At 42.0% G+C, this 57671-nt stretch carries 51 protein-coding genes, 1 tRNA gene and 1 pseudogene (1 of these 53 only partly in view); 31 read left to right on the top strand and 22 right to left on the bottom strand.

The window, feature by feature from the left end; all coding sequences use genetic code 11:
• From miaB to groL, 7 genes are all read left to right on the top strand, one after another.
• On the top strand, positions 1-964 hold the 3' portion of the coding sequence (miaB, locus tag K1F36_RS08330) for a tRNA (N6-isopentenyl adenosine(37)-C2)-methylthiotransferase MiaB (RefSeq protein WP_220113438.1). The gene continues 482 nt to the left of window position 1, outside the view; the window shows 964 of its 1446 coding nt (coding positions 483-1446); the start codon falls outside the window, past its left edge; the stop codon is at positions 962-964.
• Between the two features lie 98 nt (positions 965-1062).
• A complete protein-coding gene (locus K1F36_RS08325; protein WP_220113408.1) occupies positions 1063-2343 on the top strand; it encodes a sigma-54 interaction domain-containing protein in 1281 nt (426 codons plus the stop codon).
• A gap of 29 nt (positions 2344-2372) precedes the next feature.
• Complete coding sequence (locus K1F36_RS08320; RefSeq protein WP_207035377.1) at positions 2373-2891, top strand: LptE family protein; 519 nt, start codon at positions 2373-2375, stop codon at positions 2889-2891.
• 6 nt (positions 2892-2897) lie between these two features.
• The gene (locus tag K1F36_RS08315; RefSeq protein WP_220113407.1) at positions 2898-3809 is read left to right on the top strand and encodes a hypothetical protein; all 912 of its coding nucleotides are present in this window, start codon (positions 2898-2900) and stop codon (positions 3807-3809) included.
• Between the two features lie 3 nt (positions 3810-3812).
• Complete coding sequence (gene secG, locus K1F36_RS08310) at positions 3813-4175, top strand: preprotein translocase subunit SecG (RefSeq protein ID WP_207035372.1); 363 nt, start codon at positions 3813-3815, stop codon at positions 4173-4175.
• Positions 4176-4320: 145 nt separating this feature from the next.
• A complete protein-coding gene (locus tag K1F36_RS08305) occupies positions 4321-4599 on the top strand; it encodes a co-chaperone GroES (protein WP_108246930.1) in 279 nt (92 codons plus the stop codon).
• Between the two features lie 22 nt (positions 4600-4621).
• Positions 4622-6253, top strand: coding sequence for a chaperonin GroEL (groL, locus tag K1F36_RS08300; protein WP_220113406.1), 1632 nt, complete (start codon positions 4622-4624; stop codon positions 6251-6253).
• Positions 6254-6532: 279 nt separating this feature from the next.
• Here the strand turns inward: groL and K1F36_RS08295 are convergent, their stop codons facing one another.
• From K1F36_RS08295 to K1F36_RS08260, 8 genes and pseudogenes are all read right to left on the bottom strand, one after another.
• The gene (locus tag K1F36_RS08295; protein WP_220113405.1) at positions 6533-8269 is read right to left on the bottom strand and encodes an efflux RND transporter periplasmic adaptor subunit; all 1737 of its coding nucleotides are present in this window, start codon (positions 8267-8269) and stop codon (positions 6533-6535) included.
• 4 nt (positions 8270-8273) lie between these two features.
• A complete protein-coding gene (locus K1F36_RS08290) occupies positions 8274-8981 on the bottom strand; it encodes a hypothetical protein (RefSeq protein WP_220113404.1) in 708 nt (235 codons plus the stop codon).
• Positions 8982-8988: 7 nt separating this feature from the next.
• Positions 8989-11487: a heavy metal translocating P-type ATPase gene (locus tag K1F36_RS08285; RefSeq protein ID WP_220113403.1), complete on the bottom strand. Its 2499-nt coding sequence runs from the start codon at positions 11485-11487 to the stop codon at positions 8989-8991.
• A gap of 67 nt (positions 11488-11554) precedes the next feature.
• Complete coding sequence (locus K1F36_RS08280; RefSeq protein WP_220113402.1) at positions 11555-12106, bottom strand: helix-turn-helix transcriptional regulator; 552 nt, start codon at positions 12104-12106, stop codon at positions 11555-11557.
• Positions 12107-12123: 17 nt separating this feature from the next.
• A complete protein-coding gene (locus tag K1F36_RS08275; protein WP_220113401.1) occupies positions 12124-12459 on the bottom strand; it encodes a heavy metal-binding domain-containing protein in 336 nt (111 codons plus the stop codon).
• A gap of 16 nt (positions 12460-12475) precedes the next feature.
• On the bottom strand, positions 12476-13696 hold the full coding sequence (locus K1F36_RS08270; RefSeq protein WP_220113400.1) for a TolC family protein: 1221 nt from the start codon (positions 13694-13696) through the stop codon (positions 12476-12478).
• Positions 13693-17430 (bottom strand): annotated as a pseudogene (locus K1F36_RS08265) (efflux RND transporter permease subunit). Before K1F36_RS08265 ends, K1F36_RS08270 begins: the two are co-directional and overlap by 4 nt.
• A gap of 94 nt (positions 17431-17524) precedes the next feature.
• Positions 17525-17911, bottom strand: a complete 387-nt coding sequence (locus K1F36_RS08260) for an HYC_CC_PP family protein (protein ID WP_258538989.1) — start codon at positions 17909-17911, stop codon at positions 17525-17527.
• A gap of 130 nt (positions 17912-18041) precedes the next feature.
• Here K1F36_RS08260 and K1F36_RS08255 point away from each other — a divergent pair, with 130 nt between their 5' ends.
• From K1F36_RS08255 to rodA, 7 genes are all read left to right on the top strand, one after another.
• A complete protein-coding gene (locus tag K1F36_RS08255; RefSeq protein WP_220113399.1) occupies positions 18042-18494 on the top strand; it encodes a GAF domain-containing protein in 453 nt (150 codons plus the stop codon).
• A gap of 93 nt (positions 18495-18587) precedes the next feature.
• On the top strand, positions 18588-20117 hold the full coding sequence (gene purH, locus K1F36_RS08250) for a bifunctional phosphoribosylaminoimidazolecarboxamide formyltransferase/IMP cyclohydrolase (RefSeq protein WP_220113398.1): 1530 nt from the start codon (positions 18588-18590) through the stop codon (positions 20115-20117).
• 55 nt (positions 20118-20172) lie between these two features.
• On the top strand, positions 20173-21201 hold the full coding sequence (locus K1F36_RS08245) for a rod shape-determining protein (protein ID WP_166249266.1): 1029 nt from the start codon (positions 20173-20175) through the stop codon (positions 21199-21201).
• A gap of 66 nt (positions 21202-21267) precedes the next feature.
• Positions 21268-22080, top strand: coding sequence for a rod shape-determining protein MreC (gene mreC / locus K1F36_RS08240; protein WP_220113397.1), 813 nt, complete (start codon positions 21268-21270; stop codon positions 22078-22080).
• Entirely contained in the window at positions 22077-22583 is a 507-nt protein-coding gene (locus K1F36_RS08235) for a rod shape-determining protein MreD (RefSeq protein ID WP_220113396.1), read from the top strand. The genes mreC and K1F36_RS08235 overlap by 4 nt, the downstream gene beginning before the upstream one ends.
• A 54-nt stretch (positions 22584-22637) precedes the next feature.
• The gene (locus K1F36_RS08230; RefSeq protein WP_220113395.1) at positions 22638-24506 is read left to right on the top strand and encodes a peptidoglycan D,D-transpeptidase FtsI family protein; all 1869 of its coding nucleotides are present in this window, start codon (positions 22638-22640) and stop codon (positions 24504-24506) included.
• Positions 24496-25779, top strand: a complete 1284-nt coding sequence (rodA, locus tag K1F36_RS08225; protein WP_220113394.1) for a rod shape-determining protein RodA — start codon at positions 24496-24498, stop codon at positions 25777-25779. Before K1F36_RS08230 ends, rodA begins: the two co-directional genes overlap by 11 nt.
• On the opposite strand, the gene K1F36_RS08220 is transcribed toward rodA, so the two are convergent.
• Entirely contained in the window at positions 25776-26573 is a 798-nt protein-coding gene (locus K1F36_RS08220; protein ID WP_220113393.1) for a DNA/RNA non-specific endonuclease, read from the bottom strand. The two genes, rodA and K1F36_RS08220, sit on opposite strands and share 4 nt — an antisense overlap.
• Before the next feature lie 158 nt (positions 26574-26731).
• Positions 26732-28900 (bottom strand): carboxy terminal-processing peptidase, encoded by a 2169-nt coding sequence (locus K1F36_RS08215; protein WP_220113392.1) that lies wholly within the window; start codon positions 28898-28900, stop codon positions 26732-26734.
• A 201-nt stretch (positions 28901-29101) separates the two neighbouring features.
• Here K1F36_RS08215 and surE point away from each other — a divergent pair, with 201 nt between their 5' ends.
• The 6 genes from surE (at position 29102) to K1F36_RS20100 (ending at position 33958) form a co-directional block, all read left to right on the top strand.
• Complete coding sequence (gene surE / locus K1F36_RS08210; protein ID WP_220113391.1) at positions 29102-29881, top strand: 5'/3'-nucleotidase SurE; 780 nt, start codon at positions 29102-29104, stop codon at positions 29879-29881.
• Positions 29871-30158, top strand: coding sequence for a hypothetical protein (locus tag K1F36_RS08205; RefSeq protein WP_220113390.1), 288 nt, complete (start codon positions 29871-29873; stop codon positions 30156-30158). The genes surE and K1F36_RS08205 overlap by 11 nt, the downstream gene beginning before the upstream one ends.
• 81 nt (positions 30159-30239) lie before the next feature.
• On the top strand, positions 30240-31352 hold the full coding sequence (lpxB, locus tag K1F36_RS08200) for a lipid-A-disaccharide synthase (protein ID WP_220113389.1): 1113 nt from the start codon (positions 30240-30242) through the stop codon (positions 31350-31352).
• Between the two features lie 33 nt (positions 31353-31385).
• On the top strand, positions 31386-31943 hold the full coding sequence (locus K1F36_RS08195; RefSeq protein WP_220113388.1) for a C40 family peptidase: 558 nt from the start codon (positions 31386-31388) through the stop codon (positions 31941-31943).
• A 19-nt stretch (positions 31944-31962) separates the two neighbouring features.
• Positions 31963-32973 carry a ComEC/Rec2 family competence protein gene (locus tag K1F36_RS20105; RefSeq protein ID WP_313790067.1) on the top strand — a complete coding sequence of 337 codons (1011 nt, stop codon included), beginning with the start codon at positions 31963-31965 and terminating at the stop codon, positions 32971-32973.
• A gap of 31 nt (positions 32974-33004) precedes the next feature.
• Complete coding sequence (locus K1F36_RS20100; RefSeq protein WP_258538988.1) at positions 33005-33958, top strand: ComEC/Rec2 family competence protein; 954 nt, start codon at positions 33005-33007, stop codon at positions 33956-33958.
• Between the two features lie 8 nt (positions 33959-33966).
• Here the strand turns inward: K1F36_RS20100 and K1F36_RS08185 are convergent, their stop codons facing one another.
• Complete coding sequence (locus K1F36_RS08185; protein ID WP_220113387.1) at positions 33967-35502, bottom strand: peptide MFS transporter; 1536 nt, start codon at positions 35500-35502, stop codon at positions 33967-33969.
• Between the two features lie 14 nt (positions 35503-35516).
• Positions 35517-37676: a S9 family peptidase gene (locus K1F36_RS08180; RefSeq protein ID WP_220113386.1), complete on the bottom strand. Its 2160-nt coding sequence runs from the start codon at positions 37674-37676 to the stop codon at positions 35517-35519.
• Between the two features lie 176 nt (positions 37677-37852).
• On the opposite strand from K1F36_RS08180, the gene K1F36_RS08175 reads away from it, so the two are divergent.
• The 3 genes from K1F36_RS08175 (at position 37853) to K1F36_RS08165 (ending at position 40795) form a co-directional block, all read left to right on the top strand.
• Positions 37853-39169: a hydroxymethylglutaryl-CoA reductase, degradative gene (locus tag K1F36_RS08175; protein ID WP_220113385.1), complete on the top strand. Its 1317-nt coding sequence runs from the start codon at positions 37853-37855 to the stop codon at positions 39167-39169.
• Positions 39169-40077: a GYDIA family GHMP kinase gene (locus K1F36_RS08170; protein ID WP_220113384.1), complete on the top strand. Its 909-nt coding sequence runs from the start codon at positions 39169-39171 to the stop codon at positions 40075-40077. Before K1F36_RS08175 ends, K1F36_RS08170 begins: the two co-directional genes overlap by 1 nt.
• A gap of 136 nt (positions 40078-40213) precedes the next feature.
• Positions 40214-40795: a hypothetical protein gene (locus K1F36_RS08165; RefSeq protein WP_220113383.1), complete on the top strand. Its 582-nt coding sequence runs from the start codon at positions 40214-40216 to the stop codon at positions 40793-40795.
• Between the two features lie 48 nt (positions 40796-40843).
• Here the strand turns inward: K1F36_RS08165 and K1F36_RS08160 are convergent, their stop codons facing one another.
• From K1F36_RS08160 to K1F36_RS08130, 7 genes are all read right to left on the bottom strand, one after another.
• Complete coding sequence (locus K1F36_RS08160) at positions 40844-42964, bottom strand: peptidylprolyl isomerase (protein ID WP_220113382.1); 2121 nt, start codon at positions 42962-42964, stop codon at positions 40844-40846.
• An 84-nt stretch (positions 42965-43048) separates the two neighbouring features.
• The gene (locus tag K1F36_RS08155; protein WP_220113381.1) at positions 43049-44338 is read right to left on the bottom strand and encodes a hemolysin family protein; all 1290 of its coding nucleotides are present in this window, start codon (positions 44336-44338) and stop codon (positions 43049-43051) included.
• Positions 44339-44340: 2 nt separating this feature from the next.
• On the bottom strand, positions 44341-44544 hold the full coding sequence (locus tag K1F36_RS08150; protein ID WP_108246960.1) for a hypothetical protein: 204 nt from the start codon (positions 44542-44544) through the stop codon (positions 44341-44343).
• Between the two features lies 1 nt (position 44545).
• A complete protein-coding gene (gene lptC, locus K1F36_RS08145; protein WP_220113380.1) occupies positions 44546-45148 on the bottom strand; it encodes an LPS export ABC transporter periplasmic protein LptC in 603 nt (200 codons plus the stop codon).
• A 1-nt stretch (position 45149) separates the two neighbouring features.
• A complete protein-coding gene (locus K1F36_RS08140) occupies positions 45150-46520 on the bottom strand; it encodes a hypothetical protein (RefSeq protein WP_220113379.1) in 1371 nt (456 codons plus the stop codon).
• Positions 46521-46622: 102 nt separating this feature from the next.
• Entirely contained in the window at positions 46623-47885 is a 1263-nt protein-coding gene (locus tag K1F36_RS08135) for a BamG family beta-barrel-assembly machinery protein (RefSeq protein WP_220113378.1), read from the bottom strand.
• The gene (locus K1F36_RS08130) at positions 47886-48614 is read right to left on the bottom strand and encodes a type III pantothenate kinase (RefSeq protein WP_220113377.1); all 729 of its coding nucleotides are present in this window, start codon (positions 48612-48614) and stop codon (positions 47886-47888) included.
• Between the two features lie 102 nt (positions 48615-48716).
• Between K1F36_RS08130 and K1F36_RS08125 the strand changes: the two genes are divergently transcribed.
• A tRNA-Phe gene (locus tag K1F36_RS08125) sits at positions 48717-48789 on the top strand.
• A 403-nt stretch (positions 48790-49192) separates the two neighbouring features.
• On the opposite strand, the gene K1F36_RS08120 is transcribed toward K1F36_RS08125, so the two are convergent.
• On the bottom strand, positions 49193-50230 hold the full coding sequence (locus tag K1F36_RS08120; protein WP_220113376.1) for a helix-turn-helix domain-containing protein: 1038 nt from the start codon (positions 50228-50230) through the stop codon (positions 49193-49195).
• Positions 50231-50409: 179 nt separating this feature from the next.
• Between K1F36_RS08120 and K1F36_RS08115 the strand changes: the two genes are divergently transcribed.
• From K1F36_RS08115 to K1F36_RS08090, 6 genes are all read left to right on the top strand, one after another.
• Complete coding sequence (locus tag K1F36_RS08115; RefSeq protein ID WP_220113375.1) at positions 50410-51093, top strand: SOS response-associated peptidase family protein; 684 nt, start codon at positions 50410-50412, stop codon at positions 51091-51093.
• Between the two features lie 157 nt (positions 51094-51250).
• Positions 51251-51412, top strand: coding sequence for a DUF1328 family protein (locus K1F36_RS08110; protein WP_108245962.1), 162 nt, complete (start codon positions 51251-51253; stop codon positions 51410-51412).
• A gap of 84 nt (positions 51413-51496) precedes the next feature.
• Positions 51497-51667 (top strand): hypothetical protein, encoded by a 171-nt coding sequence (locus K1F36_RS08105; protein ID WP_258538987.1) that lies wholly within the window; start codon positions 51497-51499, stop codon positions 51665-51667.
• Positions 51668-51805: 138 nt separating this feature from the next.
• Entirely contained in the window at positions 51806-53227 is a 1422-nt protein-coding gene (cls, locus tag K1F36_RS08100; RefSeq protein ID WP_220113373.1) for a cardiolipin synthase, read from the top strand.
• 88 nt (positions 53228-53315) lie between these two features.
• Complete coding sequence (locus K1F36_RS08095; RefSeq protein ID WP_220113372.1) at positions 53316-53780, top strand: hypothetical protein; 465 nt, start codon at positions 53316-53318, stop codon at positions 53778-53780.
• 63 nt (positions 53781-53843) lie between these two features.
• Positions 53844-54473: a hypothetical protein gene (locus K1F36_RS08090; RefSeq protein ID WP_220113371.1), complete on the top strand. Its 630-nt coding sequence runs from the start codon at positions 53844-53846 to the stop codon at positions 54471-54473.
• Here the strand turns inward: K1F36_RS08090 and K1F36_RS08085 are convergent.
• A complete protein-coding gene (locus K1F36_RS08085; RefSeq protein WP_220113370.1) occupies positions 54470-55993 on the bottom strand; it encodes a GH3 family acyl-acid amido synthetase in 1524 nt (507 codons plus the stop codon). The genes K1F36_RS08090 and K1F36_RS08085 overlap by 4 nt on opposite strands.
• Positions 55994-56077: 84 nt before the next feature.
• On the bottom strand, positions 56078-56374 hold the full coding sequence (locus tag K1F36_RS08080; RefSeq protein WP_220113369.1) for a hypothetical protein: 297 nt from the start codon (positions 56372-56374) through the stop codon (positions 56078-56080).
• Positions 56375-56670: 296 nt separating this feature from the next.
• On the opposite strand from K1F36_RS08080, the gene K1F36_RS08075 reads away from it, so the two are divergent.
• Entirely contained in the window at positions 56671-56898 is a 228-nt protein-coding gene (locus K1F36_RS08075) for a hypothetical protein (RefSeq protein WP_176619366.1), read from the top strand.
• Positions 56899-57671: the final 773 nt, after the last annotated feature.

Here is a 57671-nt window from a genome sequence, read left to right as displayed (position 1 = left end):
TCGATTAAACACCAACGGAGTCTCCGCTTTTGTTTCCATAACGCGCGGATGTGACAACATGTGTACGTTCTGCGTGGTTCCTTTTACCCGGGGAAGGGAACGTAGCCGCGACCCACAATCCATTTTGGAAGAAGTGAACGATCTATGGGACAGAGGATTCAAAGAAATCACCCTGTTAGGCCAGAATGTGGATAGCTACCTCTGGTATGGTGGCGGATTGAAGAAGGATTTCGACAAGGCAACGGACATGCAAAAGGCCACTTCCGTAAACTTTGCCGGACTTTTGGAACTGGTAGCACAGGCGCAGCCCAAAATGCGCATCCGTTTCTCGACATCCAACCCTCAGGATATGACCTTGGACGTAATCGAGGCCATGGCCAAGCATAGAAATATCTGTAAGTACATTCACTTGCCGGTACAAAGTGGAAGCAACCGTATTTTAAAGGCAATGAACCGTTTGCACACTCGTGAGGAATATTTTGAGTTAATCGACAGCATCAAAAAACTAATTCCAGATTGTGCCATCAGTCAGGATATGATAACCGGGTTCCCAACAGAAACCGAAGAGGACCATCAGGACACTCTAAGTTTGATGGAATACGTGAAATATGATTTTGGATTCATGTTTGCCTATTCCGAACGTCCCGGAACACTTGCAGAGCGTAAAATGGATGATGATGTTCCTGATGAAATCAAAAAAAGGAGATTAACCGAAATCATCGACCTTCAACAAAAACACAGTCATTATCGTACCCAAGAGCATTTGGGAAAAACCGAAGAGATCTTGATAGAAGGGACTTCCAAAAAATCGGACGCTCATTGGATGGGGCGAAATTCACAGAATACCGTAGCTGTCTTCCCTAAAGAACACTACAAAGTAGGTGATTTTGTAAATGTAAAAATCAACGAATGCACCTCGGCTACCCTTATCGGAGAAGCAGTAGGGTATTCAGAAAATAATTAATAACCATTTCTAATTTCACACCGATTTCTAAACGTAGTCGAAGAACGATGTGGAATACCTAAAAAATAAAGTTCCTGCTTTCACAGGAATGACAACATATGGAAAGTGTACAATCCATAAAACAACGATTTGAGCTTATCGGAAACGATGTCAAGCTCAACCGGGCAATAGAAAAAGCAATACAGGTTGCTCCTACGGATATCTCCGTTTTGGTAACAGGTGAAAGTGGTGTGGGGAAAGAATCAATCCCAAAGATCATCCACTCGCTATCGCACCGAAAACATGCCAAATACATTGCGGTAAACTGTGGAGCGATTCCCGAGGGAACCATCGACAGTGAATTGTTCGGACACGAAAAAGGGGCCTTTACCGGTGCCACACAAACACGAAGCGGTTATTTTGAAGTGGCCGATGGCGGAACCATCTTCTTGGACGAGGTAGGCGAGCTTCCACTGACCACTCAAGTACGTTTGCTCCGGGTTTTGGAAAATGGGGAGTTTTTGAAAGTGGGATCATCACAGGTTCAAAAAACCAATGTTCGGATTGTGGCCGCTACAAACGTGAACATGTTCGAGGCCATAAAAAAGGAAAAATTTAGGGAAGACCTTTATTATAGATTAAGCACGGTCGAAATAAGTTTACCGCCCCTTCGTGACAGAAGGGACGACATTCATCTGCTTTTTAGAAAATTTGCTTCCGACTTTGGTCAGAAATACAAAATGCCCACTATTCGTTTGGAGGACGATGCGGTGAACCTGCTCTTAAAATACCGTTGGCCTGGCAATATCCGTCAATTAAGAAACATTGCAGAGCAAGTTTCTGTATTGGAAGAAAACAGGAATATCTCCGCTTCAACCTTGAACAGTTATCTTCCGAATTCCACCGGCTCCAGTTTACCTGCAGTTGTGGGGCAGACCAAAAAGGAAAGTGATTTTAGCAACGAACGCGAAATACTGTACAAAGTGCTCTTTGATATGAAGGGCGACCTCAACGACCTCAAAAAATTGACTTTGGAATTGCTGAAGGATAACGATTCCAATAAGGTGCAACGGGAAAATGAAGGCTTGATTCGTAAAATCTATGGCAATCAAGAGCCTGAAGAAGAAATAGAGCACGAGGAAACACCTGCCGAATTGCTCCATTTGCCAGAGCCAGTTTTGGAACCAACGCCTCCCGCTCCGTCCCAATTGCCTCCAGAAGATAGATATCATTTTGCTGAGGAAATCGAAGAAGAAGAAACCCTATCTTTACAGGAAAAGGAGATTGAATTGATCAAAAAGTCATTGGAGCGCAATAAAGGAAAAAGGAAAGCCGCTGCCGCAGAGCTCGGTATTTCGGAAAGAACGCTCTACAGAAAAATAAAGCAGTACGATCTTTAATTTATACCCAAAACAGTTACAAGTCAGAGATGAAAAAAAATGGAATTAAAATCGGATTGCTAGGATTGGTTTTCTTCTTGCAAAGTTGTGGTGCCTACAACTTTTCCGGCGCCGATATTGGTACCGCGCAGAGTTTTCAGGTCAATTTTTTCCAAAACTATGCGGACCAAACGCCCGGCTCGGTAATCGTGCCCGGTTTGGGAAGGGATTTTACCTTGGCGCTGCAAGATATGATTAACAATCTTACGAGTCTTTCACTGACCGGGAGCAATGGAGATTTGGTTTATGAAGGCGAAATTGTGGAATACAAAGTGGTACCAATGACTGCCACCGCCGACCAAAGGACCGCTCAAAACCGATTGACCATGAGCGTAAACGTCAGGTTTTACAATACAACCAAAGAAGATGCTGATTTTGAAAGAAGATTTTCCTTCTTTTACGATTTTGATGCCGCAGCTCCCCTGCCATCCGTACAGGCTGCCGCGCACGAGGAAATTTTTGAACGACTCACCCAGGACATTTTTAATGCCTCCTTGGGAAATTGGTAAAATTTTATGAACATTTCAGATTTTATACATATTCTTCAAAATTCAAACACCATTCTATCTCCCAAACAAACTCGGGAACTAGAGGATATTATTGAAGAGTACCCCTATTTTCAGGCTGCACGGGCCTTGCACCTAAAGGGACTTAAAAATCTGGACAGTTACAAATACAACAATGCGTTAAAAGTAACGGCTGCACATACAGCTGATAGGGATGTGCTTTTTGACTACATTACCTCCAAAGAATTCTTTCAAAACAATATCGCCGATGCCATTGCCGGTAGAGGCTCCAAACTCGAGGACCAGGAAGCCATTTCTGAAGAAATAGAGCCGAACCCAAATACGGCTAGCATGCTTTCGGAATCCAGCGAGCCTGCCCTGCCCCAAAACCTAAATGATGCCGAACAGATTCTGAACCCAAAACTTTTTGAATCCAGAAAACCTGAAGTCAAGCTTAAAAAGATTGAGGAACCAAAAAAGGAGGATGACACCAATTTAAACTTGGGCAAACCCATTCCGTTCACCAAAAAAGAAAAACACTCGTTTACCGAATGGCTTCAACTGACATCCACCCATGACGAACCTGTTGAGAAGCAAAACACTAATGGTGACCAAGGGAGCGGAAATGTGCTGGAAGAATTGGAACGAAAGAAAAAGTTTGAACTCTTGGACAAATTCATTGAGAACAATCCTAAAATAGTTCCAAAAGAATCCAACCCAAAAGTGAACATAAAAGAGTCTACCAAAATTGACCAAAACGAGTTAATGACCGAGACTTTGGCCAAGGTCTATTTAGAACAAAAAAAGTATAAAAAGGCCATCCAAGCTTTTAAAATATTGAGTTTGAAATATCCAGAAAAAAGTGGTTTCTTTGCAGACCAAATTCAGGCAGTGAAGAAGCTGCAGAAAGAAAAAGAATAAGAAATGAGCACGTTTTCAATTTTTTTGGTACTGATAATTATCGTGTGCCTTTTGTTAATCTTGGTCATTATGGTCCAGAATCCCAAAGGCGGTGGATTATCATCCTCCTTTGGAGGAAGTGGCAACCAAGTTGTTGGCGGTGTTAAGAAAACTGGGGACTTTTTGGACAAGAGTACTTGGACGCTTGCTACCTTGTTGATTGTTTTGATCTTGCTTTCCAATGTTTCCTTAAAAGGGAACTATAGCCAAGCAGATTCCAAATTGCTTCAAGGCGACGATACCGAAATACCAGAAACAGTTCCAGAGGAAGTACCTGAACAACTTCCACCGGCCAACACTACAAGTCCAGTAGATACTATTGGATAACACAAAGTGACAAAGCATAGAAAAATGCCAGCTTAAATGACAAGCTGGCATTTTTGTTTTCCAGATTGTCAGTTTTTGTGCATTGGCACAATTTCTGTCTCTTATCTTCAAGAATTTTTAAAACAAACACCTAAAAATTAAAAATATGGCTAAAATTAACATCAAACCATTGGCAGACAGGGTTTTAATCGAGCCACTACAGGCCGAGACAAAAACTGCCTCCGGTATCATCATCCCGGACAACGCGAAAGAGAAACCACAAAAAGGAACTGTTGTGGCCGTTGGACCTGGAACCAAGGACGAAAAAGTAACCGTAAAAGTAGGTGACACCGTTCTTTATGGAAAATATGCCGGTACAGAACTTAAGTTCGATGGCACCGACTATTTGATGATGCGCGAAAGCGATATTTTGGCAATTGTATAACTTAAAAATCAACTAAAAAGAAATGGCAAAAGATATTAAGTTTGACATAGATGCACGTGACGGACTGAAAAGAGGCGTTGACAAATTGGCCGAGGCAGTAAAAGTGACCTTGGGACCAAAAGGTAGAAACGTTATCATCAGCAAATCATTTGGAGCACCTCAGGTAACCAAAGATGGTGTATCTGTAGCAAAAGAAATCGAATTGGAAGACGCACTGGAGAATATGGGTGCGCAAATGGTGAAGGAAGTTGCTTCCAAAACCAATGACCAGGCCGGTGATGGTACCACTACTGCTACCGTTTTGGCACAGGCTATCGTAAAAGAAGGTCTTAAAAACGTTGCCGCCGGTGCAAATCCAATGGATTTGAAACGCGGAATTGACAAAGCCGTTGAAGCTTTGGTGGCCGATTTACAAAAACAAACCAAAGAAGTTGGCAACGACTCTGATAAGATCAAGCAAGTTGCTTCTATCTCTGCAAACAACGATGAAGCTATCGGCGACCTTATCGCCACTGCTTTCACCAAAGTAGGAAAAGAAGGTGTTATCACTGTTGAAGAAGCAAAAGGTACCGACACTTACGTTGACGTTGTTGAAGGTATGCAGTTTGACAGAGGATACCTTTCCCCTTACTTTGTTACCGATACCGATAAAATGATCGCTGATCTGGAGAACCCTTATATTCTTCTTTTCGACAAGAAAATCTCCAATCTTCAGGAAATCCTTCCTATTCTTGAGCCAGTGGCACAATCCGGAAGACCTCTTTTGATCATCGCTGAAGATGTAGAAGGCCAAGCCTTGGCAACATTGGTGGTGAACAAATTGAGAGGTGGACTTAAGATTGCAGCTGTTAAAGCTCCAGGTTTTGGCGACAGAAGAAAAGCTATGTTGGAAGACATCGCTATCCTAACAGGCGGTACTGTAATCTCTGAAGAAAGAGGATTCTCTTTGGAAAATGCTTCTTTGGATATGTTGGGTACTGCTGAGACCGTGACCATCGATAAGGACAACACAACTATCGTGAACGGTAGCGGAAACGCTTCTGACATTAAAGCAAGAGTAAGCCAGATAAAGGCTCAAATCGAGACAACCACATCTGATTACGATAAAGAAAAACTTCAGGAACGTTTGGCCAAATTAGCCGGTGGTGTTGCCGTACTTTATGTTGGTGCAGCTTCTGAAGTAGAAATGAAAGAGAAGAAAGACCGTGTGGACGATGCCTTGCACGCTACCCGTGCCGCTGTAGAAGAAGGTATTGTTGCCGGTGGTGGTGTTGCCTTGGTAAGGGCCAAAAAGGTTCTTGAAAAATTGGCAACCGACTCATTGGACGAGACTACAGGTGTACAAATCGTGGCCAAGGCCATCGAAGCTCCTTTGCGTACCATTGTAGAAAATGCAGGAGGAGAAGGCTCCGTAGTGATTGCCAAAGTATTGGAAGGCAAAAAAGACTTCGGTTACGATGCCAAGTCCGACCAATATGTGGATATGCTTAAAGCAGGGATCATCGATCCTAAAAAAGTGACCCGTATTGCTCTGGAAAATGCCGCATCCGTTGCCGGAATGATCTTGACCACAGAGTGTGCCTTGACGGACATCAAAGAAGATGCACCAGCTATGCCTCCAATGGGAGGTGGCGGAATGCCGGGCATGATGTAATTCATGAATACAAGTATTATAAAATAGGAACGCCCCGATTTGCATCGGGGCGTTTTCTTTTTATCTGTTTAGTGCGGTCCTTCATAAGAACCAATAACCAAGTTACTTCTTTTTACCAGTAGCTTGGGCAGTCTTCTTGGCAGCAGGCTTTACAGCTTTTGCAGGAGATGACTTTCCAGTTGACTTCGCTTGTTTCATGAGTCAATAAATTAAAAACTGAAGTAAATGTATTCCAGATTTAAATATGTAGATTTTATTTGGCTAAATATTAACTAAAATCTATTCGATGGTTCCTACCACACTGCCACAGGTAAGCATGGCATCACCATAGTAAGGATTTCGTATTTCTTGCTCCAAACTCAGCCAGTTCGCACCTTTGTCATTATTTGCCATAGGACAATGTTGGACATAAATCTTCGTTTCCAAACCTTGCATTTGTTGTCCGATCTGGATCATGTTTTGGGAAAGCTGGATAAAAATCCCACGTTGATCCTCCAATGTACTTTTTGAAGCCATTTCTGCCAGTTGTTCTGCCAATTGGGACATGTGGCTCCTGCCCATATCATCCATTTGCATACCACTGATGTCCAAAGCTATCCTTGCTCCTTTTTGTGCCATTGCCTGCGTTTGTTCACTGTTCGATGCTACCAAGGCATCTTTTAGGTCCAGATATACCCCCAGTAAACCCCCAAACTTGTCCTGTACCTCTTCTGAAAATTGCATTTTCATGGTTCCGCCCATTTTTGAGTGGCCTTCGTGGTCCATGGTCATGGTTTCACCATCTTGGTTCATCATGGACTTTTTACCCTGTAATTGTGCTGCGGCATCCACCGTAAAAGTTCCCTTGGCAACGACCAGTTCCCTAGGTTTCAATCCCGAATTGACCGCATAGCTTCCATTGCTCAAATTTCCCAGTTCCACCTCCCTCATTTCAAAAATCGAAGTTGAAGGGTCCGGCTGCACATACACCAAAGAGCGTTGACCTGTCCATAAAACCGCACTCTCGGGAATGGTCAAAACCTCAACTTTTTCATTTTTGGACATCTCAATCTTGGCCTGCACGAACATTCCGGGTTTTAGCAATCCTTTTTCATTATCAAGTTCCGCGCGAACCTCCAAGGTTCTTGTACTGTTGTTCAATAGCGGGGAAACAAAAGAAACTGTCGCGGGAAATGTTTCATTCGGGTAAGATCTTGTAGTGATTTCCAAGGTTTGACCCTTTTCAAAAAGTCCCAATTGACTTTCATAGGCATCAAAAATGGCCCAAACAGAGCCCAAATTGGCCACTTTCACCAAAGGTGAACCTGTTTTGATATAATCCCCTTCCTCTACCATTATTTTTGAAACCACTCCCCTGACGTTGGAATATATCGGGAAATTTTCAACAACGTTACCCGAATTCTCTATTTGATCAATTTGTGATTCGGACAACTTCCAGAGCTTTAATTTATTGCGGACCGCTTTGTACAATTGGGGTTGGGTTTCCTTCAATTTGGCCGCCGTCAGCAATTCTTGCTGTGCCGAAACCAAGGCCGGCGCATAAATAGTGGCCAGCTTTTGGCCCTTGCGCACCTCTTCCCCTTCAAAATTCACGAAGATGTTTTCTATCCTACCATCAAAGTAGGCTGATTGGACCGCGTCGGATTCTTGGTTAACGGTAATCTTGCCCGAAACCTTGACACTACCTTCCCCTTCAGTTTGGGAACCTACCTGAATAGTTTCCACCCCCGCGAGCACCATGGCATTCTGGGTCATTTTAATCTGATTGGCCATGAGTCCTTCTTCGCTACTTTCCGCAGGAATAAGGTCCATACCACAAATGGGACAAGATCCTGGCTCCGGCTGCATGATCTGTGGATGCATGGAACAGGTCCACATTTCGCTGGTAGTAGATTCGGTGCCGTGATCATGTTCGTCCATTGTAGTGCTGCCTTCACTGCCCCCAAATATGAGATAGCCGACCAATAATCCCACTACCACAGCAATTCCGATATAAATGATATTTTCCTTTTTCATTTTTCTATTTTTTACGTTTAACGATTTTCCGCATCGTTGGCGACGAGGTAAACCAGAGCAAAAATCCGCTCAGTACAGTGATCAATCCCAAAAGGGAAAAGGCCCGAAGGACAGTTGTATTAAAATCGTCCCTGCCCTCATAATCCATAGTGTGGGTCATCCACAAAAAATCGAACCATCTCCAGTTTCGATGTCGTACGGTTTGAAAAGAACCGTCGGCAAGGGAAACATAGGCCTTGATATTCTCGGGGGAATCATAAGAAATCACATAAGCGGGTAGTGTTCTACCTCGATACTCATGATGCTTATCGGTTTCCTTGATGACCTCCACATTTTTCACTTTTAAACTCGGTGCCATCTCACGCGCTGCAACTTCCAAGGCCTCTTGTTCCGAAATGTTGCTTTTCAGGCTTCCATCCCTCGCATCCACCAAAAACTCATGGTTTATCCAGTAGTAGGGTTTTCCTGCTATTTCCTTAAGGCTCAACGAACTTATTTTACCCGGTATGTTGATTTTTGAACTTCCGATGAGACCATCAAAGGCAACAGGTTTATGATCCATATTCCTGAAATGGTCTCCGTGGATTTCATCAATATCGGTCCAACTGAAATAAAGGCCACTGGCCGTCCACATAATGAATTGTATTCCCAAAAACAGTCCCAAATACCTGTGGGCCTTTCTAATTTTAATCGCTGTTTTTCGTTTTACCATTTTTGTATTAGTCGATTGATTTAGTTCGTAGTCGTAATGCATTGGTAATCACCGATACGGAGCTAAAGCTCATGGCTAGAGCCGCGATCATAGGTGAGAGCAATATCCCAAATAACGGATAGAGTACCCCTGCCGCTACGGGCACTCCGATGGTATTGTATATCAATGCAAAAAATAGGTTTTGTTTTATGTTTTTCATGACGACTTCACTAAGGTTCCTTGCTTTAACGATACCGTGCAGATCACCTTTCACTAAAGTGACCATAGCGCTTTCTATGGCCACATCGGTACCCGTGCCCATCGCAATGCCCAAGTCACTTTTGGCGAGGGCCGGGGCGTCGTTGATGCCATCACCGGCCATCGCGACCACTTTTCCCTCACCTTGTAGGCGTTCCACTTCCTTCATTTTATCCTCCGGTAAAGCTTCTGCCTTAAAATCATCCAAATGAAGTTCTCCCGCCACCGCCTTGGCTGTGTTGGCATTGTCGCCTGTAAGCATGATTACGGAAATTCCCCTGTCCTGAATAGCTTTGATGGCTTTGGCACTGGTTGCCTTTATTTTATCACCAATGGCCACAAATCCATGACATTTTCCATCGATGGCCAAATAGGAAACCGTCTTTCCTTTTTCTTGGGATTTTATCACCTTTTCCTTTATCGAATCAGAGATTTCGACATTGGCCTTTTCCATCAATTTGAGGTTACCCAAATGGACTTCGGAACCATTGATTTTTCCTTCAACTCCCATTCCCGTTACGGCATTGAAAGAATCAGTTTGTAGAACCTGTACATCTTGTTCCTTGCCATAATTCACCGTGGCCTGGGCCAATGGATGTTCACTGTTGGCATTTACCGAAACAACGTATTGCAACAAATCTCTATCTGAATAGTCATCCGAAAAGGCCTCCAAATGGTCAAAGGTGGGTTTACCTTCGGTAATGGTTCCCGTTTTATCGATGATCAAGGTGTCCACATCGGCCAGTTTCTCCAAAGCTTCCGCATTTTTGATGAGCACGCCGTTTTGGGCGCCCTTACCCACCCCGACCATTATGGACATTGGTGTGGCAAGACCCAGTGCACAAGGACAAGCGATAATCAAAACTGCAATGGCATTGATCAATGCATAGACATAAGCGGGCTGTGGACCCCAAACGGCCCAAACCGCGAAGGTAATTATGGAAATTATCACCACAATGGGCACAAAATAGGCAGATACCTTATCCGCCAAATTCTGAATGGGTGCCCGGCTTCGGCTGGCTTGGTTCACCATATCAATGATTTGTGAGAGTAACGTATCACTGCCCACCTTTTCGGCCTTCATCAAAAAAGATTGGTTCCCGTTGATAGTACCGCTGCTCACTTTATCATCAACCGTCTTCTCAACAGGGATGGGTTCCCCTGTGATCATGGATTCGTCCACAGAGGTTTCTCCATCGGTAATAATACCGTCCACAGGAATTTTTTCTCCGGGTTTTACTCGGAGAATATCCCCTTTCTCAATGTCATCGATGCTGACCTCAACTTCTTCCCCGTCCACCACTTTTATGGCTTTGTTGGGAGCCAGTTTCAACAATTCTTTTACGGCGTTATTGGTCTTGCTATGTGCCCTGGCTTCCAATAATTGTCCCAATAGCACCAGCGTAAGAATTACTGTCGCGGCCTCAAAATACACATGTACAGCGCCGGTTCCTCCCTTGAACTGGTCAGGAAAAAATTCCGGAAATAGCAATCCAAGTACACTGAACACAAAAGCCACCCCAGCTCCAATTCCAATGAGGGTAAACATGTTCAAATTCCATGTTCTGATGCTTCGGTAGGCACGTTGAAAGAACATCCAAGTGGCATAAAACACCACGGGAATCGACAGCGCAAATTGCACCCAATTCCAGTATTGTGGCGCTAATAATTTATGGAGCGGATTATTGGGAATCATGTCGCTCATGGCAATAAGGAAAATGGGCAACGTAAAGGCTACCGCTATCCAAAACTTTTTGAGCAGTTTTTTGTACGTCTTCTCCTCTGCACTGGTTTCGGGCACTTTGGGCACTAGGTCCATTCCACATTTTGGACAGGAACCTGGTCCATTTTCAACCACTTCGGGGTGCATGGGACAGGTCCATTTTTGATTAGAATTGGAAGAAGTATTCTGCTCCTCCACTAAATCCATCCCACAAACTGGGCAATCACCAGGTTTGTCGTAGGTTTTATCTCCTTCGCAATGCATAGGACAATAAAAGGTACCGTTGCCATTTGTTGTAGCCTGTTTTTTTTCTTGTTTGGGTTCATGATGATGTCCATGCATATGAATGCTATAACTACCACCATCTTCTTCCATTGCTTTTTGGAACGTTTCGATTGGAATGTGTTCCTCCATCTCAATCACAGCTTCGGCCTTTTTCAAATTCACCTCAACTGAATTAACCCCAGCAACTTTAGATAGGGTTTGTTCCACATGGTTTCTACAACCATTGCAACTCATTCCGTGTATGTGATATGTATGTTTCATCTTGTTTGCTTTTTATTCAAAACTAGCTGAATACCAGTCGGAAGCTTTTTACAATTCTGGGTTTCTTTTATACAATTTGGTCCAAAGGTCTCCTGTTCCACTCCTCCAATTTCTTATAATCGCTCATCGACATCCCCGTTACCGATTTAAATTGTTTGGCCAAGTGACTGCTGCTCTTATAGTCTAAATCGTAGGCAATTTCGGAGAAGGTTTTGTTTCCCATCTGTATTTCTTCTTTTACCTTCTCCATTTTGAGCAGGATAAAATATTTTTCAATGGTCAAGCCCTCCTTCGCACTGAACATTTTACTGAGCGCCGAATACTTCTTGCCCAGTTTTTTGGCCAAGTATTCCGAGAGATTCTGATTGGAACGGTCATCCAAAGCATTGATCAAGTGTTTCTTGATGTCAACGATGTACGTTTGATCAACATCCTCTATCAATTCAAATCCGTTCTTGGTCAAAATCTCCCGAATACGTGCTATTTGGCCAATGGCCGAATCCTTCAACTCAACCTCTCCCAAGTCAATTTGTACCACCTCAATGCCAACATCCCGAAATTCATTTTTCAGAACGCCTTTGCATCTTTCACATACCATATTTTTTACCTTGATACGCATAGCGGTGCAATTAAAAATTAGTTATGGGTGTGCCCGTCGGCCATATGTTCCTGGTTCAACACATAGGTCATCCCGCAAACTGGGCATTTTCCTTCCTCATCACTTCCACTGCCTTCACAATGCATAGAACAAACATATTTGGAGGTATACTCCTTGCCTTCCATTTTGGCAGTTTCCATGCCTTGCATATCATGATTTTCATGATCCATTTTCTCCATATCGTGACCTTCATTGTCCATGGTCGCCTCAGTGGATGTTTCCTTGGCTTCCTCCGTTTTTCCCTTGCACGATACTGTAAGCACCAATACCGATGCAAATGTGATTCCGATCACTGTTCTGATGTTTGTTCTCATTTTTGATAAATTAAATTTACTTGTTAATTAAATAATTGATGATGGCAGATTGTATATAATATAACTGCACGGATTGTATTTGATTGGTCTGAAATTTTAATTGCAGCTCCTGAACATCGAGCACATCATTGAAATTGATAGTTCCGGTTTCATAACTCTTGATCAAGATTTCTTCGGCATCCTTCGCTTGCTCCAGATTCTTTGCTTGGGTGCGGTATGCGATACGTGCTTGGTTCCGTTGCGAAATGGCACTGGCATAGGCATTTTCCAACACATTCAATCGCTCCTCTTTTTGAAATTCAATCTCTTTTTGACGCAACTCGTTCTGCTTGGTGGTCGATTTAAACTTGTTGTTGAAAATTGGCACGGAAAAAGTGACCATCGGCATTACAATATCCTTTCCATTATCGCTAAAAACCATATCATCGCGTTCCGAAACGGGGATATAATCCAAACCTATACCGAAACTTGGTGCATTTTCCTTTTGGTTGAGCACTTCGGATTGCGTTACGGATTCATACAATTGGTCATACTTGAGCAACTCCGGGTTGAGGCTCAAATCATCCTTGTTCAAAATAGTATCATCTTCAGGAATTTCCATTTCTTCCACAACCTCCGCGGCAATGCTTTCATCACGATTCAGCAAATTGTTGAATACGGCCTGCTCTGACAAGTAGGATTGTTCCAAAACCTCTTTTTGCTGTTGTAATTCATTCTGACGGATTTGAAGTTTTAAGATATCCACGGCCGAAGCCTTCCCTACTTCAACCGAAGTGAGCGCCAAGGTTTCGTAAGTTTTCAAAAGTTCAATATTTTCCTGAAGCACCTTTTGCTTGGCCTGAATCCCATATAAATTATAGTAGGATTGTGCCAAGGACAACGCCAGTTTTCGTTTGGCGATGACAATTTCAGCATACGCTGTCTCCGCCATGGAACTTGCGTAGTTCTCCCGCGCCGTGATGGTACCGAACCAAGGCAACATCTGCGAGACCGAAAACCGAGCTCTTTGTGCCCCCGTTCTGGTTTCTGGTTCGCTCACAAAATATCCTGCGGCAACCGTTGTGTTTGGCAAGGTGTTCACTTCGTTCACCTTTTCTTTGGCAATGTTGTAGCGCAGTTCCAAGGCCTGAATCATGGGGCTGTTCTGTTCCGCTTCTTGCAGATAGCTTTCCAACGATTGGGCCTTCGTCCCAAATGTGGCCAGCACAAACATTATATAAATGAATCTTTTTTTCATTGGTTTTGCATTTTAAGTTGCAATTCACTTTTCCAACTGAACAGCACTGGTACTACAAAGAGTGTAATCAAAGCGATGAGCATTCCACCAAAACTTGGAATGGCCATCGGAATCATGATATCGCTCCCCCTACCTGTACTGGTAAGCACGGGCAAGAGTGCCAAAATGGTAGTCGCAGTGGTCATCAAACAAGGTCTTATTCGTTTTTCTCCCGCTTCCAATACCGAAGCACGAATCTGTTTCAAGTTGTCCGGTTTGTTCTTGTCAAAAGTTTGGGTAAGGTAGGTGGCCATGACCACCCCATCATCCGTAGCAATTCCAAACAATGCGATAAATCCGACCCACACCGCAACACTCAGGTTAATGGTGTGGATTTGGAAAAGGTCCCGGAGGTTCTCGCCCATAAAACTAAAGTTGAGGAACCAGTCCTGACCATAGAACCAAATCATTAAAAACCCACCTGCAAAGGCCACCAAAATCCCTGAAAATACCATCATGGAGGTAGCAACTGACTTGAATTGGAAGTACAGAATCAAGAATATGATCAACAACGCCAGCGGAACCACGACGGACAAGGTCTTTTTTGCCCTTAACTGGTTTTCGTAGGTACCCGTGAATCGGTAACTGATACCTTTGGGCACCACCAACTCGCCACTGTTTATCTTTTCTTGGATTTTGGCCTGTGCATTTTCCACCACATCCACTTCAGCGTAGCCATCGAGCTTATCAAAAAGTACATAACCTACCAAAAAGGTATCTTCACTTTTAATGGCCTGCGGACCTTGTTCATAACGGATGGTGACCAATTCGCTCAAAGGAACCGGGCTTCCTTTTTGCACAGGAACATAAATATTTTTCAAATCGGTTGGATTTTCGCGGAGTTCCCTTGGATATCGCACACGAACGCCATATCGCTCCCTTCCTTCCACGGTTTGGGTCAATTGCATTCCACCAAGGGCCACCTCTAAAATCTGCTGTACGTCCTCGATAACCAAACCATATCGGACCAATTTTTCACGGTCAATATCGATAAGGAGGTAGGGCTTACCAACGATTCGGTCTGCAAAAACCGCCTCGTCCTTCACCCCGGACGCTTCTTTTAATATGGGCTCCAGTTGAAGGCCAAAGTTTTCAATTTCCTTTAAATCCTGTCCCTTCACTTTAATGCCCATTGGGGCCCGCATCCCTGTTTGCAACATCACCAAACGCGTTTCGATGGGTTGCAGCTTGGGAGCAGATGTAATTCCGGGAAGTCTGGTCACCTTTACAATTTCGTTCCAAATATCATCTGGACTTTCTATTTCCGGTCGCCAGTTCCTAAAGTATTCCCCGTCACTGTCTGGAATCAATAAGTTCCTGTCGATTCGCAAGGGTTCACTTACATGGTTCTCCTTATAATTTTGCTCATTGCTCACTTGTACATTGGGGTTGGCAAGCACTTTTCCGTTGCTCAACTCAAAATAACCATCGTCATTTACTCTAAAACGTTGGGGGCTTCCTGCTTCATTCTTTTGATATTCCGAGCGGTACTGAATAATGTTCTCGTACATGGAAAGTGGCGCCGGGTCCAAAGCGGATTCCGTTCTTCCCGCTTTTCCAACCACTGTTTGAATCTCTGGAATGGTAGCGACGGCCATATCCAACTGCTGTACCACCCGTTTATTTTCTTCCACTCCGGCATGCGGCAGGGAAGTCGGCATCAACAAAAAGGAACCTTCATTGAGGGAGGGCATAAACTCTTGGCCCGTGTTCCGCATAATCATAAATCCGAATACCACAATCACCGTGGGAATGGAAAGAAATAGCAATTTATGTTCCAAGGCCCATGTTAAAATACGGCTGTAGTATTGTCGGAACAGGTAAAACCCACCAAGCAAAACACTGCAAATCAATCCCACAAAAATCAGGTTGATAGCAATGCTACGATCAAAACCGAGAGGCCTCCAATAGGTGGCCAGCAAAAAGGCGATGGTGGCAACGCAGATGCCCACATTGAGCATACTGTTTTGTTTCCCATCCAAAGTTTGACGGAGTTTTAAGATTCCCGAAACACCAAAGGCAATCAAGGCCAGGCCCAACCAATAGCCAAAACCAATGGCAACCAGTCCCGAGGCAATCAAAATGCCGTTCCAGACATAAGTAATGATGGGCTTTCGGTTTTTCCTTTTGAATATAATGGCCGCAAATGGTGGAATGAGGAACAGCGCCACAATAATAGAGGCCGTCAACGCCATGGTCTTTGTAAAGGCCAACGGCCGAAATAGTTTTCCTTCTGCCCCCACCATGGTGAACACGGGTATAAAACTGATAATGGTGGTCAGTACTGCCGTAAGAATGGCCCCAGAAACCTCAGCAGTCGCATTGTACACCACTTCGTTTATCGATAGGTTCTGTTCATTTTCATCCATATGCCGAATTATGTTCTCCGAGAGGATTACCCCTACATCGACCATCGTACCAATGGCAATGGCAATACCCGAAAGTGCAACGATATTGGCATCCACGTTGAACATTTTCATGGCGATGAACACCATGAGAACGGCAATGGGCAAGAGTCCAGATATCAAAACGGAGGCCCTAAGATTGAACACCATGACCACGATGACCAAAATGGTTATCAATATTTCCAGAGTCAGGGCTTCGTTGAGCGTTCCCAATGTTTCTTGGATGAGTTCTGTTCTATCGTAAAAAGGGACAATGGTGAGTTGTGAAGTGGTTCCGTCTTTCAATTCCTTGGAGGGAAGCCCTGCACTCAACTCGGTTATTTTTTCCTTCACATTGTTGATGACTTCCAATGGATTGGCGCCGTATCTTGCTACAACCACCCCACCGACCACTTCGGCACCTTCCTTGTCCAAAATACCACGGCGGACAGCAGGACCCAAGGATACGTGTGCCACATCTTTAATTCTGATGGAGGTGTAATCCGTTGCCGTAACTACGGCATTTTTTATGTCGTCCAAGGATTTGATGTATCCCAATCCACGAACCAAGTATTCAGCTTTGTTGATTTCCAAGGTCTGTGCGCCAATATCCCGATTGCTCTGTTTAACGGCTTTTACGACCTGATCTAAACCGACATTGTATTGCTTCATCAATTCGGGATCCACATCTACTTGGTATTCCTGCACAAACCCGCCAATGGAAGCAACTTCCGAAACGCCCGATGCAGATGACAATGCATATTTCACATAGTAATCCTGAACGCTTCGCAGTTCCTGCAAATCCCATCCTCCTGTTACATTTCCATCCTTATCCCGACCTTCCAAGGTATACCAGAAAATCTGTCCCAAGGCTGTAGCATCGGGTCCTAAAGCAGGATTTACTCCATCGGGCTATAAATTGTTGGGCAATGAATTGAGTTTTTCAAGAATTCGGCTACGGCTCCAGTAGAACTCGACTTCCTCTTCAAAAATGATGTAGATGCTGGAAAACCCGAACATGGAAGAACTCCGAATGGTCTTAACTCCAGGAATACCAAGCAAAGAAGTCGTTAATGGATACGTAATTTGATCTTCGATATCCTGTGGGGAACGGCCCGGCCATTTGGTGAAAACAATCTGTTGGTTTTCCCCAATATCCGGAATGGCATCCACGGCAACGGGATTGCTGGGCAAGATACCGGTATTCCGATTAAAGGGTGTGCTCACTATGCCCCAAGCCATAAAAAATAGCAGGAGCAATATGGCTACCAGTTTATTCTCTATCAAAAATTTAATGCTTTTGTTCAGCATAAGGGTTTGATTTAAACATTAGATCGATACAAAAAATGCGTATAAACGCAGCTGCCCAACCAAATTGGCCGGGTACATTCAATCAATGCTTAAATCAAATAAGGAAAGTCTGATCCAGAACCTGCACGTCCCGTATCAATGGCGGAGGGTTGTACTCCCTAAACGAACTTGGCTCTTCGGAATCAATTTCGAAAAGCTGAAAATAGGATTGGACAAAACTTATCAAAAAGACTTGTTGGTCCAAATCAAACTTCTCGAAGGAGATTTTTAGGTCATCTTGACCTTGAACGGTGAAAGATTCATCATTACAACAGGATTTTTCCATATCCATGTCCATACCACAATCATCGGCATGGGCAAAAAAGGAAATATCCATCACACGGCCCATACAAATATGCTTGTCCACCGTCCACGAAACCGTGGAGGCCAAGACCAAAAGGCCCATTAATGAGGATACTATTTGATGAAAAATCTGTTTCATTCGACTACAAAACTACAAAATATTAACATTTATTGTTTTGCTTAACAGAACTTTATCTGTTTTTGGCCTGTAAGTTCACTTTCTTTTGTCGTACTAATCCACTATTCAATACATTTGCAAAAAAAATGTCATGCTAAAATCATTGGAACCCAAAGTGCTCGAAATAGTAAAGGAGGGGAACAAATCCGTGGATGACCGTTTGGGCGAAATCTGTGAACTGTTGCGCAGCAATGTCGACCATTATGACTGGGTAGGGTTCTATTTTAAAAATGGTGCCAAGGAGGAATTGAAGCTGGGTCCCTACGCTGGTGCTGCCACAGACCATACCATTATTCCTTTTGGCAAGGGCATTTGTGGGCAGGTTGCCGTGAGCAATCAGAACTTTGTGGTACCCGATGTGGCCGCTCAGGACAACTACATCGCCTGTAGCATTACCGTTAAAGCTGAAATTGTTGTTCCGCTATTTGTGAACGGTGAAAATGTGGGCCAAATCGATATCGATTCCAACACTCCCGACCCATTTACCGAAGAGGATGAACGCTTTTTGGAATTCATCAACCAAAAAGTGGCAGAGATCCTGTAAAACTTCTCCCATTTTGTTGATAACCCGTACTGTTTTTTAGTCTCAAATAAAGTACTTTTGTGCCCTTAATAAATTGATTTTAAGACACAGAAGATGACTGCTAAAAAAGCCTCTGCCGCGTTAATTTCCGTATTTCATAAAGATGGTTTGGAACCCATCGTTAAAAAATTGGATGAACTTGGGGTAACTCTTTATTCTACAGGAGGAACCGAAAAATTTATCCGCGATTTGGGTATCGATGTGGTACCCGTTGAGGACGTGACCAGCTACCCATCCATATTGGGCGGTCGTGTAAAAACATTGCACCCGAAGGTTTTTGGAGGAATTTTGAACAGACAGGACAATGAAAGTGATGTTGCACAAATGGCGGAATTTGAAATCCCTCAGTTGGACATCGTGATCGTGGATCTCTATCCATTTGAAAAAACCGTTGCCAGTGGCGCATCGGAACAAGATATTATCGAGAAAATCGACATCGGGGGCATTTCCCTGATCAGGGCGGCCGCCAAAAACTTCAAGGATGTGCTTTGCGTATCGTCCATGGAGGATTACGAGGACTTTTTGAACGTAATTACCGAAGGAAACGGCACCACGACTTTGGAAGACCGTAAGCGTTTTGCCACCAAGGCCTTCAATATTTCATCCCATTACGATACGGCCATCTTCAATTACTTCAACAAGGAGAAGGAAGAAACCGTATTGAAAATCAGCGAGACCAAAGGTCAGGTATTGCGATACGGTGAAAACCCGCACCAAAAAGGATATTTCTTCGGCGATTTTGATGCCATGTTCACCAAATTGCACGGCAAAGAGCTATCCTACAACAATTTACTGGATGTTGACGCCGCCGTAAACTTGATGGGCGAATTCAAAAATGATGATCCAACGTTTGCCATCCTAAAACACAATAATGCCTGTGGATTGGCTACACGTAGCACTATTAAACAAGCATACGTGGACGCCCTGGCCGGTGACCCAGTTTCAGCCTTTGGTGGAATCTTGATTTCCAATGTTGAAATTGACAAACCAACTGCCGAAGAAATCCACAATTTGTTCTGTGAAGTAGTGATCGCTCCCAGTTATTCCGATGAAGCTTTGGAAATTTTGAAGGGCAAGAAAAACAGGATCATCTTGATTCAAAACGAGATTGAATTGCCAGAAACTTTGGTCAGGACTTGCCTGAACGGTGTTCTGGTTCAGGATAAAGATTCAAAAACCGATACCAAAGAAGACTTGAACCCCGTTACCGACAAAAAACCCACTTCTGAAGAAATCGAGGACTTAATTTTTGCATCCAAATTGTGCAAACACACCAAAAGCAACACTATTGTTTTGGCCAAGAACAAGCAATTGTGCGCCAGTGGTACTGGACAGACTTCACGTGTGGATGCCTTGAATCAAGCCATCCATAAAGCAAAGTCTTTCGAATTTGATTTGGAAGGTGCCGTAATGGCCAGTGATGCCTTCTTCCCATTCCCCGATTGTGTGGAGATTGCGGACAAAGCGGGCATTAAAAGTGTCATTCAGCCAGGAGGCTCCATCAAGGATCAATTGAGCATAGATTATTGTAACGAAAATGGATTGGCGATGGTGATGACAGGTACTCGACATTTTAAACATTAATTTTAGTACTTTAGCCGTTAAATTTTACCGTTAATCCGAAAAACACACGATTTGTATGGGATTTTTTGATTTCATGACCGAGGAGATAGCCATCGACCTTGGTACTGCAAATACCCTGATCATCCATTTGGACAAAGTGGTGGTCGACAGTCCTTCCATTGTGGCAAGGGACCGTATATCAGGGAAAATAATCGCGGTGGGCCGCGAAGCCAATATGATGCAGGGGAAGACCCATGAAAACATCAAAACCATACGACCGTTGAAAGACGGTGTAATCGCTGATTTTGATGCATCGGAAAAGATGATCAGCATGTTCATCAAAAACATTCCGGCACTCAAGAAAAAATGGTTTCCGCCCGCGCTTCGAATGGTCATCTGTATTCCTTCGGGCATTACCGAAGTGGAAATGCGTGCGGTCCGTGAATCTGCGGAACGTGTCAACGGCAAAGAAGTTTACTTGATTCATGAGCCTATGGCTGCAGCCATTGGTATCGGCCTTGATATCATGCAGCCGAAAGGAAACATGATCGTGGATATAGGTGGTGGTACCACAGAGATTGCGGTCATTGCATTAGGCGGTATCGTTTGTGACAAATCTGTAAAAATTGCAGGTGATGTGTTCACGAACGATATCATTTATTACATGAGGACCCAGCACAACCTTTACGTGGGTGAAAGTACGGCCGAAGCCATCAAAATAGAAATTGGTTCTGCAACCGAGGATTTAAAATCCCCACCGGATGACAAATCCATCCAAGGTCGTGATCTTTTGACAGGTAAACCAAAACAAGTTCAGGTTTCTTACCGAGAAATCGCCAAAGCCTTGGACAAAAGTATTTTAAGGGTGGAAGACGCTGTTATGGAAACCCTATCGCAAACTCCTCCAGAGTTGGCCGCCGATATCTACAACACAGGTATTTATTTAGCAGGTGGTGGGTCCATGCTACGAGGATTGGACAGAAGGCTTTCCCAAAAAACCGATTTGCCCGTTTACATTGCCGAAGATCCTTTGAGAGCGGTTGTTCGAGGTACAGGTATTGCCCTTAAAAACTTGGAACGCTATAAAAGTATTTTAATAAAATAGCGCTGTAATCTTTACAGTTCTATTACCTTCAAGGAGTTGAAAAAACCTTCTTAACGATACGATTGCATGCAACGCATCATCAATTTTGTTTTACGCTATCGAAATGCATTTTTGTATGTGTTTTTTGCGTTTATTTCTTTGGTGATGACGATTCGGTCCCATTCATACCATCAATCCAGATTCTTTAATTCATCCCGTTGGGTCTCCGGTAGTATTTATGGTGCCGGTTCCGATGTGTCATCTTATTTCGACCTGCAAGAGGAGAACAAAAGATTGGTCGAGGAGAATCAGCGATTGCGCAGAATTCTTTTCAACACAGAATATGATAGCATTGAACCTTTGGATTCCACTTTGGCCGTTTATCAAGTATTGAATGCCCGGCTTATAAAAAATAGTTTTACCTCGCCTCGAAATTATGTTTTAATTGACAAGGGAGAGAAAGATGGGGTGCATCAAGATATGGGTGTAATCACTACCGACGGTATTTTGGGAATCGTGGAAAATGTGTCGAATAATTTTGCTACGGTGCAAAGTGTGCTCAACACCAAATCCAACATCAACGCAAAAATAAAGGGCACCGAATATTTTGGTTCGTTGGTATGGGATACAAAAGATTATTCTGTGGTGCAACTGGTCGATATTCCAAGACTGGTCCCCTTGGTGGTAGGAGATACCATTGTTACCGGGGGTATGTCCAGCATTTTTCCGGAAAACGTTCCGATAGGTGTTATCAAGAAATATGATCTTAACGATTCCAAAAGTTTCTACAATATTGACGTGGAGCTATTCTCCGATATGGCCAGCATTAAAAATGTATACTTAATCGAGAATCAGAATAAAGAAGAAATAGAGGAACTTGAATCCAGAACCATAGAATGAACAATTCACCCATCATAAATATTCTCCGGTTTGTGTTGTTGGTCATCACACAGGTGCTCATATTCAATAATCTCAATTTTCTGGGTTTCATCAACCCTATGGTTTATGTAATCTTCTTTTACTGGTATCCCATTAAAAGGAATCGTGCCATTTTTATGCTTACGGCTTTTCTGTTGGGATTGGTCATCGATATTTTCTCGGACAGCCTTGCATTGAACGCCTTGGCATCGGTCACCATTGCTTATGCAAGACCTGCCATAATGCGTTTTTGCTTTGGCGTGAACTATGATTTTCAAAATTTTAGTTTTAAAAACACGACCAAGTTGCAGCGAATTACTTTTATGGCGCTTCTTATTTTTGTTCATCATCTCATATTCTTTTCGTTTGAAATTTTAAGTATCGCCCATATCCTGTTAATTTTGAAAAAAGTTTTTGCCACGGGAACGGTAACTTTAATACTTTGTGTATTATTCAGTTCACTTTTTAGTCCAAAGAGCGAATAAAAACGTAGTTTTTATCGTTGGGTTATATGTGCAACTCAAGAATTTAGGTCTATCATGAAAAAATTATTGCTTTCATCCGTCATTGTACTTATAGGCTTCACCTTTATAGGAAGGCTTTCCTATTTGCAATTGTTCCGGTTTTCGCCAGACCAAATATTGGATGATCCTGCAATAAAAAAAGTGTACGACTACCCAGAAAGAGGCTATATCTATGACAGGGACGGAAAACTTCTTGTAGGCAACCAGCCCGCATACGATGTCATGGTAATCCCCCGGGAAGTAAAGCCATTGGACACGTTGGAGTTTTGTGGTCTATTGGGGATTGAAAAGGGGGAGTTCCTTTCCAAAATGGAAAAAGCAAGAGTATATTCCCCAAGGTTACCCTCTGTTTTGGTGCCCCAGCTTTCCAAGGAAGATTATGCCAAACTTCAAGAAAAAATGCGCCACTACAATGGCTTTTATATTCAAAAACGTTCCCTGCGTTACTACAACACCAAAAGTGCCGCAAATGTGCTCGGATACATCAGCGAGGTGAACGAGTGGGACCTTAAGAACAACCCCTATTATGTTGCAGGCGAGCTAAAAGGTAGAACGGGTATTGAGCAACAGTATGAGGAAATTTTAAGGGGTCAAAAAGGGGTAAAGCATATTCAAAAAGATCGTTTCAACAGGGATATAGGCCCTTATAAGGAAGGAAAACTGGACACCTTGCCACAACAAGGCAAAGAAATCCATATTACACTGGATAAAACCCTGCAAGAGTATGGCGAGAAGTTGATGCACGGTAAACGTGGCGGCATCGTTGCCATTGAACCAAAGTCTGGCGAAATCTTGGCCATGATATCTGGTCCAACTTATGATCCGGCCCTATTGGTTGGCCGGGAACGCTCCAAAAATTATAGCAAACTCCATTACGACACCATATCCAAACCCACATGGGACCGTTCCATTTTGGCCCAACCCTCGCCTGGATCACCCTTTAAAACGCTAAATGCGCTGATCGGCCTTCAAGAAGGAGTAATAAATGAGGATACCAAAATCAGATGTTACCATGGTTTTTATGTTGGCAATACACTCAGAGGATGTCACTGTGGAGGTGGTGTCAGAGATTTAAACTCTGGAATCTATCAATCCTGTAATGCCTATTTTGCGGGAGTGTTCCGTAAGATTTTTGATAAGTACAATACCACGGATAAAGGCATGGATGTTTGGGAAAAACATATGAAAAGTTTTGGTCTGGGTGGTTATTTGGGGACAGACCTTCCAACGGGAGCCCCTGGAAGAATTCCAGATGTTGCTTATTACGACAAATGGTACGGGGATGGCAGATGGGCTGCTTCCACCATCATATCCAACTCTATCGGTCAAGGGGAAATCGCCGCTACCCCATTACAATTGGCCAATATGACCGCAGCGATTGCCAATAGAGGTTATTTTTATACGCCCCATATCATAAAGAGCATCGGTAACAATGGAAAGATAGACCCTAAGTACACCGAACCCAATTACACCACCATAGACAGAAAACACTTTGATCCTGTAATCGAGGGAATGGCAAATGTATATAATTACGGAACTGCTCGATGGGTAAAAATTCCAGGTATCGATATTGCCGGTAAAACCGGAACTGTTGAAAATTATATCCGAATTGATGGCGAACGGATGCAATTGACGGACCACTCCGTTTTTGTAGCCTTTGCTCCTGTTGAAAACCCTCAGATAGCCTTGGCAGTTTATATTGAAAATGGGTATTATGGTTCTCGATATGCTGGACATATTGCCTCTCTATTGATTGAAAAATATATTAAAGGGGAAATTACAAGGACAGACCTGGAAAAACGCATGTTGGAAAAAACTTTGGAACACGAGTATGCCAAACCCTACAGCGGCGAACCATTCAAGATAAACGAGTATGTCTGGTAGAGGGCCGTTTGGCAGGTTGGATTGGATCAGTGTAATCCTTTATGCGCTTTTGGTTTTTATAGGATGGCTCAACATTTACTCAACTTCGGTAGGAGATGCGGACACATCAATTTTTGATTTCTCAACCCTTTATGGAAAGCAACTCTTTTTTATGGGTGTGGCTTTTTTGGGAATCATATTCGTGCTTTTTGTTGAATCTAACTTTTTTGAACGATTTTCTTCAATTTTCTATGTAGTCTCCATAATTCTCTTGTTAGGATTGTTTGTTTTCGGAAAAACCATAGCTGGAGCCACATCATGGTATGATCTTGGTTTTTTTAACCTGCAGCCTTCGGAACTGGCCAAGGTTACCACTTCGTTGGCATTAGCTAAGTTTTTAAGCGATATACAAACGGATATACGAACGGGAAAGCATCAAATTTATGCCTTGATAATTATTCTGTTGCCCGCTATTTTGATTTTACCACAGCCCGACCCTGGAAGTTCGTTGATATATTTTTCGCTGTTCTTTGTACTTTTTAGGGAAGGTTTTCCTATTTATTATTTGGGAATTTTGATCTTCGCCGTAGTCTTGTTTGCCACTACCTTGATGTTCGGAACTGTCTGGGTCTCCATTGGATTGATTATTCTCACCCTATTGGTCTATACCTTCAAAAAGGCTTCGGTTAAGATTCCTTTGCTTCCCGTACTGGGTGTAATTGTGGTTTCCATTCTGTTTTCCCTGTCCGTAAATTTTGTTTTCGAGAACGTTTTTGAACAGCGTCACCGAGACCGATTTGCACTGTGGTTGAGCTTGGAAAAGGATGAGGATAAATTGGACGAAATCCGAAAGACCATTGGTTACAACACCTATCAATCTGAAAAAGCAATTGAATCCGGTGGATTTACAGGTAAAGGATTCCTTGAAGGCACCCGGACCAAGGGTGATTTTGTACCTGAACAGCATACCGATTACATATTTAGTTCCGTTGGCGAAGAGTGGGGCTTTTTGGGTACTGCCACTGTAATTTTATTGTTCTCCCTGTTCTTTTTACGGTTGATATATATAGCGGAGCGTCAGAAGAGCGATTTTAGCCGAATGTACGGCTATGGTGTAATCTCGATTTTGGTATTCCATTACTTTATCAATATAGGAATGGTAATCGGACTGTTGCCTACTATTGGGGTTCCATTGCCCTTTTTTAGTTATGGTGGTTCCGGTTTGATTTTCTTCACAATGCTATTATTTATTTTCCTGAAACTGGACTCCAACCGTTTGAAGGACGGCATTTAGAATTTCCAGCCTTCGGCATTTACTTTTGACTCGATCCGCGACTGCCACGCATCAGGCTGTATTTCAAAAAAATCGATTCCTGTCCTTTTCTCGACCTCGTCCACGGAAACCAAAAAATCCTGTAATGGCTTTTGACTTTCTTCCGCTGGAATCAAAAAAGCAAGAACCTTTGTATTGTCCCCGGAACCTTTTACCACAATTTTATAATATGCTCGGGGCACATCCACATCTTCATCCCCTATTTGTGGCAAACCTTCTTCCAAAACACCTCCGGTAACCACAAAGAGTTCTCCATACTTTTTGCACCAATAACGCACTTGCTGTTCCAAACGGTTCCAGATTCCAGCATTGAAATCTTTGTTCTGGGGGCTAATGTTACTGGTATAAAAGGTTTCGTTATAGGCTTGTTCCGAGAACCGGCGATCACCTGCCGGAAGCAAATGGCCCCTATCATATCCCGAACCTCTATAATTTCGCCAATCGGCCGACTTAGTGGATACCTTTGGGTCCTCGATAAAATATGGCCGTTCCCTATCATCGTAGGTCAAGTGCTCTTGCTTGAGCACATATGCCACCCATTCCGCTTGCTCAAACGGTTCGCTGTAAGACAAAGTATAGTAGCTATGTTCCACAATCTCTCCTGTAGTGGAGCGCGGCAACAGATTGGCTTCGACCATATTGGTTTCCGACCCGTTGGGTTTGGAATAGGTTGCTGGCGTATAAAAGTTTTCGAACAGCCAAAAACCAACGATACAAATAAACATCAACACCGCGTAAAGGGTTCTATTCTTCATCAAATAAATTTGATCGGGTTTAAGGGCCAAATTTTGCAAATAAATACATCCTAAAAAAATAAAACTTCTTTGATCATATTCTTCTATTTATGTCAACTGGCCACAACAAAAAAAGCCAACTCCTCGGAGTTGGCTTTTTTATATTTCATCGGACAATCTTAGCCTTTGTTAACGCTGGCCAATTCGCCGTCTTTTTTCTTGATATTGTTCTTATGAAGATCCTTGAGCACGTTTACGGCCTCTTCCACGTAAATATCACGGGCTAGATCCTTGTGCCATCTATCTCTTTTTTCCCTTAATACAGAATCTTGGGTGAACAATTCTTTCTCATAGTTTAGTGAACTAAAGGACAATTTGGAATCGTAATCCCTTAAGCTTTTGAATTTTTCCGAACGTTTCTTTGCTTCTTCTTCTTTGCTCACGTATTTATCATAGTTCAGGGAAATCACATTTTCATCCTGTTGCTCCTTCAGCCATTTGGCATTTTCCTCGATAAGCTTGATCTGCTCATTCTTGGCCATGCGTTCCTTGCTCTTTTTAACGGCATCTTCAAAATCAATGTAACCATCCCATACTTTGTAGTCGGCAGCGGTAATTTTATCCCAACCTAATGGGTTCTGTTGATCTCGCTCGCCCAAATCGATATAACTATATCTGTCTGGAACTACAATATCGCTTTTTACACCTTCCAATTGAGTAGAGCCTCCGTTGATACGGTAAAATTTTTGGGTAGTCAGCTTTATGGCTCCTAAATCCCCATGTTCGTTCCCTCTCACTATATCATCCAAAGGAAATATATTTTGAACGGTTCCCTTTCCGAAAGTTTGTTTGCTTCCGATAATAACAGCCCTTTTGTAGTCCTGCATTGCAGCGGCCAATATCTCGGAGGCCGATGCGGATAATTCGTTCACCAAAATCACCAATGGACCATCCCACTGGATCCTTTCGTCTTTATCTTCATGGACTTCTTTGCGCTGACCGGAGGAACGCACCTGTACTATAGGTCCGTCCTTGATGAAGAGTCCTGCCATATCAACCACCGTTTTCAAAGATCCTCCGCCATTGTCCCTCAAATCCAGGATAATTCCTTCTGCACCTGCTTCTTTGAGTCGTTCTAATTCTTTGGCAACATCGGTAGCGGCATTCCTTTCGGCATAATCTTCGAAATCAATATAAAACTTAGGAAGGTTGATCAATCCATATTTATTCTCCCCAGCATCGATTGTCGCGGATTTTGCATAGGATTCTTCAAGCTCAACTACATCCCTGGTGATGGATACTGTTTCAATAGTTCCATCTACTTTTCTTACAGTAAGGTCCACTACGGTACCTTCTGGACCTTTGATCAATTTAATGGCGTCTTCCAATCGCATTCCCACAATATTGATGGGCTCCTCTCCTTCTTGACCAACTTTAAGGATTTGATCGCCAACTTCAAGGCTCTGGTCCCTCCAAACGGGTCCCCCGGAAATAATTTCCACGATCTTTGCTCCTTCGGGCTTCTTCTGCAATCTGGCGCCGATTCCTTCAAACTTACCGGACATGCCAATATCGAACTTCTCTTTTTCTTCTGGGGCAAAATAGAAAGTATGAGGGTCAAATTCTTCTACAATGGTATTCAAGTACTGAACAAACCAATCCTTACGTTCCAAATCGTCCACGAAATCAAAAAATTCATCCAAGGTGTTTTTTGTAACCTCCCTGGCTTCTTCTTCTGTTGTGACCTTATCTATGGAACCTGGAATTTCGTTGAAAGCATAGGCAGCATCAACCTCCAAATCTGCTTCTGAATCAGCTATCTGATTTTCAATCTTATTATCGAAAACGTTAAGGGTATTGTATTTCAATTGTTTTCTCCAACGCTCCTTAAGCTCTTTTTTACTGGTAGCAAACTCTTGTTTGTCGTAGTCTATCTCGATGGTTTCATCTATAGTATAATCAAAAGGCTGGGCAAGGACGTCTCCGTAAATTTCCTTTGCCTCTTGCATACGAACCATCAAGCGTTGGTACACAACATTGAAGAAGGTGATATCGGTGTTCCTGATCTCATCATCGATCATGAACCTATATTTTTCAAATTCGTCGATATCACTTTGCAAAAAATATCTTTTGGTAGGGTCGATAACCTGTATAAAGTCATCAAAAACATTGGAACTGAAGCTATCGTTTACTTCTTTGGGCTCATAGTGCCCTTTTTCAAGTACGTAGGAAATCAATTCCAACAAAAATTTATCCTTGTCGTCGTTATCAAAAGACTTATTGGTAAAACTGCAGGAAGCTACTGCAACAAGAATAACCAATAGTGCCAAAATAAAGTTCTTTTTCATAATCTCATTTTTCTGGAGCGAAACTATCTGACCTCAAACCGTCAAATCTTCATTGCGCCATCCATCTTTTCTAATTGTATGAATTCTCTAAGATACAGAAAAAACCGTGCCAGCCCCGATGGCTGGATTTAATTTTTTGTTAAACGGACAAAGCTCCATATCCTTATGAAAAACGTATTTTTATGCTTTAAATTATCTGACATGGAAAAACCCTTGATTCTTGTCACCAATGACGATGGCATTACGGCACCTGGCCTAAGGGCATTGATACGCACCATGAAAGAACTGGGCGATGTTGTTGTCGTGGCTCCGGACAGTCCGCAAAGTGGTATGGGGCATGCCATTACCGTAGATAGCACGTTGTTTTCCAAGCAGGTGGTAGTGGACCATAAGGAAGGGGCACCAAGCGAGTATAGCTGCAGCGGCACACCTGCCGATTGTGTAAAGTTGGCACTTCGTGTTATTCTGGATGGAACCCCGGACATCTGCGTAAGCGGAATCAATCATGGGTCCAACTCTTCCATCAACGTAATTTATTCCGGCACCATGAGTGCGGCCATAGAGGCGGGCATCGAAGGAATACCGGCCATCGGATTTTCGTTATGTGATTATTCATGGGATGCCAATTTTGAACCCGCACTGGATTCGGTCAAAAAAATAGTTGAAGAGGCACTGGACAACGGAATCCCGAAAGGAACGGTCCTAAATGTAAATATTCCCAAGACAGAGAAGGGCCCCAAGGGCATTAAAATCTGTAGGCAGGCTCGTGGCAATTGGAAAGAGAAATTTGATAAACGTACAAGTCCATCTGGTAAAGATTATTATTGGCTTACGGGAGAATTTGAGCTCTTGGACAAAGGAGAGGATACAGACGAATGGGCATTGGCCCAAGGCTATGTTTCGGTAGTTCCAACGCAGTTCGACCTTACCGCACACCATGCCATACAACAAATAAACAACTGGAACTTAAATGAAAGGTAGCAAAGAGATCATCATAGGATTTATAGTCGGAATAATTGCAAATACTTTTGGAACACTGCTCTACATTCTACTTTTTTCTGATTTGGGGATAGTGGAAACATTTAATGCAGCCATAGAACAAGGACATATTGGCAGTTTATTGGCACTTGGGGCTATATTGAACTTAGTGGCCTTTTTCGGTTTTTTGCGAATAAAGAGAGACCAAAGGGCCAAAGGCGTGATGCTGGCAACATTGGTCACAGCGCTGGTTATTATGATATATAAAGTGATGTCCTAAAACTTAAAACACAAGAACAAATTTAAGATGGAATGTTTTTCTTGAAATTAAATTGAACCTGTTGTTTGAACTTGACTTAGAATGAAATACTATATAATTGCTGGTGAAGCATCGGGAGACCTGCACGGGTCCAACTTGATCAAGGCCCTTAAAAAGGAGGATACCTCGGCAGAAATTCGTTGCTGGGGCGGTGATTTGATGCAGCAGGCTGGCGGTGAGCTCGCAAAACATTACAAGGATATGGCCTTTATGGGCTTTTTGGAGGTTTTGATGAACATTCCCACCATATTCAAGAACATTTCCTATTGCAAAAAGGACATTCAAGATTTTAATCCTGATGTGGTAATTTTTATTGATTTCTCTGGCTTTAATCTAAGAATCGCAAAGTGGGCCAAACAAAATGGGTTCAAAACCAATTATTACATTTCTCCACAAATTTGGGCCTCAAGGGAAGGGCGTATCTCAAAAATCAAACGAGATATAGACAACATGTACGTAATACTCCCTTTTGAAAAGGATTTTTACGAAAAAAAACATGGCTATCCGGTCCAATTTGTGGGCCACCCTCTCATTGATGCCATTGAGAACACACCACTTCAAGATAACGAAACCTTCAGAAAGGAGAACGACCTTGAACCCGTAAAACCTATAATTGCCTTGTTACCGGGAAGTCGAAAGCAGGAAGTACAAAAAATGTTGGAAATCATGCTTTCGGTAAAAAAGGATTTTCCCGATTACCAATTCGTAATCGCCGGGGCCCCCAGTCTTCCTGATGAATTTTATGCACCATTTCTAAAAGGTGATAAAGTGGAATATGTCTCCAACAAAACCTATACTCTCTTAAAACATTCGCACGCCGCGCTGGTAACCAGTGGTACGGCAACGCTGGAAACCGCTCTTTTTGAGGTGCCACAGGTAGTTTGTTACAAAGGAAATTGGATTTCCTATCAGATAGCAAAGCGAATCATCACTTTGGATTACATCTCCTTGGTCAATCTTATCATGAAAAGGGAAGTTGTAAAAGAGTTGATACAGAATGACCTGACCACTGCCAACCTGAAGAACGAGCTTTCCAAAATTGCAGAAGGAAGCGAACGGAAACGCATGTTGTCGGATTATGTATTGCTCAAAGAAAAATTGGGTGGAAAAGGAGCCAGTCAAATGGCAGCCCGATTAATTGTGAAAAATGTGTAGTTTTATCTTCCAAGAATGTAAATCTATTCTTGGATGTTACGAAAAACCATAATCTTACTGTTGTTTTTGGCCATTACCGCTTGCGGCCCCGGCAAAAAACGACGCACCTACAGCAAGACCCGAACCGTTTCGGTAGAGGGGTCCACCGAAGACACTTCCCCTAAAATTGTACCTAAAAAGGAAAACAAGAAAGAGGGGCGTAAAAATGTTAAGGCAAACGAAATTATCTCCACCGCATTAAGTTATTCAGGAACCCGGTACAAGTATGGGGGCACCACAAAAAAGGGAATGGACTGCTCTGGCCTGGTCTATGTTTCCTTAAAAGAGAATGATATTTTGTTTCCCAGGACATCCTACCAAATGGCTTTGGAAGGCAACAAAATCAGGGTCAATGATGTTGAAAAAGGGGATTTACTCTTTTTCCAGACCAGTAAAACGGGACGACGCATCAATCATGTGGGTTTGGTGGTGGACGTAGACGGTGACGACATTAAATTTATTCACGCCACAACCTCAAGGGGCGTACTGGTATCCTCATTACGGGAAGGGTACTGGAACAGCGCTTTTGTAAAGGCCATGCGCATACTGTAACGTGCGTCAGCTAAATTTTGTGTCCATAAAACTCACTTTGTGGGTGATTTTGGGCATCGTTATCGGTTATCAGTTTGAGGGAACACCACTTTTATCCTTACTTGTTATGTTGGTCCTTTTGCCACTGGCCTATGTAATTGGCAAAAGGCAACATGGTGAAGGATTCCCGTTTTTCGAAGTGTTGATTGCTCTCACAACCATTAGTTTGGGCATTTTGGTGGTCGGGATTTCCTTGGGTCGTGGGATGTTATCCCATTACAGCACCAAAAACCTTGAAACAGAAGAAATTTGGCGGTTGAAAGTCGAAGAAGTTCTAAAACCCAACGACTATTCCCAAAGTTATATAACCCGAGTGGTTGCTGTGGGCGACACACGAGCCTCCGGAAAATTACTTCTAAACCTGACTTTGGATTCTGTTGCGAAACCCTTAAAGGTAGATGATGAGCTTCTTTCCCTTACCAATCCTGAAGCAATTAGGCCACCACTGAATCCACATCAATTTGATTACCAAGACTATCTACAAAAACAAGGTATCCAACATCAAATCAGGACAAACTATCGGTCAATTATTGTAACGCAAGGTTCCAAAACCTTGTTCGGCATGGCATCCAATTTTAGGGAACACATTATTTCAAAATTGAAAAGTAGAAATTTTGGGCACCAAGAGCTCGGAGTAATACAGGCCCTCATTTTAGGAAAGCGCGACGATATTTCCGAAGCTACCTACAATGACTACAAAAATGCTGGAGCGGTTCACATTTTAGCGGTTTCCGGGCTGCATGTAGGCATCATTTTATTTTTGTTGGAGTTTCTTTTATCTCCATTGGAACGCTTACCTAAAGGTAAAACCATAAAACTCATCTTTGTGGTTTTGCTACTTTGGAGCTACGCCTTTGTGGCAGGTCTCTCGCCTTCCATTGTTAGGGCTGTTACCATGTTCTCGTTTGTTGCCTACTCGCTCTACCTTAACCGACCTACTAACTCATTTAACATTATAGCACTTTCCATGCTGTTCATTTATATTGGTTAAGCCACTGTTCCTGTTTCAAGTAGGGTTTCAGATGAGCTACGCGGCAGTTTTTGCCATTGTCTGGGTCTATCCCCAACTCCAGAAATTTTGGTTTCCAGATAACATCGTAGTTCGAAAAGCATGGCAGCTGCTCTCGGTAAGCGTTGCCGCACAATTGGGCGTTTTGCCCATCAGTTTGTTCTATTTTCATCAGTTTCCGGCATTATTTTTTGTTTCCAACTTGTTGGTTATTCCATTTTTAGGTTTGATTTTGGGTCTCGGAATCGTGGTCATCCTATTGGCTTTGACCAATCTTTTACCGCAATTTTTGGTCGATGGTTTTAATTGGACAATTCAACTGATGAATTCGATTGTTGGTTGGGTCGCTCGGCAGGAAGGTTTCATCATCAGAAATATTCCTTTTGATTCAGTTCAAATGATAATCGGATATGCTGTCATTATTGCTTTGGTTGTATTCCTATCCCGTCCCCGATTGAAATCGGCCTTGTTTTTCTTTGGCGGCCTGATTGTTTTTCAAAGCTGGACGATTTGGAATCAAACCCAAGTGCACCAAAAGGAAACTATCGTATTAGCACACCGAACCAGAAATACCATTTTACTGCATCAATTAGGGGATTCACTTTCCGTAATCACTTCGGACAGCGATAATATTGGCACTATTTCTACTGATTATGCGGTAGCAGAACGGATTCAAAAAGTAGATACATCAGTATTACGAAACAGTTACCAAATCGGTGACAAAAAACTATTTGTTATGGATAGTTTGGGCGTTCTTCCTCTGGAAGAGCAATTAGACTACCTGTTACTGACCCAATCTTCAAAAATTAATCTGGAACGGCTTATTGATTCCATTCGACCGAAAAAAATATTTGCCGATGGCAGTAGCTATCCGAGTGTAATATCCAAATGGCAAGCGACGTGCATCAAAAAAGAAATTCCTTTCCACTATACGGGTGAAAAGGGATTTTATGATTTTAAATTCTGAGTTGGTTTCTAGTGTACGTTGCCCATCAACTTTTTTATTAAAGGCGAGGCTAAAATTACCAAAATTCCGGCACCCAGTGCATATTGAGCAATGAGCATAAACCCATCCGTGTATACCGTAAGGGTACTAAAACCACTAACATCGGCATCTGTGCTTTCAATGGCCAATTGTTTACCTATAAAGCCCACTACTTGAAATGCAAATGCTGAAGAAAGGAACCAAACTCCCATCATGAAAGCGACTATTCGTTTTGGTGAGAGGTCGGTAATTTTGGATAGTCCTACCGGTGACATGAACAATTCACCCACAGACAACAAGAAGTACATTAACAATAGATAAGTAAACGGTACAAATCCATTTTCGTTGGCACTTGCACCACTAATGGCCAGTGCATAAAAACTGATACCTGCGAACAAGAGACCCATTCCAAATTTATAGGGCGTTCTTGGATTCAAATTCTTTTTGGACAGCCATTGCCACATTAGAGAAATAGGTATTGCCAAAATAATGATCCACATGGAGTTCAAAGAATTGGTCTGCGATGCGGACATAATTCCTACCAAATCCACATTACGAGCAGCAAACAGGGTAATCACGCTCCCTGATAATTCGTGAAAACCCCAGAAAATGGTCATGAAAAACGTAATAAGTACAGCTACAAAAAGTTTTTTTCGCTCCTCCACCGAGGCCTGGTACATAATATATCCGAGATACACTAAAATTGAAATACCGATCAACTTGAAGATAACGTTCACAATATTTTGATCTCCAAAAAAAGTGCCTTCCGCGCCCAATGCTTTGTATGCTGATAATAAATATGCTATCACAGGAACCGAGGCGAATGCGAGTACCGGTACCAAAATGCCTTGTTTAAGCCCAAAGACCTTTTTTTCTATATTTCCATTTTCGGGAGGTAAGCCTTTATCACCAAACACTCCTTTTTTGATACCGCTCCAAAAAACAATCAAGCCAGTAAGCATTCCTATCCCAGCCAATCCAAACCCGTAGTGCCATCCATATTTGGCAGCCAAAAATCCGCATAACAAAGGAGCCACCCATCCACCGATATTGATTCCCATATAAAAAATGGTAAATCCTGAATCTTTTTTAGGGTCTCCATCTTTGTACAACGACCCAACAAAGGTTGAGATATTAGGTTTAAAGAAACCATTACCGGCTATAATCAAGGACAATGCGAGAAAAAAAGTGATGTTGTTTTCTATGGCAAGAACAAAATGCCCCAATGACATTAAAATACCACCCAAGAAAATAGAGCGGCGCATACCCAAAATACTGTCCGATATTCTACCTCCAATAACTGTTGAAGCATATACCAAAGAACCATAAGAAGAATAAACCGCAGCAGTGGCGTAATCTCTTTCCATTAAAGCGGCAAAGATGACATCTACCATATAAAGGGTAAGTAAGGCCCGCATTCCATAAAAGCTGAAACGCTCCCATAGCTCGGCAAAAAAGAGATAGAACAATCCTCTTGGATGACCGAATAACTGCTTTTCTTCTACTGGTTTGGTTACTGCTGACATATTTTATAGTTTGATTATAAGTTTTCTTTAACGAAGTTGGTCAATTTGGTATACAGGTGCAGGCTAGTGTTGCCGCCATAAATACCGTGGTTTTTATCGGGATAAATGGCCCAGTCGAATTGTTTATTGGCCTGCACGAGTGCTTCTATCATTCTCATGGTATTCTGCACATGTACATTATCATCACCGGAGCCATGTACCAAAAGATATTTCCCTTTCAACAATTCTGGATAGTTGAACGGTGAGTTATCGTCATACCCCGTTGGGTTCTCCTGCGGCGTTTGCATGTAGCGTTCGGTGTAAATGGTATCGTAAAAACGCCATGAAGTTACCGGTGCCACAGCGATGGCCATTTCAAAGGTATCATTGCCCTTTAATATACAGTTAGTGGACATGAATCCTCCATAACTCCAACCCCAGATTCCGGTTCTATCTTCATCAATATAGGAAAGCTCACTTAACTTTTTTGCAGCGTCGATTTGGTCTTCCACTTCATATTTCCCCAATTCCTTTTGGGTCAATTTTTTAAAGTAGCGCCCTTTTAATCCTGTACCCCTACCATCTACACAGGCAACGATATACCCTTCAGAAACCAACACCTGATGCCAGTAGTCCCGAGTACCCATCCATCGATTGGCCACCTGTTGCGAACCGGGTCCGCTATATTGGAACATGAACAAGGGATATTTTTTGTTTGGGTCAAAATCGGCGGGTTTCATCATATACATATTAAGGTCGTACCCATTTATGTTGATGGTAGAAAATTCTTTGGGCGCAATCTCATACCCCTCCAATTTATTGAGCAGTTCCGAGTTGTCCTTGATCTCCTTTACCAATTTACCGTTTGATGCATCGTGCAAAGTAAACCGATATGGCATGTCTGCACTTGAATATGTATTGATATAGTACGTAAAATCACTACTGAAGGAAGCCGAGTTGGTACCTTCATCCGTAGATAATGCTTTCTTTTTCTTCCCTTTACTGGAAATACTATACACTCCCCTATTGATGGAACCGTTTTCTACGGACTGATAAAAAATTCGGTCGTGTTTTTCATCATATCCATAGTAACTCGTCACTTCCCAAGGTCCTTCGGTAATCTGATTTTTCAATTTTCCATATCGACCATATAAATATAAATGATTGTAGCCATCAGCTTCGCTGGTCCAGATAAAACTATCATCGGCCAAAAAAGTTAGGTCATCATCAATATCAACATAAGCTGCATCGGTCTCTTCCAATAGAACGCTTACAGAATTATCCTTGGCATTTACATCATAAAGTTTCAAGTTGTTCTGATGCCTGTTCATAGTCTGAACACTCAAATGGTCCGGGTTGTTCATCCATTTGATTCTTGGGATATAGTAGGCACCATCCAAATCCACGTTTGAAATAGCTCCGGACGCTACATCAAACATATGCAATGTTACAATAGAATTCTTTTCACCTGCTTTTGGGTACTTAAACTCATGCTGGGAAGGATAAAGTTCCGTGCCATAAACATCCATGGAGAAATGGGGAACCTCTGTTTCATCAAATCGGAGAAAGGCAATTTTGGAACCATCGCTGTTCCATTCGAAAGCGCGGACAAAACCAAACTCTTCTTCATACACCCAGTCGGTCACACCATTAATAATCGTTCCTTTGTTTCCATCGGTGGTGACCTGCTTGGTAGTTCGCTCCGCCAAGTCCATAACATATAGATCGTTATCGAGAACATAAGCCACTTTACTCCCGTCCGGTGACAAGGTAGGCTCTTGGATTTTGACCTCCGATATTTTCACCAATTCTTTCGATGCTATATCGTACACATAATAAATCCCTAAACGGGAACGTCTAAATATAGGTTCAACTTCCGTCGCCAAAAGCACTTGGGATTCATCATCACTAAAACTGTAGGATGAAAAATAGGGTACCGCATCCGATGATGCTACTATGGTCTCCACTTTTTGCAAAGTTTCGTAATCGTACTTATCCAGACTACTGGAACGCGGGGAACGCGATGTATTTAATATGGTGTATTGTGTACCATTGTTCATGGATCGTAGGACATCCATGTATTCTGTCCTAAACTCTCCTCCAAAAATCTCTTCGAGGGTTATTTTTTTCTTTTGTGCTGTAGAAAAAGTAACAACTCCCAATAAGAATAGGAATAGAAAAGACTGTTTGTTCATGAAGTGAAAAAATTGATTAAAAACTCCCAAGTTTACTAATATTTATCGGAAAAATAAATTTTGATGTTGCATTTGCAACAAATTTTAACCTTTGGTTCGAACCGTTTTTCATCAATTTTTAGAATCTCTGGCAAAATTCCCATTATACGTATATTTGAATGCTTTAACCCAGCTTTATGAACACTCCCGTTGAAGGATTTTCCAAACTTACCAAAACCCAAAAGATTGATTGGATTACCAATAACTGTACCAAAGACCCAAAAGGGACAAAACAGGTGCTGGAACAATATTGGAACATGGACCCAAGGGTACAAAAATTGCACGATGAGTTTATTGAAAACACCGTTTCGAATTACTATTTGCCTTTTGCCATAGCGCCAAATTTTAAGATAAACGACAAGCTTTATGCCATTCCCATGGCCATCGAAGAAAGTTCCGTTGTTGCAGCGGCCAGCAAAGCGGCCAAGTTTTGGTTGGAACGCGGCGGCTTTAAAGCTGAGATTATAGGTACCGAAAAAGTGGGGCAGGTACACTTTATATATAAAGGTGATAAACAAAAACTTTCCAGGTTCTTTGATTCCGTAAAACCTGAGCTGCTCAGGAGTGTCGCCTCCATAACCCAAAGTATGGAAAAGCGCGGTGGGGGCATAAATGCAATCGAACTACGGAATCTTACCGATAAAATCGATGGCTATTTTCAGCTACATTGTACCTTCGAGACGCTGGATGCCATGGGGGCCAACTTCATCAACTCATGTTTGGAGCAGTTTGCCAAGACCCTAAAGGAAGAAGCAAATTCTTTTATTGATTTTACGGAAGAAGAAAAAAACATCGAGGTGGTGATGAGCATCCTATCCAATTACGTACCCGATTGTTTGGTGAAGGCAGAGGTAAGTTGCCCTATATCCGAACTGGGGAACACGGATATGCCTTCCGAAGATTTTGCGGAAAAATTTGTCCGCGCCGTTAACATCGCCAAAGCAGAACCCTACCGGGCAGTTACGCACAATAAAGGTATTATGAACGGGATAGATGCCGTAGTACTTGCCACAGGGAATGACTTTAGGGCCGTGGAAGCCGGTATACACGCCTATGCCGCCAAAGATGGGCAATATTCAAGCCTGTCCCATGCCAAAATTGAAGATGGTATTTTCAGGTTTTGGATTGAGGTTCCCCTCGCCCTTGGAACCGTTGGCGGATTGACCACCTTGCACCCGTTGGTAAAATTGGCTTTGGAAATTCTTCAGAATCCATCAGCAAAGCAATTAATGCAAATTGTGGCCGTAGCTGGATTGGCTCAAAATTTTGCGGCAGTACGTAGTTTGGTCACCACAGGAATTCAAAAAGGTCATATGAAAATGCATTTATTGAACATGTTGAATCAATTGGGAGCCACAGAAGAAGAAAAACGGAAAATGGTCAAACATTTTAAAGATGAAACTGTAACCAACGCGTCAGTTAAGGAGGCTTTGGAACGAATTAAATCGAAGTAATGAAGAAGGAATTTTATAGCAACGGTAAGTTATTGATATCAGGTGAGTATGCCGTTTTGGATGGTGCTTTGGGCTTTGCCATACCTTCCAGTTATGGGCAATCGCTCCATGTGACTCCCACTACATCCGGTTTTCTGGAATGGACCAGTCTAGATGAAAATGACAAAATCTGGTTTTCCGCGAAGTTTGACCTCAAAGATTTACGGGTAGTTTCCACTTCTGATGAGACCATAGCCAAGACCTTGACGTCGTTGCTTCTGGAAGCAAATGCCCAAAATCCTCTTTTACTGACCGAAAGCGATGGTTTCCAGATTGAGACCCATCTTACTTTTCCAAGATCCTGGGGATTGGGTTCTTCCTCAACTCTTATTAACAATATTGCCCAATGGGCGCGGGTTGACGCCTTTCAGCTTTTACAAAATGCTTTTGGTGGAAGCGGATACGACATTGCTTGCGCCCAATACAATTCGCCGTTGACCTATCAATTAAAAGATGGCAATCCTCAAGTTGAAGAAATTGATTTCGACCCAATTTTCAAGGAACACTTCTTTTTTATCCACCTCAACCGGAAACAAAACAGCAAAGAGGCCATTGTCAATTACAGAGAACAACAGTTTGACAAACCCCAACTGGTTAAAGAAGTTTCAGATATTACAAAAAAAATGATTGGAGCCTCTACATTATCCGGTTTTGAGACATTGATGGAGGAACATGAGTCCCTACTTTCCAAAGTTTTAAAAATTCAGCCTGTAAAACAACGCCTTTTTCCAGATTATTTTGGGGCGATTAAGAGCCTTGGCGCATGGGGCGGGGATTTTGTTTTGGCCACGGGTGATGACAAAACACGCTCTTATTTTAAGTCCAAAGGTTTTGAAACGGTGATTTCCTATTCCAAAATGTCACTATAGTTTTTTCCTCCGAAGAGGCCTTTTTTCGGAATTTTTGCTCATCCGTAAACTCAAACGGGGCGTCCGTCAATTGGCACCCTAAAGTTTAATCAATTGCTCTTATGTTTGATATCTATTCATCAAACTATTGACAGTAATGGCCCAAATCCAAACTAAATTCATTAGAAATCCCATTGCCGGGTTTCTTTTACTATTTACTACCCTAGGGTTTAGTCAAAATGACACAGAAACCATCTTAAGGCTCGATAACTTTATCAACAGTAGTTGCACCACAAATTACAATCAAATCACCTCGGAATCTGTTCAGAATATTCTAAAGCATGATGTGTTCTATATCACCCAAGAGACAAAGAATATATATGGCGAAAAGGAAAAAGAGGTTCATGAGTTTATTGTGGTGGACACTGGTTTAGAGGTGAAACGGTTTGAGAGGATAAAAACCGATACTCCACTACCGGAACTTAGGAGTTATATACGTGAAGACTTTATACTCAACGAAGCATCCGCTTCAAATTTTCAAGCACTTTTGGATTATATATATCCGATTGCCGATTGGAAACCGGATAAACGTGAATTCTTTTTTAAAAATGGCAAATGGTACTTCCTTCGGGATGCGTATTTCCGTACCAAACAAGGTTTTGAAATCACGGTAAATCCTAAAGGAAAAATCACCCATATCTGTTATAAAATGCGATGGGATGAACATGAAAGTAAATAAAAAAGCCTCCCGATCGGGAGGCTTTTTTATATCATCTTTAGCTAAATCCTAGTAGAATGTCGCTCTTTTATCTTCTATCTCTGCCTTATCTTTTAAAGCATTGTACACTGCCCCATTTACTCGGGCAGCAGCACTTGTTTGTAGATTTTGCGCATAGGTGCTGTAATTCTCCACATCGGCTGCTTCAGTTTTATTGGTCACTTTGATCATGTAAACACCAGTACTTCCCTCAAGCAAATCAGAAGTTTGGCCTTTCTCCATGGCAAAGGCCTTTCCAACAACAAATGGCTCTCTCCCTGCCCCTGGCAACGTTGGCGAGGACAATGTAACTGCAGATGCAGTACTTAGGCTTACACCATTGTCCGAAGCTATAGCGTCCATTGCTTTACCTTTATTGGCAGCAATTATCTGTTCTGCTTTACGCTCCTTTCTAATGGCTGGCAACGCAGTTGCTGAAGCATCCTCAGGTGCCATAAGTCCTTTCTTATATTTCTTCGTCAATTGCACCACGGCATAACCATTGTTTACGTTAAAGCGTTTGATATCGCCAACACTGGTATCGTCGTTAAATGCCCACTGTACAATACTGCGCTGTGAACCAAGACCCGGAAGGTTCTCTTCCATTTCCTTGATTTTGTTTACTGGACGAACGGTGTAGCTACTTTCCCTTGCAATATCCCCAAAGTTCTCTGGTTCTGCATCCATAACTGCCATTTCATACTTGGTGGCATCGGTGAACAAGGTATTGATGGTCTCTTCTGATGGCTCTATCTCTCTCGACAATGTTGCTACCTGAATCACATCTTGCTTATCGTCAACTTTGATTACGTGGTAACCAAATTGGGTTTCCACCAAACCAATGGTCCCTGTCGGGTTTCCAAAACAGAAATCATTGAACTCGTCGGCCATTACTCCTTCTTGGAAATATCCGAGGTCACCTCCACGTGGGGCTGATGGTCCATCTGAATTCTCCCTTGCCAAAGTTGTAAAGAGTACATCTTCTTTTTTAGCTTCTGCCAAAAGTCTTTTTGCTTCGGCTTCTGCTTCCTCCTTGGTTCTGGTAATGGATGGGTTGGCACGCTCTGCTCCTTCCCATGTAATCAAAATGTGACTTGCCTTTGCAGTTCCATTTTCTTTTCTGTCCATTACTTTGGATACTTTATAAGCATTTCCATCTTTATATGGACCGTATACTTCCCCAACGCTCATTGCCATCAAAGTGTCGGCAACTACAGAAGGAAGGTCTTTTTTGGCCTTGTAAATGGTATCAAACTTCGCATCGGAATGTCTGTCCAAGAAAGCGGCCATATCCGTTGTAGTTCTGAATCCAAGAATGGTATCGTTGGCATCCTTTGCTTCTGAATATTCCACAGAGTTATCCAAGAGAGCAGTTATTGCGGTCTTAACACTGTTTTCATCTTCGGCAGATGGCTTTTCTTCAAAATAAACAAAACGAATATCACGTGCCTTATCCTGTTTGAACAAAGCTTTGTGTTCGTCGATATAAGATTGGATATCACTTTTGGAAACTTCGATAGTGCTATCTGGAATGGAGGTGTAAGGAATACGAACGTATTGCATATCCACTTTGTCATTTGCCATATTATAGTTCAACTGGCCTTCTGTCAAGGTAGCAGTAACCCCACCTTTTACCAAGTTGAAATACATACGCTCCTTGGCAGCTTGAATTATGGATTCTTCATCCTGCAACCAAGCATCGTAACGCAAAGGATCATTTGCTCTCCAATCAGCAATGGCACTTTTGAATACCTGTTCGTTGAACACTCCATTTTCATCCTGAAAATCAGGAATCTGTGCATAGCCTGATGTTCTCACAAAATCCACGATTTGGTCGCTTTCCACATCAATGCCCAAATCTTCGAACTGTTGGTTCAAGATGGCCTTTCTGATTTCTTGATCATATACCATGTTTACCAATTGGGTGGAGGTAACAGATGGTCCGTATCTTCTGGATGCTGTTTCAACCTGAGACCTAAACTCTTCTATTGGAATATTTTCCCCATTTACTTCTGCGACCGAGGAGCCCACTTTTCCACCAGCAAAATTGTTACTGCTGAATACTCCGGATATTACGAACGCGAACAACGCCAAACCAATAATTAGAATAAGAACTGTTGTCCGTTTTCTAATATTCTCTAATATTGCCATTTTACTGCTTGTTTTCTTTAAATTCAGTGGGCGAAAATACCACTTTCTTTTCAAATAGGAAAGCTAAAAAAGGAGTGGAAATTATTAATCTTCAGTATGAACGCGTACACTTACCAAGTCTATTTTGGTGTTGGACACCTCCAAAATTTTGAAGGTGAAGTTGTCCACGGTAACTTCTGAATCTTGTTCGGGAATTTCTCCTGTCTGGTTTACGATCAATCCTCCCAATGTTTCATATTCTTCCCCTTCCGGAAGCTCCAGCTTATAATTTTCATTGATATAATCCACTTCCATCCGGGCAGAGAACTTGTATTCGTTCTCGCCTAACTGTTCTTCATGTAAATCGGTGGAATCGTGCTCGTCCTCGATTTCTCCAAAAAGTTCCTCGATAATGTCCTCGACCGTCAAAATACCTGAAGTGCCTCCGTATTCATCCAAAACCACCGCCATACTTTTGCGTTTTTTGGTCAATACATTCAAAATATCCTGGATAAGCATGGTTTCGGGAACAAACTCAACCGGAAGCAATATACTTTTAATGGTCTTTGGTTTTTTGAACAGTTCGTAGGAGTGCACATAACCAATAATCTCATCGATGCTATCCTTGAATATCAAAATTTTTGAGTAGCCGGTTTCCGTAAAGAGTTTGGTCAGGTTTTTAGGTGTTTCGTTAAGTTCTACCGCTGTAATTTCGGTTCGGGGAACCATTACTTCCCTTGCCTTTACCGTGGAAAATTGAAGTGCATTCTGAAAAATCTGTATTTCGGAATCTACGTCATCCTCCTCCTCTACGGTCTCCATTTGTTCGGTGATGTAATCCCCCAATTCCAATTTGGTAAAGGACAGTTGAACTTCATCCCCTTCTGTTTTGAAGAATATCCTTAATATAAAGTCGGACACTTTGATAACGAACCAAGAAATTACCGAGAACAGCAGATAAAAAACATAGGCCGGGACGGCAAACACCTTGATCAGCACGTTGGCGTATATCTGGAAAAACACTTTTGGCAAAAACTCGGCCGTCAATAAAATAACAAGTGTGGAAATAATGGTTTGCGACAATAAGCTAAAGTCCGTCAACAGTAGATTGACAAGTTGAATATTGGAGGGAAGCAGGCTCTGGAACCACTCCATGAGCATATCCCCCATAAAAAGCCCATAAATTACCAATGCAATATTGTTTCCAATAAGCATGGTGGCAATAAATTTTGAAGGTTTATCGGTAAGCAAGGTGAGTACCTTGGCCAAGAAGCCTTCTTGCTTTTTTTCAATCTCAATATGGATTTTATTGGCGGAAACGAAGGCTATCTCCATTCCCGAAAAAAATGCCGAAAACAGCAGAGAAAGAACGATGATGATTACGGAAGAATCCAATGCTATTGTTGATTATCCTTGTTTCGCTGTTCAAAACGTTTCCGATATCTTCTCCTAAAAATGAACATGCCTATGGACACCACGGCAAAGAAGATAAATATGTAGGTTTCCTTTGGATCAACGCTCCAAAGTGTTGCAATCTTGTAAATGGAAATGGCGGCTACCGCCAAATAAAGGTATTCTGTATATCTTAAAACTTTGATCATCCTATTCTTCTTCTTTTATTGTCATTAAGCCATAAGTTTTATGGGCCTTAAAAAAGGTGAAATCTTTATTAAAGTCCATGCCCTCACCATCCATTACCGTTCCGTCCTCGGGGTTTGTATATGTAAAGGCAGCTTCGGTAAATATCCAATTGTTTTTTCTATCGTAGTACAACTGGTCGGTTTCCAATTTTTTACCATCATGACTTTTGATTATGACATTCCCCCTCAAATCTATCAAATTAGTCTGTGAATATACAATACCATAATCGGCAACGATTACACTTTTTTGACTTTTTTCATCGTAAAAGTCCACCTGTAAGCCTTCTGGAAAGGTACGAAACTTGAAGGCTTGGTTATCAAAATCCTCAGACAATGGACTTGTTAATACGGCAACTACCCTGGAATTGGCCGAGTCCTGTGTACTCATCGCCTCGACGGTCTCGGTATAGGTCAAAGTAAAGTTTTGGGCCACACCTTGCGGGAAGAGGGGTTTAACTGCTTCCTCGCCCACCCTTTCATAACCATCACCACAGGACATAAAAAGGATTGCCACGGTGAATACCGTGGCAAAGCTCTTTAAACTATGTTTTGATTTCTGTTTCACCTTATAGACTAGGTACGGCAACACTACCTCCTACCCAACAGCTGAAAGTAATGGTCTGACCTGCTTTTCCTGAACTAAAGATCATTTCTTTAGATGGTGCTTTGGCATCATAACTTGCTGCTGTTTGACTAGCTCGGCTACTCAATGCTGGATCTACAGTACCTGCTTTTCTTGCCATGCTGGCCGCTTTCCAATATATGGCTCTTTTTTCAAAAGGAGTATCGCCACAGGCATTGGCACTAGATGCATACAGATTGGCAATCAACAGGTAAGCCTTACCGTTTGCTGGATTTGCATCTATAGCTTTTAGCGCATAGCTTCTTGCTTGAGATTTGCTGCTGTTTCTAACTGTGGTCGCAATTTTATAAAGGATATCGGATTTCTTATAAGAATCTGTTTCCAATTCCACTGCTTTGTTGAAATCAGCAAGTGCACCGTTCATATCTCCTGACTTTTGTTTAAGTACACCACCGTACATGTATGCATCGGCAGATGGGTCCAAAGCCAACTGGGCTTCGAACAGTTTTTTAAACATAGGGTCGTCGGTACACTCTTTGGAGAACATTCTACCTACGGCTCTCTTCACCCATTTTACATCATCTTTCTTTTCATCAAAGCTCTTTTCGTATAATGGAATAAGGTTGTCACAATCGGCAAGCGCACCCAACTTGGAATCTACACTACTAGCTACTTTACCGAAAGATTCTGAATTTACTGTGGCCACCTTAAGGGTTCTTTTTTCTTTGGAAGTTAACGTGCCCAAAGAATCTTTTGGCAACAATTTTGTAACTATATCGGTCAATTTCTTGTTTTCTTCTTCAAGTTTACCGGTTACATCATCGTATGTATTGAAAACATCCTGAAGGTCTCTTTTACCAGCATCGTGCAAATCTACCAAGCTGGAGAAATAAAGGTACAAGGCCCTTGGGTTGGTAAAGTTTTCCTGATCTTCTTGGAAGGCTTTGTCCAACATGGTGAACAATTCTTCATCGGAAGCCATTTTGTTCTCGTACATCAACAATGCTTTGTCGATGGCCACACCTGCTTTGGTGTAATTGGTCGGGAAATACTTAAGACTATTATCGTACAAGGACAATAAATCCTGAACGTAAGCATCTTTTTCAGCTCCGGTAGAATTCTCAACCTTTGCTTTCAAGATTCTTTCTCCATAGGAGAAATTCGCCTTGTTGATGTCCGGGCAACTTTCGTAAACCATTTTCCATGGCTCATAAGCTGCATCATAGTTTTTCACCTTTACGTGTTCTGCGTAAATAGACAGATTGGTCATACACTCGGGGTTCTGTGCTTGGGCCATACTTAATCCCGTCAACATGGTGACCATTATCATTGTTAAGTAGTGTCTCTTTTTCATCTTTCTAATTTTAAAGCTGTTAAAGTACAAATTTTCATTAAAAAATCCCTTTCCAGGGCCTTATATGGGTGGTTATTTATGATTTTTTTAAAAAAAGGCTTATTAATTAATTTTTCTTTGTTGAAACCATCTATCATTTAACGATAAGCCTATATTGACTTTAAAATAACTTTCCTCTATAAGGTTTGCATCTGTTGTTCCGCGTCTTCCCAATTCAAAACCTACATTTAGGTTAGAGAAATCTGCGCCCAACGGTAAACCTAATCCAAAAGTTATGCCAAAGTTGTTTATCTCTTTATTGTTGATGGTCATTCCGGTTACATCATACCTAAGGCCGGCCCTATATGTAATACGGTTAAAATACCCGGTCAACGAACGATAGTCGGGAATCCAATACCCTCCCAAAGCATAGGTGTTGGCATCGCCATAGTCGATATTATCCAGTCCTAGGAAGGTGTTTTCAAAATCGCCCATCTGTTGAAAACTGTATTCTGCTCCCAAAAACCATTTCTTATTTTCTCCAAAACCGAGGCCAAAAGTGGTTCTAGTGGGTATTTTCAACTCTGTATTCCTAAGATTGGATGCATCCAAGTCCACATCCACCACCTCAACATTGTTTCCGGTTACCAGTGAAAACGACCCCAATGTCTGGGTATTTTCCGAAGTAAGGTTTCCTTGCGTATTTACAAGTACGGATGTGTAAAGGGTATATTTGTCCTTAATGGTCGGGTTATAATTGAGGGCATATTTAAAATCGTATCCATTTATCTTGGATTCGCGATCGTCCAAAGTTCCGAATTGTACGCCCTCCACACTTTGAATCCTTTGATATTCCAAGGTGCCAAAATTAAAGTTGGCCGTAACCCCAAAACTCAAATTTTTAATAGGCTCAAACCCAATGGAAGCATATAGCCGATTGAGCCCTCCTTCACCTTCAAAAAAGTTGGAGACCTCCCCATTTGCCGAGTTCGAAGTTGAATTCAAACTGTAGCCCACCGATGAATAGGGCATTATCCCGAAACCAAATCCTACGTTTTTCGCCAATGGAAAGCCAATGGCCAGATAATCCAAATTGGTCACCGAGGTTCTTTGTTCCTCATTCCAGCTCTTGAGCTGATACTCTTTGTGGGAGATTCCCGCGGTGTAGGCGGTCAGTCTAAGTTTGGAATATGCCGCCGGATTTGAAAGGTTGATATGGATACTGTCCCCATACATACTTACACCCCCCATCATCTGGGTATCCACTGCTCCTTTGTCCCTATCGTCGCCTATTCCAAAGTAAGAATATGGCGAAATGGTTCCATTTTGTGCAAACGCTCCATGTGCAACCACGCAGAGAAAAGCAATCAGAATCTTTTTAATCATTCAATTTGTATTGTATTCCAGTAGGCAATTAAGTCCTTCCAAGAGAAATTTGGAGTTCGCAAATATGGTGTTTTTTAGCCTTTTGGCAAAAAAATGGGAGTCCCCGCCTGTTAAAATAACTGTTAAATCTTGAAAACGAGAGCGATATTGGTCGATTACCCCATCAACTTCTTGCGACACTCCGTTTATAACTCCGCTGTGCATACATGTTTCGGTACTGTTGCCGATAAAATCCAAAAGTTCGTCGGGGGCCAGCAAGGGAAGACCGGCGGTTTGCTCGTGCATGGCGCGGTACCTCATCCGAACGCCGGGAGAAATTGCCCCTCCCACATATTCGCCTGCATTGTTCACCATATCGTAGGTGATACAGGTACCGGCATCTATCACCAAGGTATTGCCACGGGAATTTTGGTAATAAGCGGCGGCAGCAAGTGCCAAGCGGTCCACGCCCAAGGTCTGCGGTGTGGCATAACTGTTCTTAAAGGGCATTTTGGAATCGCTGGTAAGCACGTGCACCTTGCAAAAAAGGGCCACTACGTCCCGTTCCTTTCGGTCCAATTTACCTACGGAGGATAGTATGGCCTTGTTTATCCGGGGATATTTCTCGAACAGTTCCTTAATTTTGGAAAGGAACAACACAGATTCGAAACTATGGTCGTAGATGATGCTTCCGTTCTCAAAAACAGCGTATTTGATCAACGTATTGCCGATGTCGATTACCAGATTCATGCTACAAAGGTCGTTAATTGAAAAAAATCAAAACCTTTTTTTCGGGTTTTTGTTTGTATATCCTAATTTTGAAATTATATTTGCACCCGCTTAACAAAGCTTGGTACCTTAGCTCAGTTGGTAGAGCAACGGACTGAAAATCCGTGTGTCCCTGGTTCGATTCCTGGAGGTACCACTTTTAAGTTTCAAAGAAGCTCTGTAGGTCAAAGACTTACGGAGCTTTTCTTTTTTCAGGGGGCGAATGAGTTTATCATCATTTATCAGACAAGTTATCAATACTATAATAATACTCATTTCCGCAATTGCAATCCTCAATTAGATTTGGTTCAAAATAATTAATATAGTCCCTTACTGTCTTAAGCGAGTAACCATAATTAAACCTTAGCAAGCTCCTGTATACATCTTTATACTTAGTATTTGTTTCTTCCTTTATTGGCTTAAGATGAACTATTTTATTTCTTAATTCTATTGTCTTAGTCAAAACAAAATTCCCTCTTTTACTATGACGTTTAAATGTTTTACCATGAATCTCTCTCCCCGCAATTTTCTAGCGAACCGGTAAGGCAGCAAGACAACGGTTAGCCCCCCACATGGGCGCTTTTTTTACTGTTCTTGAACTCACTGGGGCTCAGCCCAAATTTCTCCTTAAAGATCTTGGAAAAATAACTCCGGCTCGTAAACCCGATGGAGTAGACCACTTCGGAGATGTTCATTTCGGTGGTGGCAATGTAGTTTCTGGCCAGTTCCAGGCGGGCGTGCCTAATATATTCGGTCACCGTTTTGTTGTAGAGCAGTTTAAAGCCTTCCTGTAGTTTGGCCTGGGTAAGCCCGGTCTCGGCGGAAATGTCCTCCAACGAAAAATCCTTGGCAATGTTCTTTTCTATCTTTTTGGCATAGTTGCGAACCACTTTTAACTCCCTTTTCAGCAGACTGGTCTGCGGCCGTTTGTCCAACACCTCTTTGTTGTGCTGGATCATGTGCATGGAAAGAATCTGGTACACCAGCCCCTCGATCATCATAATACGGATCATTCCTTTGGTCTTCACCTTTTTTATGGCCGTTACCATCTCGGCCATTTTTAGGTTGTAGGATCCATAGTAGGCAAAAACCTTTTCGTGGTCGGTATCCAAAAATACTTGGTACAGCTTTTTATTGAGTTCTTCGCCCTGGTTCAATCTTTTGCGCAAAAATGGTTTTCTGCGCACCTGTATCACGGTTTGGGAAATTTTTACATCCTTGGGAAAATACCTGTCAGTAATCCCACCATCGCGATTGGTAAGGATAACGGACTGGAACTGCTCCATGATCTTGATCTTTTCTTCTGGCTGGTACCCGAACTTGTGCCCGCAATAGCCCTCCAAACAATAATAGAAGCTGATCGGATTAAAGTCCGTTGTGTCCACTTCTATCAAAACCTCATCAAAAAAGGTAATGTCCAACTCCAACAAGCTCACGCCCCAGTCAAACGTTATAAAACGTATATTGCCCTTTGCCTTGTCGTTGGAAACTTTCAACTGGTGCTGCCCCCACTGTTCTTCTATAGCTCCTCCTAAAACATTTTTTATCTGCTCTACAGATTCCGCAGTATCCTGGGCCTTTACTTTAATTTTGATCATTAGGTCTACAACTGACTTTTGTTTGATTATTGGGTCTAAATCCTATAAATATACTCTTTGTTGGCCTTTGTACAAGGTCGGGGGCCTAATTACATATATCAAAAGCAACACGATTAAAATTATTTGCGTCAACCTTTCCGAGCTTCTTTTGCTTACTTGGGGTCATATTACAGAAGATTATGATTTACAAACTTTCAAATGAAGCTAGCACAAGTGAGATAGAAAAGGAGTTTGGAATTCCCTTCAGATATCCAAATTTATACACTCCCAACCCATTGATCAACGGCTTTAATGAGACCAACATAAGCGTGGTGACGATGGAGAACAAAAATGAGATAACATTTGCCATCTGGGGCCTTATGCCGCAGGATTTTAAAGAAGATTGGTACATTTTCCAAGACAATGCCAATACTTTGAACGTGCAACTGGATGAATTGGAAAACGTTTCTTGGATGAAGGATTCCTTTAAAGAAAGGCGTTGCGTGATCATTGTCACCGGATTTTACACCCATTTGTTGGACAACGGCAATACCTGTAGCTATTATATTCAACAAGAATCTGAAAAGCCGTTCTACTTGGCGGGCACATACAATATGTTGAACGATGGATTTTTATGTACCGCCCTGATGGTCGGCAAAACCGACACATTTGTTTCGAACTATCACAACATCAGCAACCTTGCCCCCATTATTGTTCCAAAGGAAAAAGTATCGGTTTGGCTGAACGATGGCCATGACATGGAAAGCCTAAAAGGAATTATTGAAAGGCCACATAACACCAAGTTGAAGGCCAAACGTATTTCCAACGAATTCTTTCTAAAAAACTTGACCTCAAATTATCAGATAGATTCCCTGTTTTCCTAAAAAATGGATACAAACCATTATGCATCAATATATTAAGGTTCTATTTTTTTGAGTCAACATATAATCGGAAAACGGCAAGCTTCGGGAAAAAAGTAAACGACATTTGTAATGTACCGATTAAAGGATAATCGGACACTAACTTAAAAACACTACTATTATGTTACGTTGGACAATCATCTTTATCATCTTGGCCATTATTGCCGGTGTATTCGGTTTTGGTGGAATCGCTGCAGGTGCAGCAAGTATAGCCAAGATTCTATTCTTCATATTTATTGTGCTGTTTATCATATCGTTGATATCAGGAAGAAAAAGATTATAAAACCAAGAAATACAATAAAATCATTAACCCTTAAATATAGAACCCATGAGAAAATCAATAAGTTTATTCGCTATTTTTATGACAATGGCGCTTACCTTGAGTATGACGAGTTGCAGAGAAACAAATGAAGATAAGGCAGAAGATGCCATAGAAGAAGTAGAGGATGCTGCTGAAGATGTAGGTGATGGTATCGAAGACGCGGCCGAAGACGTTGAAGACGAAGTAGAGGACGCTACAGACGACAGCCCTCAATAAAATAACTATTAGCACACACTGGAAAAACTCTGGCACCATCGCCAGAGTTTTTTTGATTCGCACCAATTTTACCCCAAAATACGGGAGCGGTAAATTCATTTCGTTATACCTTAGGAGAAACAAACACCACCATTAGCTGTGAAGACCGCTCTAACCGTAATCTACATTCTTACCTCCGTTTGGGCCATTGGAGCCATCATCTACCATGGCAGGAGGCCATCAAGATCCATAAGTTGGGCGCTTGCCATTATTTTTCTTCCTTATTTGGGCGCGGCGCTTTATTATTTATTCGGTATGAACCGCCGAAAGTTCAAGTTTTTCAATACCAAAGAGTTCGACAAAAGAAATAAGTATACCCACCCCAAGATTTCCGCCCAAGAAAAATTCTTGACCCATTTTGATGATGATATCCGAAAAGAGCGGCTCAATAGATTGATCGAGACCAATTCCGACAGCACGGCAAAAAAAGGGAACTCCATAACCGCGCTCCAAGATGGGGGCGAAACCTTCAATGTCCTATTCAAGGCGATGGAGAAAGCAGAAAAGTTCATCCACGTTCAATATTATATTTTGGAAAGAGGCTACCTACTGGACAAAATGCTTGAGCTTTTTAAAAGAAAAATACGGGAAGGCGTAGAAGTTCGAATCATCTACGACTCCCTTGGAAGCTACAAACTACGTGGGCGGCCCAGGAAAGAGTTTGAGGACATCGGCGTAAAAATATATCCCATAATGCCGATACGGTTAACCAATTTATTGTTCTCCCTCAATTTTAGGAACCATCGAAAAATCGTCATCATCGATAACAAAATCGCTTTTACCGGTGGGGTAAATGTATCCGATAAATATATAAGTCGAAAAAATGAGCTGGGCAAATGGAAGGATATCCACCTAAAACTAGAAGGCCCCATTGTAAACGACCTACACCTTATTTTTCTGAAAGATTATTTTTTTGCGAGCAACAAGGAAGATTTTCATATCCCTGATTACCTTACCGAACAGCAAAAGGCCGGCGATGTGAACGCGCAACTTGTTGCAGGTGGACCAGATTCGAAGCATCCCACTATAATGCAGCAGTACCTCGGCATGATGAACCAGGCCCAAAAGTCCATTTGTATAGCGAACCCCTACTTTGTTCCAGGGGAAGCCTTTTTGGAGAACATGAAAATAGTTGCCATGGAAGGTGTGGAAATTCGTTTGTTGGTCCCTAAAAAATCGGATTCAAAAGCCGCTAAATTTGCCATGCTCTCCCACTTTGAGGAATTATTGGAAGTAGGGATCAAAATTTATTTCCGGGACGACTTTTCCCATAGTAAGATTATGATCGTGGACGATGACCTGGTCTCCATCGGTTCTGGGAATTTTGACATCCGAAGTTTTGAGCTCAATTATGAGACGAACATCCTTATCTACAACAAGGAAATCACTACAGAAATGATCGGCGAGTTCGAAAAACTATGTGAAAAAGCGGATTTGGTCACATTGGAACGCTATCAAAACAGAACAATCTGGCTAAGATTTCTTGAAGGTCTTTTCAAATTCTTCAAACCCGTCATCTAATCTTCCTGCTTATTTGAATCAATGATTAATTTATTTGAGATAAGCAGATTCTGGGGCAGAATTACCTTTGTGTCAAAATAAAACTATCATGAAAAACGCAATTTTATTTCTATTTTTAATCGGAACAACAGCACTTAGTGCCCAAAGTATATCCAAGAACGCATTGGGTATAAGAGTTGGTGACAATGACGGTTTTGGAGGGGAAATCTCCTATCAGCGTTATTTGCACGAGAACAACAGATTGGAGTTCGACCTTGGCTGGAGAGATTCCGATAATGTAGAAGCCTTTAAACTGGTAGGTCTTTATCAGTGGGTAATGCCCATAGATGGAGGATTCCATTGGTACGTAGGTGCCGGTGGTGGTGTTGGGTCTTTTGATGCAGGTGAAAACGATGGTGCATTTGCTTTAATCGCCGGGGATATCGGTATTGAATATGATTTTAACATTCCCCTGTTGATCTCTTTGGATATGAGACCAGAGATCGGTTTCAACGATAACTACTCGGACGACCTTGATCTGGACATCGCCTTGGGACTTAGGTACCAGTTTTAAGAAAACAGATAATCACATTAAAAAGGGCAAATTGTAATTTGCCCTTTTTTTAACCCATAAATTTTGAAAAGAAAACTAAAACTACTTTTACTACTACCCCTATCGGTATTTTTAGTTATCATTATTTTGAAGAAACCCAAAAATACCATACCGGAAAGCATTGAGCAGGAGGCGAGAATCGCCTTGGGCTACTTTCCGGAACTCAAGGGCATCCCTATTGAATTCAAGTTTAAAAAGAACATCAAAAAATCGGTGATGCAGGCCCAACCTACATGGAGCGGACTGCTAAAACCAAAGAACAAGCGCAGCTATGTGATCTTGATCAGTGAAAAGTTCAAGATATCCGGTGAAGAATTCAAGACCGTGGATGTACCAAAAGATGTTCTGATCGGATGGCTCGGTCACGAACTTGGGCATGTTATGGACTACCAACAACGAGGCAACCTCAATCTTATAGGTTTTGGCATTCGATATGTGCTATTGAAAGAGTTTGTCAAAAAAGCAGAACGTGCCGCTGACTCCTTTGCCGTATCCAGGGGAATGTCCGAATACATTCTGAAAACAAAGCGGTTTATCCTCGACAACTCAGAAATAGACGAGGCCTATAAGACACGCATCAAACAATATTACCTTTCTCCGGATGAGATTATGGAAATGGTAAAAGAACTGGACTCCATAGAAGGAAATGGTTAAGCTTTTTGGGATACAAAATCCTCCCACTCCTTAAAACGTTCCTCTCCCATTACACGCTCCATTTTCACTTGGCCTCCCTTTTTCTTGTTGGCACCGCTCCATTCCGCAAACATTTTCTGGGGCACAAAGTGGATCTTTACGCCTTCCAAAGCTTTGCTACGTGCCACTTTATAGTTTTTATTGGCTTCCTTCAAGTATTTGTCCAAAACATCTGCCGTTTTCTCTTCGTCCAATTTGCTATCGGAACCCAAATACCATGTGTGGTAAAATCCATCATCAAAACGTTTGGCGCATAGCGTGTATTCCGGCACCTTAATATCGAGTTCATCTTCCAAATGCTTCACTGCATCGTTAAGTTTGTTGACGGAAAGCTGGGAACCAACAGTGTTCAAAAAGAATTTGGTGCGACCTGTAATCTTGATCTCGGCCCGTTCCACATCGGTAAACGCAATGGTGTCTCCGATTATGTAGCGCCAAGCACCTGAAACCGTTGAAATAATCAGGACATAATCCACATCTTCCTCGACCTCATCCAAAGTAATTGAAGGAGCATCATCCGTCAATGAACCATCTTGGTTAACATATTTGGGTTCGAAGGGAACAAACTCAAAATAGATTCCATTGTCCGTAATCAATTTCATGGAAGAGGTTTCCGGTCTGTTCTGGCAGGCAAAAAATCCTTCCGAAGCCAAATAGGTATCAATAATTTGAATCGGGTGGTCCAGCAACGCATTGAAACTTTTTTCATATGGATCAAAAGCAACTCCTCCCGAAGTGTATGCCCGTAGATTGGGCCATATTTGATGGATATTGTCTACATTGTGATAATCGATTACCTTTTTGAGCATAAGCTCCATCCAAGATGGTATTCCGCTCAAGGCTCCAATATCCCAGTTTTTGGCATTTTTAGCTATGGTGAGCACCCTTTCGTCCCAATCGTCAATTTGGGCAATTTGCTCGCCGGGCTTATAATATTTTTTGAACCAAAAGGGTATGTTGCTGGCACTGATACCACTGATTTCCCCTTCCTTTTTGCCATCTCGTTCATGTAAGTTGGTGGAACTTCCCAACATCATGATCTCCTTCTCGAAAAAGTCCGCGGGCATATCAAAATTACTCATCGCATAAACTTGATGCCTTCCTGCTCGGGTTATGGAATCGATCATATCTTCAGTTACGGGAATCCTTTTGGATTTCTTGCCCGTGGTTCCAGATGATAACGCAAAAAAGTCAGGGCTTCCAGGCCAAGTAACATCAGGTTCACCATCAATAGTCTTGCTCCACCACTCTTCGGTGATTTTTTTATAATCGTGATAAGGTATGGTTTCGGCAAATGCTTTCTGGATATTATCCGACTTTAAAATAGCCACAAAATCATATTGCTTGCCAAATTGGGTATCCTTGGCTTTGCCCAATAATTCTTTGAGCACTTCCTTCTGTTCTTCAACAGGGTTGGGTTCCCCGCTCAAGGCTTCTTTTGCCTCGATAACCCCCTTAATTATATTCCCAATGATAGCCATACCGAATAATTTTAACAAAGTAAAATTACCTATATCTACAGGTTGGGGTTTACTCAATCCATTTTTTGATCAACTTAAATGATCTTAAAAAGTAAGAGCAGCAAAAACAGGTGAAGAAGTCTTGGAAATTTTATAGGAAACCGGCTGTTCCAACTTATTGGCTATTTTGGAATAAAGAGGTTCAGGTGTATCTCCATGCACCGAGACATTGCCGTTGGATGCATCTATCTCTATTGCCACCAAAGAAAGGTAAGGCATAAGGTGTTCTGCCTCTTTTATTACTATCTTTACCACCTGAAGCCGCACGGCATACTCTAAATCCACTTCTTGTTTGTGGTCTAAAGCAGTCTTTCCCGATAAGTTTTTCCAGATGATTTCCAAGTCAAAAATTTTTGAAGCAAAAATACTTCAAATAACGACAAATTTACAATTAAGTTACGTTAATTTAACATTGATATTGATTTGGACTTGTTGTTTCCAGCAAATTGTTCAAGAAAAAAGTTACACAGAATCAATTGCTTAACACTTCTTTTGCTATCCTATTTAGATTTTTTCAACACTTCACCAATAGACTTCTTAATGTTTTCATAAATATGAAAATCAAATCGTTCCATAGGCAAAAAATATCAAACTAACTCTTATATTTAGCCGATTGCGAATAATTTTAAAAACAAAAAATGACCCACGAGTTACTACAAAAGGCGGAAGAGTTTGAAAAAAGGCCCATGAGCCACATGTCCACCAGCGATAGGGTTAAGGCCTCAAGAGAAGCAAAGAGCTTGATTCTTTCGATCAACGAGATTTATAAAAAGACCAAGGATTCCAAATTAATGGAAACCATGAAGAACATTACTGCTAAAAAGCGTAAAATAGAAAAACGGCTCAAAGGTTCGCCTTTGGCCTAAGATTTCTATCAAACACTAACTTTTATGGAAGGATATCGTCATTCCTAAGTGTCGGCATCCTTCCATAATTGTTTATACCCCTCACCCATAAAATCATAACATATTGTTTTTCAGTGTTTAAAGATTTAAAAAGACCTTCTCTTTTCCATTTTAGGTCTGTTTTCCCATTTACGTAACTTTTAGAACCAATTATGTCCAATTTACTGCAACCAATAAAAATCTGGATTGCGCACGGGTCTGTTTTGAATAATTTAGGGCTGAAGTTTTAACCCAACTAAATAACAAACACCAAAAAAATGAACACTGTAGAAGCAAAGCTTGGATACTTATTTTGGTACGCTGTAATTGCACTATCCGTTTACTCCCTTTTCAGTAGCATTTACCTTTACATTAATTAAACTATACTAAACACTACCACATCAATCAATTTCACCTATAGTTAAGAATGTGTTCTCACGGGGCTCCTGATCAGGCGCCCTTTTTTATTTCCATTCCATTCTTGGCAAGAGTCCTTCCAATTTATCAAGGGAACTTTCCACATTTCCATTATTTCTTCTGTAGGCCTCTTACGTGCATTCAGTTTTTGACATGTTGCCGGTATTTAGGACATATCTCGTTTCACAAGATACCGTTGTCAACATTTTGCTGCTCTATCAAATCAACAACTTCATCAATCTGCAAAGCCATTTTTGTAACTGGTTCTGTGTAAAGCCCATAGTTGGCTATTTATGACAAAGATCATGTGGAGAGCTTTCAAAAAAACTGATATTGAT

The sequence above is a fragment of the Flagellimonas abyssi genome (assembly GCF_019457905.1).
Classification (GTDB): domain Bacteria; phylum Bacteroidota; class Bacteroidia; order Flavobacteriales; family Flavobacteriaceae; genus Flagellimonas; species Flagellimonas abyssi.
Note: the sequence above shows the minus strand (reverse complement) of the source record. Positions and strands in the feature narration are given on the sequence as shown.

What these genes read in the sequence shown, in the direction of transcription:
- secG (WP_207035372.1), top strand. Translation starts at nt 3,813, where the DNA reads ATGAGCACGTTTTCAATTTTTTTGGTACTGATAATTATCGTGTGCCTT.
- K1F36_RS08180 (WP_220113386.1), bottom strand. Translation starts at nt 37,676, where the DNA reads ATGAACAAACAGTCTTTTCTATTCCTATTCTTATTGGGAGTTGTTACT.
- K1F36_RS20100 (WP_258538988.1), top strand. Translation starts at nt 33,005, where the DNA reads ATGAGCTACGCGGCAGTTTTTGCCATTGTCTGGGTCTATCCCCAACTC.
- K1F36_RS08275 (WP_220113401.1), bottom strand. Translation starts at nt 12,459, where the DNA reads ATGAGAACAAACATCAGAACAGTGATCGGAATCACATTTGCATCGGTA.
- K1F36_RS08285 (WP_220113403.1), bottom strand. Translation starts at nt 11,487, where the DNA reads ATGAAACATACATATCACATACACGGAATGAGTTGCAATGGTTGTAGA.
- K1F36_RS08095 (WP_220113372.1), top strand. Translation starts at nt 53,316, where the DNA reads ATGAAAAACGCAATTTTATTTCTATTTTTAATCGGAACAACAGCACTT.
- K1F36_RS08085 (WP_220113370.1), bottom strand. Translation starts at nt 55,993, where the DNA reads ATGGCTATCATTGGGAATATAATTAAGGGGGTTATCGAGGCAAAAGAA.
- K1F36_RS08215 (WP_220113392.1), bottom strand. Translation starts at nt 28,900, where the DNA reads ATGAAAAAGAACTTTATTTTGGCACTATTGGTTATTCTTGTTGCAGTA.
- K1F36_RS08205 (WP_220113390.1), top strand. Translation starts at nt 29,871, where the DNA reads ATGAAAGGTAGCAAAGAGATCATCATAGGATTTATAGTCGGAATAATT.
- K1F36_RS08105 (WP_258538987.1), top strand. Translation starts at nt 51,497, where the DNA reads ATGGCGCTTACCTTGAGTATGACGAGTTGCAGAGAAACAAATGAAGAT.
- K1F36_RS08255 (WP_220113399.1), top strand. Translation starts at nt 18,042, where the DNA reads ATGCTAAAATCATTGGAACCCAAAGTGCTCGAAATAGTAAAGGAGGGG.
- rodA (WP_220113394.1), top strand. Translation starts at nt 24,496, where the DNA reads ATGTCTGGTAGAGGGCCGTTTGGCAGGTTGGATTGGATCAGTGTAATC.
- K1F36_RS08135 (WP_220113378.1), bottom strand. Translation starts at nt 47,885, where the DNA reads ATGATTAAAAAGATTCTGATTGCTTTTCTCTGCGTGGTTGCACATGGA.
- K1F36_RS08160 (WP_220113382.1), bottom strand. Translation starts at nt 42,964, where the DNA reads ATGGCAATATTAGAGAATATTAGAAAACGGACAACAGTTCTTATTCTA.
- K1F36_RS08165 (WP_220113383.1), top strand. Translation starts at nt 40,214, where the DNA reads ATGGCCCAAATCCAAACTAAATTCATTAGAAATCCCATTGCCGGGTTT.
- K1F36_RS08170 (WP_220113384.1), top strand. Translation starts at nt 39,169, where the DNA reads ATGAAGAAGGAATTTTATAGCAACGGTAAGTTATTGATATCAGGTGAG.
- K1F36_RS08325 (WP_220113408.1), top strand. Translation starts at nt 1,063, where the DNA reads ATGGAAAGTGTACAATCCATAAAACAACGATTTGAGCTTATCGGAAAC.
- K1F36_RS08110 (WP_108245962.1), top strand. Translation starts at nt 51,251, where the DNA reads ATGTTACGTTGGACAATCATCTTTATCATCTTGGCCATTATTGCCGGT.
- surE (WP_220113391.1), top strand. Translation starts at nt 29,102, where the DNA reads ATGGAAAAACCCTTGATTCTTGTCACCAATGACGATGGCATTACGGCA.
- K1F36_RS08120 (WP_220113376.1), bottom strand. Translation starts at nt 50,230, where the DNA reads ATGATCAAAATTAAAGTAAAGGCCCAGGATACTGCGGAATCTGTAGAG.
- K1F36_RS08115 (WP_220113375.1), top strand. Translation starts at nt 50,410, where the DNA reads ATGATTTACAAACTTTCAAATGAAGCTAGCACAAGTGAGATAGAAAAG.
- K1F36_RS08290 (WP_220113404.1), bottom strand. Translation starts at nt 8,981, where the DNA reads ATGGTAAAACGAAAAACAGCGATTAAAATTAGAAAGGCCCACAGGTAT.
- lpxB (WP_220113389.1), top strand. Translation starts at nt 30,240, where the DNA reads ATGAAATACTATATAATTGCTGGTGAAGCATCGGGAGACCTGCACGGG.
- K1F36_RS08305 (WP_108246930.1), top strand. Translation starts at nt 4,321, where the DNA reads ATGGCTAAAATTAACATCAAACCATTGGCAGACAGGGTTTTAATCGAG.
- K1F36_RS08260 (WP_258538989.1), bottom strand. Translation starts at nt 17,911, where the DNA reads ATGAAACAGATTTTTCATCAAATAGTATCCTCATTAATGGGCCTTTTG.
- K1F36_RS08280 (WP_220113402.1), bottom strand. Translation starts at nt 12,106, where the DNA reads ATGCGTATCAAGGTAAAAAATATGGTATGTGAAAGATGCAAAGGCGTT.
- K1F36_RS08075 (WP_176619366.1), top strand. Translation starts at nt 56,671, where the DNA reads ATGACCCACGAGTTACTACAAAAGGCGGAAGAGTTTGAAAAAAGGCCC.
- K1F36_RS08295 (WP_220113405.1), bottom strand. Translation starts at nt 8,269, where the DNA reads ATGAAAAAGGAAAATATCATTTATATCGGAATTGCTGTGGTAGTGGGA.
- groL (WP_220113406.1), top strand. Translation starts at nt 4,622, where the DNA reads ATGGCAAAAGATATTAAGTTTGACATAGATGCACGTGACGGACTGAAA.
- K1F36_RS08130 (WP_220113377.1), bottom strand. Translation starts at nt 48,614, where the DNA reads ATGAATCTGGTAATCGACATCGGCAATACGTTGATCAAATACGCTGTT.
- K1F36_RS08175 (WP_220113385.1), top strand. Translation starts at nt 37,853, where the DNA reads ATGAACACTCCCGTTGAAGGATTTTCCAAACTTACCAAAACCCAAAAG.
- K1F36_RS08230 (WP_220113395.1), top strand. Translation starts at nt 22,638, where the DNA reads ATGAAAAAATTATTGCTTTCATCCGTCATTGTACTTATAGGCTTCACC.
- K1F36_RS08220 (WP_220113393.1), bottom strand. Translation starts at nt 26,573, where the DNA reads ATGAAGAATAGAACCCTTTACGCGGTGTTGATGTTTATTTGTATCGTT.
- K1F36_RS08195 (WP_220113388.1), top strand. Translation starts at nt 31,386, where the DNA reads ATGTTACGAAAAACCATAATCTTACTGTTGTTTTTGGCCATTACCGCT.
- K1F36_RS08270 (WP_220113400.1), bottom strand. Translation starts at nt 13,696, where the DNA reads ATGAAAAAAAGATTCATTTATATAATGTTTGTGCTGGCCACATTTGGG.
- K1F36_RS08235 (WP_220113396.1), top strand. Translation starts at nt 22,077, where the DNA reads ATGAACAATTCACCCATCATAAATATTCTCCGGTTTGTGTTGTTGGTC.
- mreC (WP_220113397.1), top strand. Translation starts at nt 21,268, where the DNA reads ATGCAACGCATCATCAATTTTGTTTTACGCTATCGAAATGCATTTTTG.
- K1F36_RS08140 (WP_220113379.1), bottom strand. Translation starts at nt 46,520, where the DNA reads ATGAAAAAGAGACACTACTTAACAATGATAATGGTCACCATGTTGACG.
- K1F36_RS08150 (WP_108246960.1), bottom strand. Translation starts at nt 44,544, where the DNA reads ATGATCAAAGTTTTAAGATATACAGAATACCTTTATTTGGCGGTAGCC.
- K1F36_RS08245 (WP_166249266.1), top strand. Translation starts at nt 20,173, where the DNA reads ATGGGATTTTTTGATTTCATGACCGAGGAGATAGCCATCGACCTTGGT.
- K1F36_RS08185 (WP_220113387.1), bottom strand. Translation starts at nt 35,502, where the DNA reads ATGTCAGCAGTAACCAAACCAGTAGAAGAAAAGCAGTTATTCGGTCAT.
- purH (WP_220113398.1), top strand. Translation starts at nt 18,588, where the DNA reads ATGACTGCTAAAAAAGCCTCTGCCGCGTTAATTTCCGTATTTCATAAA.
- K1F36_RS08315 (WP_220113407.1), top strand. Translation starts at nt 2,898, where the DNA reads ATGAACATTTCAGATTTTATACATATTCTTCAAAATTCAAACACCATT.
- K1F36_RS08320 (WP_207035377.1), top strand. Translation starts at nt 2,373, where the DNA reads ATGAAAAAAAATGGAATTAAAATCGGATTGCTAGGATTGGTTTTCTTC.